Here is a 55,703-nt window from a genome sequence, read left to right as displayed (position 1 = left end):
AGGTCGCCGCCGCTCCCGGGCGCGGAGTGCTCATCGACACCAGCTGGCGCGGCGAGGTCGAGGTCACCCTCCTCGTCCAAGACCCCACCGCCGCCGGATTCACCTACGCCTACGGAGCCCCCGAGCAGCCGCAGACCGAGGAGGAGGCCGAGGAGGAGGCCGAGGAGGAGCGCGCCGAGAAGTCCGCGGAGCGGAAGGTGCTCATCGCCAACAACAAGGCGTGGAACGCGGCCGAGAAGGTGCGCCGCGAGTGGATCGCGACGTTCCTCGCTCGCAAGACCCTCCCGAAGGACGCGGATCGCGTCATCGCTCTCGGCCTCACCGCTCACCGGTTCGCGGTGTCCTCCGGGATGACGGGCGGCAGCGACCTTGCGCACGCGCTGCTGCGCATCGAGCGCCCCTCCGGCTACCGCGCGGACGCCCTCGCGGCGCTGGTCGAGGCGAACCCCGCGAAGGCCCGACTGGTCGCGCTGGCCGTCGTGCTCGGAGGTCAGGAGGCGCACACGAGCAAGGAGTCCTGGCGCCGCGGCGACGAGCGCACTGCCGAGCACTTCCGTCAGCTCGCGGCCTGGGGTTACGCGCTCTCCCCGGTCGAGCAGGTCGTCACCGGCGACAGCACCCCCGCCGAAGCCGCAGGGCTCAGCTAGCCCATCCGGCGGGGACCGGCTCGCGCCGGTCCCCGCCCCTCCTCCTCTTCTCCCACTGCTGCACAGGAAGGCCCGACCATGACCACCACGACCACCGCACCCCGCCCCGTCCACCTTTTCGACCCGTACCAGGAGGACCCGACGCTGCGAGCGGCCGAGGTCGCCGTCGACGCCGCGGCCGCGTCCGGCGACGCCGACGCGACCGCCGCCGCAGCGCGAGCGCTGATCGTCGCCGCGGCCGCCTACGGCTGGCCCACCGCGACCGCCTTCATCTTCAAATACGAGACGACCGGCCCCATCGCCCACGTCTGGGGACTGTGGAAAGTCCTCGACGCCGACCGGCAGGTGCTGCGCGAATGGGACGAGCAGCCCGGCGACATGACGGACGAGTCCGAGGAGGAACTGATCGCCCTCGACCTCATCAGCAACCGCCGCGCGACCCTCGACTACACCGACTTCGGAAGGCCCATCGGCTCCACGACCTTGATCCTCCACACGCTCGCGCTCTGAGCGCGTGCGCGGGCCGACCCGAAACGGGCCGGCCCGCACGAGGGGGAGAGCCCCCTCGACCCCCCGGTCACGCGCGTAGAACGGCCACGCGCGCTCGAGCGGTAGTCAGCGGCGAGGACGCGGCTTGTACTTCTTACCCGCCCGGATGTTCCGGTTCTCGATCACACCGACCACCGCCAGGCCGGCGGCCACCGCGACGATCAGCACCCACCCGAGCACGTTGAACCACTCACCGGTAAACGCCGCGTACGTCTGCTCACCAGCAATCGCGAAGAGCATGAACGACAGCCCGAACCACACCATCCCGTTGCTGATCAGCGCAGCACGCGCGAGCTTGGTCCGAGGCTTCGACATGCCCTCACCTTCCCACCGGCGGCTGGATGTGTCCACAGGGGTGCAGGGTCGTCGCGCGGCCGGGATTCTGGGACGTCCATCTGCCTCTTCTTCCGATACCGTGCCGACGTTTGTCGGCACTATTTGCGAGACTGTCGCCGTGAAGTTCAAGCGCCGCAGCCTCGAAGCTCTTGGTGAACTCATCGTCGGCAATGTGGGACGGGACGATGCTGAGAACGAGGACGAGGTCAAACGTTTCCCATACCGGTCTAGTTCGCGTATCACCGAGTTCTTCCAGGACCTGAACACGGAGCACGAGCACGATGGCTCGACTCGCCACCGCTGGGTGGCTGACGCGTTGGAGCTGATGCTGGCTGAGCCTCACGAGGGGCCCGCCCGCCCACCAGAAATATTCTGCCGACTCATCGACCAGCTGATGAGTCCGAGTGACCGCCTCAACGAAGGACCTGATCGACCGCTCGCGCTCGCGCAGCTCAACGAAATCCTCGGTCGCGAAGGCTTTGAAGCGTTCTACGGAGAAGATGACCACTGCCACCTTCGTCATCTCGGGACCCAGATAGTCACGGTGCTCGCGGCAAACCCTCACCGCCCGTTCAGCAGGGCAGAACGGGAGCGTCGGCAACTCCTCGCGAGCTATCTAGACCAGTGCAGCGAGGACAACCTAATCGAGGAGGTCCTGCTCCCGATGTTCAGGCAGCTCGGGTACCACCGAATTACGGCAGCAGGACACAAGGACAAGGCCCTGGAATACGGCAAAGACGTCTGGATGCGCTACATATTGCCGACCCAGCATGTCCTGTACTTCGGCATCCAGGCAAAAAAGGGCAAGTTGGACGCGGCCGGCGTCACCAAGACCGGCAACGCCAACATGGCGGAAATTCATAACCAGGCGCTCATGATGCTGGCACACGAGATCTTCGACCCCGAGGCAAGCCGCCGAGTGCTCGTTGACCACGCTTTCATCATCGCCGGTGGCGAAATCACGAAGGCCGCTCGGAACTGGCTCGGGAACGCCCTCGACGCAACGAAACGCAGTCAGATAATGTTTATGGACCGAGACGACATCCTGAACCTTTACGTCGTCACCAGCCTTCCGCTGCCTGAAGGAGCGCTGCCGCCGCCGCACAACTCATGGTCGACGGGCGGCGACGCGCCCTTCTAACGCTTCGCTCGCGCCTTCTACAGATCAGGGCGCAAGAATCCACAGTCGGCGCAGTTCAGCAACGTTGGCCGCATCGAGTGACCACAAAATGAGCAGTTCCATTCAGGCTGACGGTCACCGCACTCCTCGCACCGCTCGGCGGTCGGCCACGTCACTGCGGCGCACGAGCTACACCGCAGTGGATCAGACGGCTTCACCTGCGCTGAGGGCGTCATCCTCGGGAAGCGCTCGTTGGCGAAGTGCACGCACAAGCCGGAGACGTCGGCGCCGCTGACGAAGTCGAACGCAGACACCCGCACCTCATCTAACAGGTCATCGGAAAACCCCAGGAGGAAATCACCCGGCTGCGCTATCGGTTCCGCTTTCGCATCCGTATGCTCGACCGTCATCACCTGACCCACCTCGTCTACCCGGACGAAAGTATGAGTATCCGGGTAGGTCGTGTAGTGGAGAACGCGCATCAAATCACGACCCGGCCTCGGACGTCGTTCGAAGGACCAATGCCGAGTCAAGACCATACGCCGCTGTTACGACCTCGTTGATACTTGCGGCGACATGGTAGCGACGGGCGCGAATGCTTTTGATGGCTTCCGTGTCGTGCTCTGTCCTCAAAGCGATGGCGAGAGTTCGGAGTTCACGTACCTTCTCCTCGATCTCTTTTTGTTCAATAACTGAGAGCGGAGGCACCGGAACCTCAGCCAAGAATGCTTTACGATGCACCGCGTAAGATCCGCTGAACTTTTTGCCGTTAACGGCTACATAAAGGTCGACTGCTGGGTGGGAGAGGAGGGCTTGGATGATATCGATCGAATAGGCGCAGTTCGGTTGCGGACGAAGCAGCGTGTAAGGGCCACCGTCACCCCCGCCCGGGACGACCAGGCCGTCACTGTCGAGGGCATACAGAGGCGAGAGCGACAGCGTGCGCGCGATCAGTTTGGGCTCGTTGAGCTTGCCGAGGGACTGTGACCGCCCGTACGCCCAGAATGCTTCGCCCGGGTCAGGGGAGACCTTCCGCTTTGTCGTGAGCCAGGTCCGGTGCCGCTCGAAGTAGGCGTGGGCGTGTGGGTACTGGTGCTTCATCGCGTCGACAGAGATGACTTTCGGACGTGCCGGCGTCTCGGATGAGTCGTACGGGAAGATGACCTGGACGTCGGGGTCGGGTTGTCCGTCGTAGTCGGAGATGCGTCGGTCTTTGATCGCGGGGCGCAGCAGTGAGCGTTCGATCTTGGTGAGTACGCCGCTGTGGTCCGTGAAGCTCACGACGTCGAGGTGAGCGGTGGCTGGCGTGGGTTTGATGAAGTAGTACTCGTCGGCGCTGGTTTGGACCCCGACAAAGAGATGAACCCAATCGGGATCGCCGAGGCGCGCGATCGCGCCGGCTTCGAGCTGCGCGAACAGCTTGTCCTGGTCTTCGGTGCGGATCGGCCATGTGGCGGCTCCGATCGTGCTGCGATCGAGGCTACGTACTGTCGCGGCGCGCGATGCGCGCCACGAGGGGAGGTCGGTGACCACTTCGAGGGCGACCGGTTCGGAGGTCTGTGGGCCGGCGATGATGATCGCGACGTATGTCAGCCGTCCTGGGAAGACTTGTTGCTCACTGAAATGCACGAGCCGTTCGAGGCGTTTGCTGAGGGCTTTGCGGACGCCGCTAGCCGAGAGGTGGTTGGTGAAGCGGTGGGGGACGATGAGTCCGAGTCGGCCGTTGGGGGAGAGGAGTTGTAGAGCTCGTTCGATGAAGACCTGGTACAGATCGAAGTTGTTCGCCTTGGGCGACTCGTACTTCGACCGAGGGTCTTGAAGGTACTCAAGTTGCTCGGTGAGGTGCTCGGCCATCACCTGGATGCGCACATACGGCGGATTCCCGATGATCGCCGAGAACCCTCGAGTGGGATACGAGGCGCCGATCGCTGTCTGCAGGTCGAGGGGGCTGACCCGCGCACGGCGGAAGGGGATCTTGGCAATGTCCGGGAGGATCTTGTCGAAGTCGTCTCGGACGACAGTGTTACCCGCGACAACGTTGCGGTCGAGGTTGGGAAGCACATTGCGTGCTGTCGCCGGTTCGAGTTGTTCGCCGCCGAGGACGGCCAGAAGGAGGCTGAGTTTGGTGACCTCGACGGCTGCGCCATCGATGTCGACCCCGAACAAGTGACGTTGCGCGAGTTCTCCTCGCTCGGCCAGTCCTGCCCCGGCGCCACGTGTAATTTCCGTGGCCGTGATGATGCGCTCGAACGCATCGAGCAGGAACACCCCTGAGCCCACGGCCGGATCTAGCACTGTAAGACCGTCTGGGGTCCCCTGTACCAGCAGCGGATCAAGAGTGGCTGCACCGATCTCCTGCACGATGTAGTCGGGCGTGCTGACCACTCCGCCCGCGTGCTGGATCTCGGGCTTGAGGCTCAGCGTGACCGTGCGGTCTTCAGCCAGTACGACCTGCTCGGCGAGGTACTGCTCATAGACGCCCGCGAGGATGATCGGATCGAGTACGCCGAAGGCGAACTGCGTTCGGGGCCAGTACATCTGCGTGATGACGTCGACTAGAGCGCTGTCATCGATCGTCGTTTCGCGAAGAACCGTGAACAGGCCGGCATTGAAGGCGCGATCGGCGTCCTTGAACGCTTGAACGACGCGACGGTGCGTTGCATGGCCGAGGAGGTCTTCGTAGCGTCCGATGTTGCGGTCTTCGCACACGCGGAGGAAGAGCAGGGCGTTGAGGAGGCGCTGGGTTCGCCGGCCGACCTCCGCGGCGCCTAGCTCGGGCATGCCATGGGCGATCGCCTGCGCGAGAGTGCGGCGCCAGCCTCGGAATTCCGTGAAGAAGCGCTTGTCGAACGGCGATTGGCCTCGCGGTGGGCGCTCGAAGCTATAGACGCGCTCGAGGCCGCCGTCTGCGAGCGATTCGTGGGACAGCAGGTCCCATAGTTCATCGAAGCGGGTGACGTACTCCTCGAACGTGAACCGGCCTCCGGGGAGCGCCGCGACGTCGCCGCTGTCCCCCTTCAGTGGAGCGATCTTGGTGTCGAAGATGATCAGCTGATCGAAGTTCGTCAGTACCGCCGCCGGCAGCGACAGCGCGAACCCGTACGAGCGGGCTTGGACGGATGAAGAGGAGTCGACCCCGATGGCCACTGAAGGCCTCTTCGCCTCGACCGGCATCACGTCGGCGCCGGCGAGGCGCAGCCGGTAGTCGGGTCTGCCCCACGCGCCGTTCGCGTCCGAACCGACACGCTCCATCACCACTTCGCTCTCCCGCTGGGAGAGCCCGCCCTCATTGCGGACGTCCCAGCCGAGCGCCTCGAGGAGGGGGTCGATGAAGGAGACACGTGCGTCGGTCTCGGTGTAGATCGAGTTCGAAGCCGTCAGGTGCGCAGCCTGAGGCCGATACCGCTCCACCAACTCGATGATGCGCTGCCGCCCGGCGTCCTTCGAGGGTCTGATGAGGGGCATCCAGCGAGCGTACCGAGGGAGAGCAGTCGTGGTCGGTTCACCCGGACGTGTCGGAGGAGTCGGGCAGAATTGACGGATGTCCTCGATCTTTGCCGCCAAGGCTGCGCCCGCTGACGACAAGCTCCGAGGCGGGTACTACACTCCCGACCCGCTTGCCCGTTTCGTCGCCCAGTGGGTCGCCGCCGCCGGCCCCCGCCTCCTCGAGCCCTCCTGCGGCGACGGAGCCATCCTGAAGCACCTCGCTCAGCACGGAGACGCGATCGGGGTCGAGCTGTTCCCCGAGGAAGCTCACAAGGCGCGCGCCGCAGCCGATGCGAAGATCGTCATCAGTGACTTCTTCAAGTGGCTCACCCCAGCCCGCCACGGCGCCTTCGACGGCGTCGCCGGCAACCCGCCGTTCATCCGCTTCGGATCGTGGGAAGAGCAGTACCGAGCACAGGCATTCGAGCTGATGCGCGAGCAAGGCTTGAAGCCGACCCGTCTCACCAACGCGTGGCTGCCGTTCGTTGTCGCGTCCCTCGTCGCAGTGCGAACGGGAGGTCGAGTGGGACTGGTACTGCCGGCCGAGCTCCTGCAAGTCAGCTACGCCGCCGAGCTCCGCGCCTACCTGATCGACTCCTGTTCCGACATCACCGTTGTCTCGTTCTCAGAACTGGTGTTCCCCGGGATCCTTCAAGAGGTGGTGCTTTTACTCGCCGTCAAGGGTGACGGTCCCGCGACGATCCGGACAGTCGAGGTGAAGAACGGATCCCACCTTCAAGACGTCACTCTTGACGGAGCGGCCACACGGGCGCCACTGCACGAGTCGGAAAAGTGGACCAAGTACTTCCTCGCAGCCGAGCAGATCGACGTGCTTCGAGCCGTACGAGCAGACCCCCGCTTGGCGCCCCTACGAACCTACGCAGCAGTGAACGTTGGAGTCGTCACGGGGCGCAATTCCTTCTTCTGTCTCACCGCAGATCAAGCCGACGCCCTCGGCATCGCCGACCACACCATCAATCTGCTCTCCCGATCAGCCCAGCTCACCGGCACCCGATACACCGAAACGGACCTGAACACGCAAGCCGGCCAAGGCGCGCGAACGAGGCTGCTCGCGGTCCCCGCGAACCTCGACCTCGCCACGGAACCCGCTCTCGCTCGATATGTGGCGCTGGGGGAGGCCGAGGGCGTGCACCTCGGCTACAAATGCTCGATCAGGACCTCCTGGTGGTCAGTGCCCTCGATCGCAGTCCCAGACGGCTTCATGCTGCGACAGGTCTCCACGGTCCTGCGGCTCACCAGCAACAAAGCAGCAGCTACCAGCACTGACACCGTGCACCGGGTGTTCACCAAGCCCGGCGTCAACATGGATCAGCTCGCCGTCGCTGCCTTCAACTCCGTCACTCTCGCGATGTCTGAAATCATGGGCCGCAGCTACGGCGGAGGACTTCTCGAAATCGAGCCCTCCGAAGCGGTCTCTCTTCCGGTCCCCGACCCTCGGCTCGTCAGCTCGGAACTCATCGAAGCGGTCGATGATCTGCTCAGTAGGGGTCGCACCGATGAAGCGCTGCAACTCGTGGACGAGGAAGTCCTGATAGGAGGCGCCGGCTTCGACCGCGACGAGATTGCTCGCGTTCATCTCGCGAGCACACGCCTGCGTAACCGTCGTCTCGGGCGCGGCCGCAAGACGAGCGTGGAGCCCGCGCTGGCGACCGTATAAGAGGATGCGCTGCATCGGAAACAATCGAGAGGCCATCTGTCGCCGTGAAGTGGGAATCGATGGGCAACTCAGGATGGAGAGTGTCCGCCGCGCCTGACGTTCGGTAGACCATGTTTCAGACACCTGCCCGCTAGCAGCCCCTTCCGCGGGGACGGAGCTCGACCCGTCGGGTTTGTCCTCAGCGGATGGTTCAGTCCTCAAACATGTCTCGCCGCGCGCCCTCGCCCCAGCTGTCGTACTCCCCAGCGGTCAGCTGGTCTCGGTAGCGCTCTTTCGGAGATGGCTGTCGTACCGGTGAGGCAGCCGTCGGCACGGTCTCGGTGTCTCCGTGCTCTGTGTTCTTGCTCACGGCCTCGCCTTTCCGAGCGCTCCGTCAGCGCGGCTCACAGCCACTGCTCCACGTGCTTGTCGTCGTAATCGGCGTCGCCGTTCACCATGTCGATCGCGGCTCCCTTGTTGATCAACGACTCCGAGTCGTCAACCGCGCATGATCCGCAAACCTCGCCTTCGTACTGGTCGTCGTACTCGGGATCGCCGTGGAACTTGGCGTCGTACTCCTCCCTCGCATCGTCGACTTCGAACTCGGAACCACATCGATTACACGTCGGCATGCCGAGACCTTATCCGTAATCCTCGAAGTCGTCCGGATCGGCGGAGACGTTACCCAGGCCCTCACAGTCTGGGCACACGCCCCACTCCGGCGGGTCGGCGGGATCGAAGGTGATCATCCGGCTTCCCTCGCCGTCGCAGTCACCACAGACGGCGCGGTACTCGGCAGGATCGCCAGTATCGAATCGTGTCGTCACAGCGCAACAGTACCCAGCACGATGTCAGGGCGAGGGCGAGGGCGAGAGCGTCAGACGCCGCCCGCCGTGTCGGGCGGGCGGCGCTGAAACAGCAGACTAAAGGCCGTGCTGCGTGGCAGACACGTGACCGGTTGTGGTGTTCTAGTTGCGGACAGAGTAGCTGCGCGACTCTACGACGTAGAGGAAGGGGCACGAGACCATCGAGTTCTGGCCGCTGCGCGCAGCCTTCCAAGGGCCGGTGACGACCGTCTTGAAGGTCGCCCCCGGGATGGTCGGGTTGAAGCAGACAGCCCAGGCCTGGTAGGCGCCTGTGCCTCCGGAGCAGTAGACGGAGGCGTACGTGTTGCCACCGCCGGTTCCGCACCCGGTTGGGATTGCCTGGGCGGGCGTAGCCATCGCGACGGTGGCGGCCAAGGCCAGGGCAGCTGTAGTGGCGGCGAGCCGAGCCGAGAACTTCATGACGCACTCCTTTGTGACGGGGCACAACCGTCCCACTGCGCTTCCCCTTCGTCTAGCGACACTTTCGGGGGTCAGCCCGGCGGCATGCCCCGCTGAGGCAGCGCGACCCATACGGGTCCCGCGTCTAGAATCTCGATCCCGGGTCGTCGCCAGAACTGATGCTCGTGGCCATGCTCACATCGAGGAGAATCGTGCGATCCCGTTCCGCCCTCTACGTTGACGCCGGCTACCTCATTGCGGCCGCCGCGACTCGTCTAACCGGCTCCTCGATCCGTCGAGGCATCACTGTCGACTACACGTGCCTGCTCGCGGACCTGATCACCATGGTCGAGCAGCGCAGCGGGCTGCCCCTGCTGCGCGTCTACTGGTACGACGCCGCGCGCGACGGGAAAGCGACGCCAGCGCAGGAAGAGATTGCCCTCTTGCCGCGGGTGAAGGTGCGGTTGGGCAGGATCGGTGTCGACGGTGAGCAAAAGGGCGTTGATCTTCGGATCGGCCTCGATATGGTCGGTCACTCCCGCACAGGTGCTGTCGACACGATGTATCTCCTCTCCGGCGACGACGACCTCACCGAAGCCGTCGATGAAGCGCAAGCTCAGGGCGTCCAAGTCATCGTTCTTGCGGTCCCGTCCCGCACACGGCTGGGCCACGGAGTGAGCCGTCATCTCTCGTTCGCCGCAGACGGTCTCGAGATCCTCGACGCGCAGCTCCTCGATACCTCCATCCGCCAGACCGCCACCGCCGGGATCGAGCTCGACGCGCCGCCCGCACCACCTTCGACTTCCTCTCCGACCCCCGCAGACATCGCGCGGATTACGACTGCGGCGCCGACCCCTCGACCCGTCCCGCGGCTGACCGCGAGCGATGCGACGCTGGTCTACTCATCTGAGGATCCTCGACCTGCGATTGAAATTTCAGTTGCGGCCTCAGACGAGGTAATCGAAGACGTTGTGCAGAAGACCTACACGGTGTGGGCCGCGGCGGCTACGTCTCAGCAACGGGTCGAGCTTCGGGACAACCGCCCGTCCGTGCCGAGAGATCTTGACCGCGCCCTACTTTTAGACCTCTCAGCCGCAATCGGCGAATACACATTGAGTGACAATGTCCGCTTCCAACTGCGCGCAGCGTTCTGGGACGCGGTCGACGCCGTCTAAGCACTGGACTCCGACAAGGGTGCTGCTGTCGGCTGCGCCATGCAGGCGGCGAATGAAAGTCGTGGCACCTGCTGGAACTACACATATACCGTCAATCTACGGAGATGTGAGTTTTCGTACGGCAGCAACACCCGCCGCCGCAACGGAGATCGAGGCGACGATAAGTCCAGCCACGGGTAGGAACCCCGGAGCAAACGTTTCCACTACGCCGTTGCTCACGACCGCTACGCCGGCCGCAAGCAGGAGGACCGCGATCGCAGCGGCCCATCGCTCCTTGATGTTCCGGGGCGTCGTTGCCAGGCTGAATATTTCCACGGCGATACCAATTGCGGTAGTGGCGATGCCCAAGAGCACCGCTGCCTCTGTAGGCGATGAATTCCAGTTCGCGATGCCGGCGACGAGAGCTACGGCAGCCTCGGCGCCAGCTACCGCCGAGGCAAAGTAGAGGAACTTTCTCATACGAGGTCGTGGCAGTAGTCGTGGCTGTGAACTCATGGGGTGAGTATGACGGAATCGAGTTCGCGAGTTGCAAGCGTTCCGGCGAGGGATCGCCTAGCGGCCGCCCTCCCCGCACCCTGTGACGATGACGTCAGTAGAACTACTCAATGCGTGCCCGCGCGACGACGCGAAGGTAGAAGCGCTCTTCAGCTCGGGGTGGCCGGCGTTCATCTCCGCCGGCCACCTCGCGAAGAAGCACCTGCCGCAGGTCCGCGAGCGATTCACTCGATTCGAGCTCGTGGTGCTCGATGAGGACGTGCCGGTCGCTGCGGGCAGGGCGGTGCTGATCCAGTGGAACGGCGCTCGGGAGGGTCTGCCAGCCGGGTACGGCGACTCGCTCCGCAGGGCGCTCGTGAAGGAGGAGGAGGACGGGGCGACGACCCGCGTCGTCTGCGCCGGTCAGGTGCATCCTGACTGCACTGGCGCCGGCCTAGCTGGCCCGCTGCTTGGCGCGTTCCGCGACCTCAGCGTCACCGCCGGCCACGAGCACGTGATCGTGCCGTTGCGCCCGACGGTGACGCCGCGCTATCCGCTGACCCCGATCGACGTCTACGCGGCGTGGACCCGAGGGGACGGGCTGCTGCTGGACTCGCGGTTGCGCACGCACGTGCGGAAGGGCGCGAGGGTCCTCAATGTCGCTCCGCGGTCGCAGGTGATGACTGGCACCGTCGTCCAGTGGGAGGAGTGGACCGGGATGGCCTTGCCGTGGTCGGGGGAGTACGTCATCCCCGGCGGCCTCTAAGCGCTACGCGTCGACCGCGACGCGAAGGAGGAAATCTATGTGGAGCCGAACGTCTCGGTTCAGCACCGCTGATCCGGCGGCGTCGGCGTTCGGTGACCGAGCGGTCAAGCTGAAGCAGGGCTTCCGGCTACTTCGGCGTCGTTGCCTGAGCTCATGCGACATCCGATACAGTCGCTCTGTGAACCTGAGTGAGCGGCCCACTGCGGAGTTAGAGCGCATGGCTACTCTGCAACGAAGTCTGCTGCGAGGTCCTGGAATGATTCCATTTGCGGTCGGATCATGGATTGTTGCCGCCATCCCGGGTGGAGTTCTTGCTTGGATTCTCATCCAGGGTGGAAGCATTTTTCAACCGTTTAGCTTGCTCATCCTTTTACTTTTAGCCGCTAATCTATTGATCGCGGTCGGCGCGACCCATTCTGAAGCGAGTGGGCGTTTCAGCGAGCGGCGCATCCTTCGCCGTTTAGAGGGGGAGCTAGTGCGGCGGCTAAGGCTCGGAACTTACTAGGTCGAAACGGTCTAATTATCACCCGATTCGACGAGCGCTCGACCGCCGAAGAAAGCTGAATAGTCCAAATTTGTCTAGATATGTTGCCTCACCGACCAAGCGATTTTCTGACGCCGCTCTAGATCTCGGTCGCGGCGAGCTTGTCAGGCTGGGGGAGCGCTAGAGCTCGGTAGAGAATCGTGCGGTCGATGCCGAGCCTGCGAGCTACGGCTGTCTTCGGGACGCAGGCGGCGATGCCTGCTTGTGTGGAAACTGTTGGTTCCGTTGGTTCGAGCACCCGGTTCGTGCACCCGCGTCGAGGGGGCGGAGCACTTTCTAGGGCAGGAGGATGTCGCCGAATGGGTGAGCTTCAGGGCTTCCGCGAAGCAGATCAGCTGCCCGATAGCGGGCCGCTCACGACTGCCGGCCGCCCTTTTTGGTGCTCATCTCGCGTAAGTGCAGGAGTCGTCCCGCCGCCGTCAGCCGACCAGCCGTGCCGCCCGCTCGAACGCGCGCTTCAGCTCGTCGCGCTTGCTGCCCTGATTCATCGCGCGCTGCCCGGGGCTCCACGAGTCGATGACAGTCGGCCCGTCGACCAGATAGGGCGCGATGTTCTTCGCCCAGCCCGCTCTCGGCACGGTGCCGGCGTTCACCACGACTCGCAGGTCGGGGAGGAGCTGCAGGAGGAGGCGCAGCTCCTTCGCACCCTGCTGCACCTCGAGAGTGTCGGGGGCGCCGCCGACGAGGTGCCACGGGACGATGTTCCAAAGCAGCGTGTGGTTGTGGAGGCCGACCTCGTCGCGGAGAGTCCAGGTGGTTGCGGCGGTCGGGTCGTCGTTGTCGACCGAGATGAAGCCGGAGCCGTCGCGGCCGGCCGCCATCGAGCCGGGCGCCTCGAGCACGATGAGCGCGCGGCCCCCGACTCCAGCTTCCGCGGGGTCGAAATCGGGCACCTCGGCGCCGGGGCTCCTGCGCCTCCGCCGAGCGAGGAGCTCATCGCGGAACGCTCGGAGCGGCTGCACCGACGGCTCGTCCTGCAGCATCAGTCGTCGCGTCTCGACAGCGGACGGATCTCGGAAGCCGTGGGGCGCAGTCAGGAACATTCTCCGAGGCTAACGGTCGACATCGTCGCGGCGGTTGTCGCACTCGGGGAAGCGTCGGGCGGCACCGAAAGGCCACGGTGCGTACGAGACCTCTCGCGCGTTCTGTCGCGCACGAGGCATCCCCGCGACTTCCGCGGCTTGTCTTTTGATGATGCGAGGTCGAAGACTGCGTCGACGTTGGCGGCGTTCCACTCCGAGGACAGGTGCGCCGAGATCCATTGCGCGGCCGTTCGCTGCGTCACTGACGAGAGCGAAGTGACCGACGACAAGTAGGCGTAGGTGACAGCGGACGTCGTGAAGTAGTTGGGTCTCGATGACGGCGCAACACTCCACCACGATTTTGCGGCGCCCGACGAGACGCAGTGGGACGGCGAGGACTCACCGTAGCGGCTCGCCGGTGACGATCGTGTCGTCTCGGATCGCTAGGGATGCGAAACGTCTCGTGGGTCGTCGCCGTGCAGCGTCGGTGGTTGGTGCTGGTGCGGAGCTGTCGGTCTCGCAACTACGGCGCGTTACCCCGCGGTGCGTCGACTGCGCAGCGCTCCCTTGCGAGACGGTTGCCGCCGCGCCTCAGATGACTTCCGCCTCGGGAAACATTAGCTTTTCAAGACGCCGTTCGAGGATCGAACGACCCCTAACAGCAGTGCGGAACGGCGGCCGTCCTGCTGTCTCAACAACTCGTCTCGTCTGACTTTGTCTCGGGAGGGTGTTCGGAGGGACTTTTCGAGTCAGAATGGGCTAGTGAGGCTTCTCGGTTATACGCGTGTTAGTACGTCAAGTCAGGACGCGCAGTTACAGGTCGATGCGCTCGTCGCCCTCGGCGTTCAGAAGCGCGACGTCTTCGCGGACGTCACCTCTGGGAGCAAGACCGCGATCGAGCGACGCGGGATGAAGAAGCTCCTCGAGTACGCCGAAGACGGGGACACCGTCGTCGTCTGGCGTGTCGACCGGCTCGGCCGGTCGCTGATTGACGTCCTCAACACGGTGAACCTGTTGCGCGAGCGCGGCGTGCAGGTCCGGTCGATCTCCGACGGCATCGATCCGTCGACGTCGACCGGTCGCCTGATGCTGAACATGCTCGCGACGCTCGCAGAGTACGAACGCGAGCTCATCGTCGAACGGGTCAATGCCGGCATCACCGCTGCGCGAGCGAGCGGGACGCGCTTCGGCCGGCCGCTGTCAGATCCCGTAGTGGTGGCGGAGAAGCTCGCGATCGCTGCGGACGCGCGAGCTCGTGGCCGCACCGCTGAGGACGCTGCGCGTCTTGTTGGATGGAGTCGGCCGACGCTCTACCGCCATCAAGCGGAAGCTGCTCGACGTGCAGCTGCGCAGCGGCCAGCGTCCGAGTAGCAAGTTGGTCAGCTGATGCTTCAAACGGCGCTCGAGTTGACGTCCGCCGGCCAGAACAGACCCTCGTGCACCGATTTGGTCAACCTCGTTGGTGTCGCTCTGGGTGACGCTGATTTCGACACCGCTCGGTTCCTGACCGTGCGTGACGCGCAAGACGCAGCAGGACGCCTCGCAACGACTTTGCGCCGGCCTCGATCCTGTGCGGCGGCCGCTTTCTTGTATCAGCGAGACCACCAAGGCCTCGCTGAATCTGCGCCAGGATGTCTTCGTGGGAACATCTCTCGAGCAGTTCGTGGCATCGGTTGGTAACCCTGCTGCACGCAGGCACTTAGGGCTCAATCTCAGCGATGACGAAGCCGCAACTCTTCTTGCGGACAGCGCAGCCACTGAATCGCTGTACGTGGATTGGCTGCGCCGTCGAGCGCTTCAACAGGGCTCCAGCGGAACCGGGTCGAATCCGTCCACGGCGCGGATGACGCCCTCGACAGCGTCTGCGTCAGCCTCGCACGTGGGTCCACCTGCACCGAATTCGGCGAGGGCCAGTGGGTCGGGCATGCCGGCTCCCGGGTGGTACCCCGACGGCACCGGTACCGTCCGATGGTGGGATGGAACGACATGGACCACAACCACTTCGACAACGCCGCCCGCTCGGCCAGCCAACGCGTTGTCCGCGTGGGGACTTGGGCTCGGCATCACCGCCATGTTGTTCAACATCCTTCTGTTACCAGGAGTTCTAGCGGTCATTTTCGGATCCGTCGGAGTGAGCCGATCAGCTTCTCGTGGCACCGGTCGACGCGCTGGACTTTGGGCTATTTGGCTGGGAGCGATCGGCACCGTCGTTGCGATCGTGCGTCTGGCGCAGGCAGGTGCCTACTACTTCTAACTACGTACGCGCGACGGACGGATCCGGCGACCGGAGGGTGCGCCACGCGCGAAGCCACAAGGCAAGGTTTCTCATCGCTCGCTGCGCGCCGCAGGAGGGTCACCCCTCGTAGCTACTCTCAAGTCAGAGGCTTCGGGCCTTGCGATGGGGGTTGGCTGTGCTGACGCAGGTGCGTAGTCCGCAAGAAGTGTTCTTTGCTCCGCAGCGGTTTGTGCTGCCGCTGTTCCAGCGGCCGTACGTGTGGTCGGCGGAGCTGCAGTGGGAGCCGCTCTGGCAGGACATCACGCGCCTGGTGGAGGTGGTGTCGGAGCGGCCTGAGGCGACGCACTTCATGGGCGCGATCGTCCTTCAGCAGCAGCAGGTTCCATTAGGTGAGTTGCAGGCCTGGTCGGTCATCGACGGGCAGCAGCGTCTGACCACTCTGCAACTCTTGCTGGACGCCCTGCACGCTGAGTTGACTGTCCGCGACTGGGCGCCGATCGCTGGGCAGGTCGTTGACTTGGTCGAGAATTCTGAGGCGTTCCGGTCCACGCGCGAGGATCAGTTCAAGCTATGGCCGACAAACCGAGACCGAGCATCGTTCTCCGCAGTGATGCGCGCCGCCCCTCCCGTTGCGCATGACGAACTTGAGCAGAGCCGGCTGGTGCAGGGGCACCGGTACTTCAGCAACGCGATCGCGACCTGGTTGGACGCCGCCGAGAACCCACAGCGCGCAGCGCGGACGCTGGTTGCGGCGGTCACGACGAAGTTGCAGCTCGTGGTGATCCAGTTGCAGGCGGATGAGGACGCGCAAGAGATCTTCGAGACCCTCAACGCCCGAGGGACACCGCTGTCGGCGGCGGATCTCATCAAGAACTTCGTGTTCCAACGGTTGAACGCGACGGCGGCAGCGACTGAGCAGGCGTATCAGCAGTGGTGGGCGCAGTTCGAAACCCCGTTCTGGGAGACAGAGGTCCGCGCCGGCCGCCTCATCTACACACGCTCCTCCCTGTTCCTGACGCAGTGGCTGACCGCCCGCACTATGCGGGAGATACCGGCGCGCGAGGTGTTCACTGCGTTCAAGCGGTACGCATCGGATCCTGTCAGTGGGGGAGTGGAGCGGCTGCTGCCGGAGATTCATGCGGCGGCGACCCGCTACCGCGAGTTCACCGAACAGGCCGTCCTCCGGGACGGCCCGCTCTCACGGCTGGCGCTGTTCGTGTACCGCACGGGCACGTTGGACTCCGAGCTCGCCAAGCCGCTGCTGATCTGGCTCGGCGAACCCGAACAAGCCGATATTCCGGCCGCGGAGCGGGACAGGCTCCTCGCCGTCCTCGAGAGCTGGTTCGTGCGACGAGCGCTCGTCCGGGCGCCCTCTCAAGGCGCGAATCGCTTCCTGCTGGACCTGCTGACCCACCTGCTGTCCCAGCCGCACGAGCGCATCGCGGCCGCCGCCGAAGCCTTCCTCACTAAGCAGAGCAGCGGCGTCGGGTTCTGGCCGGACGATGCCGATGTCCTCCGCGAACTCGGCACCCTCCAGGCCTACAAGCGTTTCCGGCGTGCGCGGCTGCGGATGATCCTCGAAGCGGTCGAAGACCATCTCCGTGGGTACCCGGACGGCCACCGCTACGGCGAGGGACCCGTCGCACGTGGCACTCACACGATCGAGCACATCATGCCTCAGGAATGGCGCGCCAACTGGGGCGGACTCTCTGAGCACGCAGACGCTGACCGAGACCGCATCGTCCAGACCTTGGGCAACCTCACCCTCGCCACCCAACCCCTCAACAGCCGCCTCTCCAACGCCGGCTGGGCCGGCGAGAACGGAAAGCGGCGCACCCTCGAGCGGTACTCCTCTCTTCTTCTCACCCGTTCCGTGGTCAACGAGCACCCCGATGGCTGGAGCGACGAGGACATTGCCGCGCGGACCCGCACGATAGTCGACGTCATCGCGCGGGTGTGGCCGGTCCCAGCCGGGCACCGCACCCAACAGGAGGGCTCCGTTGAACGCGCGGTGCATCGCATCGAGGTGGCTGACCTCGTCCGCGCCGGTCTCCTTGCTGCGGGTGCCACGTTGCGTGCACGGCCCGCTGCGTCCGCCGGGCGCACCGCGACAGTGGGACAGGACGGGACCATTCACCTCGATGACGGGACCGTGCACGCCACCCTCAGCGGCGCAGCGAAGGCCACCTCAGGCAACGTCGCCGAAGCGGGATGGCACTTCTGGTCCAGGGAGGACGGCACGGCCCTCACGGAAGTCCGGGCGGAGTACCTCTCCGGTACTGACGATGAGAGCATCGACGACGATGCCTAACCTGTAGGTCCCGCAGGCCGGACGACGGCCTGCCGTCAACTCGACGATTCGCTTCCACGGCAGCATCCGTCACGAGCGTGGTCGGTTGGTGGGCGGTTCTAGGCTGTGTTGTTATGACGGGGAAGCCGACGGCGCGTATCTATGTCGACGGGTTCAACCTCTACCGGCGGGCTCTGGATGAGAAGCCGCACTTGAAGTGGCTCGATTTGCGTGCGGCAGCTCAAGCGATCATGCCGGATCACGAGGTGACGTTCGTGCGGTACTTCACGGCGAACGTGCGTCCGGGCATGTCGGTGGACGTGCAGGCGCCGGTCCGGCAGCAGACCTACCTCCGCGCGCTTGAGACCGATCCGTTGGTGTCGATCCATCACGGCAGCTTCCGCAACGACAACCGGTGGATGGATGCCGTTCCGCTCACGGTCGATCCGGTGTCCGGCCGGTTTGTAAGAGTGAAGGTGCGCAAGGTGGAGGAAAAGGGTTCGGACGTGCACCTCGCGGCACGGATGATCGCGGACGCCCACCAGTCGCTCGCGGACATCTACGTCCTTCTGTCGAACGACTCTGACCAGGTGCCGCCGCTAGAGATTCTGCGCGAGCTGGGGTACGACTTCGGGATCATCTTCCCCATGCCCTCGGCTCGAAGCTCGAAGGAACTGGTCAAGACCAACCCGGCCTTCATCGGGCACGTCACGGACGCGGTGCTCGCGGCGTCCCAGTTCCCAGCGCAGCTCGCCGACAGCAGGGGGCGAGTGTTCCACCGGCCGGCGGCGTGGGTTTAAAAGCCGAAGGCCCCGCCGAAGCAGGGCCTTCTAACCGGTAACCGAAGTATCCGGGGGTGTCCCACCATGCTACGCCCGCCGCGGGCGAACCGACACCTCTGCGCACATGGTGCGGCGCGTCACGGACGGTCCGAGCAGAACGTAGCTCGCGGACAGACCCGCGAGACGCAACGCGCCGGGGTCAACGCAGCAAGCCGTCAGTTCTCGAGCCGGTCCATCGAGTGCACTCGTTGCGGACGAAACCGATCGTCTCTCGAGCTGCGGACGGTTCACGTCCTTGCCGGAGGCCCTCTGATCCAACGTGCTGACCCGCACGTACCCGACTCGCTGACCCGCCACTTCGCCTCCGCCCCCCATCTGTCCAGCTGAGGTTCAAGAGCCACGGGCGCAAGTGTCAGACAACGCCCAACGCGGCCCTATTCGGACGCGCTTTGGCGGTGACGCCTGACGCCTAGTTGGGGTGTACCTCAGCTAGGCGAGGCTGGCTGGTTCGACGCCGTAGAGCTCCCTAGGTCCGTTGTAGGGTCCGTTCGCTGTTCCTCGGGTGATTGAAGAGTTTGCGGGCGCGGTTGCGGTTCGCTTCTTGCCCCTCGTCAGGGTCCTCGGGTCACTGGGGTCGGGGCGGGAGCTAGCGTGGAAATCTCTGCTCGAACGCCACCAAGGGGGAACCATGGATCACGACGACCAGCATTCAACGACAAGTCTTGGACGCCGCACTATTTTGCGTAGTGCTGCGTGGGTGGCTCCGACCATTGCGGTCGCGGTCGCCGCTCCTCTCGCGGCTGCATCGACCGAGACCGGCACGATCGCTACCGATCAGGACCGTTACGTCGGCGTCCGCAACGGGGATCGAGTCGACTTCCCTGTCGTTCGTGGCACGGTGACAGTGCGGAACGGCGCGATGCCGACGACAGTGCATCTTGAGCACACCGGTACGACCGACCAGGTTGATCTGCGCCGCGACGCCGGCTGGAACGCTGCCATCGATCCCTCGACCGGCCGCTTCGCCTTCGACGGCATCTACAACGCGATCATTGGCGGCGCCGACCCCTACGCGTACGTCTACATTCGGGTGCTCGACAACAACGACGTCGACTTTGGGCAGGCGATCGCGGTCCTCGCCGGCTAACCAGTAACCACCGGCAGCACCTCTGTGGTGCTGCGACTCGAAGTGCCCCTGCCTGCCAGCTCTCGTGAGCAGCGCGCAGGGGCCTTCTGCTTTTCAGGGCGTCGCGGCCTTGCCTCACGGCATGCGATCGCGCAGGTGTGGCATCCCGCGCTCCGCGCACTTCGGTGTGGTGCGGCCGTGACAGAGCTTTCGGTGTCGCGTGGAGGTCGAACAGACCGGCCATCGTTTGTGCCGGCGAGTATGAGCGACGGCGAGGTTGTTCCTGCAGCGTGAGGCGGCTGAGGGCGCGCCGTTCGGGTCGGCGCACCCCCGCCGGCGGGCTTGGCGCTCTCGCGGCACAAACCAAGGATCGACGGTCCAGGTCCCCGGGCGATCCATGCGGAATCATACACATCGGTGACTGAGCGATTAGCCAATCACCAGTCAATGAAGGAGGGCGATGGGGACATTGCGTGATGGGTGGTTGTTCACCTCTGGTATCTCTGGTGGGCCGGGGTCCGGAGGGTCGGTCGGCGGAGGGGGAGCGGTGGGGGCGTACGACGAGGCGGAGGATCTTCCTTCATCGCCGCGACCTCATCGTGGTGTCACCGTGGTGTTGCTCGTTCTGCTGACGTCGGTGCTGGTCGGCGTCGTCGCTGTCTTCCTGTTTGCGGTCGGGTCGTTAGGTGACTCGGCTCCGGGGGCGGTGCCGCCGGCGGGGAGTGGTCAGGAGCTGGTGTACGAGCTCGTGCCGGTGTTGGACGATGATCCGGCGATCGCGAAGCTTCTTCCCGCGAACACCGAGTCGGACAGTGCTGGCTTGCGCAATGCCTGCGGGGCGCTCGCGGACCGCGATGCCGCGGTTACGATCATCGACGGCGCGACACCTGCCACGTTCCGGGTCGCTCTGGACGTGGCGGCCGACGCGTCGGAGCAACAGACCTGTTGGATCGGTTTCCGCTGGGTCAAGGACGAAGGCTGGCGCGCTTCCGCGATCCACCATTGATGACGACTGAGCGTGGACGATCGTCAGCGTCACGGCTTGCAGAGTGACCATTCCTGCGAGGGCAGCTCCCGCAGCTCCTCGTTCACCCAGACGCGCCAGCACGTGTCGGTGCGGTCCTCGAAGGCGCCGCTGATGGTCTCGTGTGACCAGCCGTCGCGCGATTGGATCCAGCGGACGAACCAGACCATATGGCCGGTCGACGGCTGAGTGTTGCGCGACATGTGCTCATCATCCTGGACGCCTGCTCGCGCAGTGTGTACTGGTCAGTAGTGGAGTTGCGTGCTCCAGCCGTCTTGACCGCGACCGGTCCACTGGGTGTAGTACAGGCCGCGCTTGTTCAAGAACGGCCCCACATAGTCCAGGCCCGCCGGCTGGTCTGAGCTGGCGCGAACGAAGAAGTTCTCGGCGCCGAAAAGCGGAAGCCCGGTCTCGGCCAACGTGGTGCCGGTCTCGTCAAGGATCGTGAGGCGCCACTGGTCTCCGACGTACTCGACCGTCGCCGTCTCGGCGGAGCTGAAGTCGATCATGCGCGGAGCATAACCACCGCTCGTTACGCCTGGTGTCGTTTCGCTCGGGTGTGGCTTCTTCCTCTGGGAAGCGGCTCGACGCGGCATCCCCCGACGCGGGGCCGGGCCCGCTACTCCCGGCTCGGGGGCCGAGCCGCATCCGAGCCGGGAGCACTGGGGCCGGAGTGAACGGCACTCCGTACATGCCCGACCATAGGTGCCGACTGTGCCCACGGGAGGAGGGTTGACGGCCCTGAGCAGCAGCCGGCGAATGGTGCTCTCGGCCGCGCTGTGTGACGCGGCCGAGAGCAGAGCGACACCGACGACCCCGCGTCGGTCTGCCGCGTGCGGCGTCGAGGTCCCCACTTCTCAACCGCACCGCCACTTTAGACACGAAGTGCCGAGACGGTGAGTGTCAGGGGAGTGGGTCGAGCAACTCCTGTCAGCGCCGGTCGGCATCCTGACGGCTGGCCGCGCTTCGCTTGCGCAGCTCGCTGACGACCGACTTTGAGGCTGCCAGAAGGGCGCGCTCGTCTTGCGCGTCGGCATCGACTGGGACGACGACGAACGCGCTGTTGGCGTTCACCGTCATCCGTACTTCCATGACCTGCCCGTCCACGCGCAGCGCGGGAATAGCGATCGACTCGGAGTGTCCGCCAGCGGCGATCGAAGCGACGAAGGCGAGGAGGGCTGTGCACACGTCGTCGGTCGTGGTGAACGTCGCGGAAGCATGAGCCATCTGTTGCATTCACCGATTTTCGCAGCCCGCTCTCATCGCCGGTGAACGGCGTTCGAAGCGCGACGAGACCGAGAGGTCGAACCGCCCATGCGTCCCGTCGGGCGGTTCCTGACTGCCTTTAGTCGTGCCTGCGATCTGATCGACAGACAACAGGCCGCCAGCGGAATGCCAACGGTCTGCCCCCGCCAAGCGGGGTTCGGGCTGGCCTTGCTGACACTAGCCCTCCCGTCTGTCGTCATCACCTACGCGATGTAGCGCTCCGGTGAGCGTCCGGCAGGAGTCGGCTGATCGGAACGCTTCCCGAGGGGGAGCATTCTCTGAGGCCATCCATCCGATAAGCGGCGCGATGCCGGAGGCGGGTGGCCGTCAGGAGTGCCCCGCAGGGGCATCCCGGAGGGACGCGGAGCGCTCTTGACGGTCGGCCGGCGCAGGCAAGGGTGAAGCGTCGGATGGACGGCCGGACCGCAGCCTGCGCGCACGTCGCGGGAAGGGAGAAGCCCCCGCGGGCATGACTGCTCGAGCGGGGGCTTCCTACGCGACGAGGGCGGTCGTCGTGCGCGATCAACCTACTCGTTCGGCCACGACGCCAGCGCGTCGTGCGGGACGATCGTCGGCACTCCGTCGACGGTCTGGACCGTCGTGCCGGGCTCTCCGAGTCCGGCGGCGTGTGCGATCGCTGCGAGCACCAGTCGGGCACGTTCGAGGTCGAGGCCGGCCACGTCTTCCCGGAGGTCGACGGGGACGCCTTGTCCGAGCGAGGAGGCGATCCGCGCGACGCGCTGTTCGCCTCCGCTGAGCGCTCCGATTTCGTAGCCGAGGCGGTCGAAGTCGACTGCGCTCGTCTGCCAGGCGTTGTCGGTCTTCACCCACGGTGCGCCCACGTACACAAGGTCCGATCGGATCAGCAGTTCGACGGCGGCCGTGAGTGGGTTGGACCCCTCCGCCCAGGCGCGGACCTGACCGTGGAGCGCGCCGGAGTCGTGGTCGGTCATGCAGCGTTTTCGATCGACGCGGAGCTGTCGCTCTCGGTCGACTCGGCGGTAGCTCCCTCCGCCGAGGTCGTGCGTCGAGAGCGGGTGACGCGAGCGCGAGTCTGCTCGGGTCGCGGCACTCCTGCTGCGCGGAGTTCCTTCTCCGACCAGCCGGCGGCGAGGGCGTCCGCCCACGCCTTGCTGTGCCGGTTCTGCGCGTCGCTGAGTGCGGCGCGTGCGGTGTCGGTGTCGTTGGCTGCGGAGACGATCGTGCGGACAGCCTCGACACGCTTCTCGACGCTCTGTTCGAGCAGTCGGCGGGCAGCGTCGGCGGCGTCGTCAGGGTTCCTCGTGTGGTCGCTCATGCGGAAAGGCTAGCCGCCGCCACCGTCATCCGGAAAGCACGGAATCGACGTCCTCGGTTCGGCTTCGCCAGCCGAGGCGCTCGGGCGTCCTTCGGACTCCGAGTTGCACCTGCGCTGCGCTCTGGGTGAAGCGCAGTTTCGAGAGCAAGCTATAGATTTACCCGTGGTAAACCGCTTCCGCCCCTTCCGCTGCGCGGCCGGGTCGGCGCATACTGGTCGTATGGTCCCCGCCTGGGGGCGGGTTCGCTGCGCTGGGCCGGAAGGACGGTGAGGGTCGTGTCGGAGTCATCCCGCGAGGGCCGGCTGTTCGGTCGGCGCCGCCGCGCGAACGTCCCGGGCGTGGGTGCGCGATCGAAGCGGTACGAGGTGTCCGTGACCCCGGAGGAGGACGCGCATCTGCGTGCCCGTGCCGAGGTGCTGGAAGTGACGGTGCCGCGGTTGCTGTTCGAGTCCGCGATGAACGCTCAGGTGCGCACGGACACGGAGTGGCGGCTGGTGGTCGCTGAATTGTTCCGGGCGTCGAAGCTGTTGCAGAAGACGTCCGACAACATGAACCAGCTCGCGCGGTTCGCGAACACCACGGGTCAGTTCCCGGAGGAGGCCCTGGACGCTGCGGCGGAGTACCGGCGTGTGCGGCAGCGGCTCGAGGCGACCGTGGAGCGGTTGGCGGGGCTGTGAGAACGAACATCACGCGGGGCACGCGGATGGGCGGGCTCATGTCGTACCTGGTGGGTCCGGGGAAGACGAACGAGCACACGGAGCAGCATCTGGTTGCGGGGGATCGCGCGATCATGGCGCTGTACGGGCACGAGGTGTTGGACGGGGCGGCCGCTGCGGCGATCGCGAAGGACCTGGATCTTCCGCGCCGAGTGTTCGGCGTCGACGTGACCCGGAATCAGGTGCGCACGGACGAGAACGGTGAAGCGGTCCGGGACGCGAATGGCGGGGTCGTGAAGGATCGCGTGGCCGCGGACGTGTGGCATTGCTCGCTGTCGTTGTCGGCGGAGGAAGGCCAGCTCACCGATGAGCAGTGGGGCCGCATCACGACGGATTTCGTGCAGCGCATGGGGTTCGCCGGCGAGGACACCGGCAAGGCGGATTGCCGGTGGGTCGCGGTGCGTCACGGCCTGTCGAAGAACGGCAACGACCACGTGCACATCGCCGTGTCGCTGGTGCGCGAGGACGGCACGAAGGCATCCGTCCACAAAGACTTTGAGCGGTCGCGGACGATCAGCCGTGAGCTGGAACGCGACTACGGGTTGCAGGTCTACCAGGCGCCGGAGCGCGAGTACGCGGAGCGCGGCGTGCGCCCGGGTGCGCGGGAGTCTGCGGAGCGTCGCGGACAGGATGAGCCCGACATGCACCGGCTGGAGCGTGCGGTGCGTGCGGCGTCGTCCGCGTCGCAGGATGAGGGCGAGTTCGTGCGCCGGCTACGTCAGAACGGCGTGCTGGTGCGGCCGCGTTTCGCGACCGGCCGCGATGATGTGATCGCCGGTTACTCGGTCGCTCTGCGGCCCACGAAGGGCGAGAAAGCGATCTGGCATGGCGGGGGCCGGCTGGCACGCGATCTGACGCTACCGGAGCTGCGGAAGGGCTGGCCCGACCGGCCGGAGTCCGCTGCCGCTGCGGCGTCGGAGTGGCGCGCGACAGCGAAGAATCCGTGGCGCTACGAGCCGGTGCAGCCGGGACGCGAGATGACTCAGCCGTCGCCGAAGCTGTGGGGGCAGTACGCGCGGGAGTTGGGTGCGCTGCGGCAGCAGATGCGCACCGTTCCCTTCTCGGATCGGGACATGTGGGCGCGGGTCGCGCGGGAGACATCGGGTGCGTTCGCGGCATGGTCGCGGCGGGTCGAGCCGACACCGGGACCGTTGGCGGAGGCGTCGCGTGCGTTGGCGCGCTCGGCGCATCTGCGCGCACACCAGAGCGCACCACGGCCGGTGTCGTGGCCGTCCGCCGCGGGCAACGCGATGGTGCTCTTGCACGTCGCACAGACCGGGAAGCCGACCGTCGCGCTCGCGCTGGTGATGCGGGAGCTCGAGAAGCTCAGCCGGGCCGTGCACGACATGCACAAGGCAGCCGGTGACGCCCGCCGCGCGCAGGACATACGGGTGATGATGCAGCAGCGGTTGCAGAGCGTGTCGCGTCAGATGCCCGACGTTCCCGACGCCACCACCACGGCCACGCCGGCGGCGGCGGCGAGGTCGACGCTGACGGCGGAGCAGCAGCAGGTCCTTGCTCGGATGGACGCGGAACGCGGCTGGACGCAGGGGTCGCCGGTACGCCCACCGTTGCAGAAGCGGGAGCCGGATTGGGTGCGGGATGCTCCCGCACCACGCCGCGATCGCGACGATGGACGCGGACGTTGATAGGTCACGACAGAGAGCACGAGGGGATCGGATATGAGCGAGCACGAGGCTGACGGTGGGGTCGAGGAATCGATGTCCATGGCGATGCGGACGGCGTTGACCGTCGCGATGCAGATGGCGGAGAAGTTCTCCCGCCTGCGCGAGGAAATGGCGCGCGACGCGGAACGCCGCGACTCGGCCGCCGCGCGCGAACTCGCGGCACGATTCGAGGCCGAGCGCGGCGCGGCGATCGCGCAGCTCGCCGTGGTCGATCGTCCCGACTGGTGGGAGAACGCGAGCCCCGCCAACATCGCGGACGTCGCGGAGACCGCGCAGACGTGGCGCGGGTTCGATGAGCGCGCCGAAGCGGCGAGCGAGATCATCGGCCGGGAGGTGAAGGACCGGTACGGCGTCGACGTGAATGCTCTGGCGGATCAGGAACGCGCTCGCGCCGCGCAGGAGCGCACGGAGGCGACACTGCTGGTCGCGGAAGCGGACCGCCTGGACAACCGGGCGCAGGCCGTACCTGCGCAGGGGCAGACGCCCACCGACGTCGTGGCGCAGTTGGAAGCGCAGGCCGCAGCCTACGACGCGGCCGCGCAGCGCGGCGGCGAGGACGGCAAGAGCCCGGACGAGTTGCGGGAACTGGCAGCCGACGCCCGCGCGCAGGCGCAGCTCCACCAGGACGCTCCGTCGAGCGACGGAGCGCAGCAGCCCGCTCCCGAAGCGACCGCCGCGCGCGCGGACGCCAGCAACAGCTACGACAGCGCCGAGCGCCGTCAGGCGTTCGCGGCCACTCTGGAGAGCAACGGGGTCAGTCCCGAGGACGTCAAAGCGCGCCTGCGCGCCGACATCGACCAGGCCCGCCCCGCCCGCGACGTGCTCACCACCCCCGGGAAGAGCGCGCGAGTGGCGTCCCCGTCGACCCCCAACGTCAGCCGGCAGCGCCAACGCGGCGACCGCGGACGCTGACACGTGGCGCCTAGCTGATCGATTTGTGTCAGCCAGGACCGCTAAGGATGCTGAGAAGCATCGGCGGCCGTCCTTGTATAGATCTCCCAAATAGGCCACTCCTTCAAATCACCCAGCTGCTCGTCAGTGAGCTGGTCGACCAATTCGGCCAGTTCTTCCTTATCGCCCAGAAGTGCCGCGCATGCGAAGTCCATTTCCACACCTTTGTCGGACGAATCGGAGACAAGTCTTCGTCGTAATGCCCGTATGTCTTTGCGGTGCTCAGGGGTCAGCGCTTCACGCCTGCTAATGGCCTGCCAGTAGTTGATTTGGTAAACCGCGTCCCCGGGATCTTGCTCGATCAGCCAAGCGCTCAGCGCTTCGGCTGTGGAGAGTAGCTCATCGCGCCTCTTCTCCTCGGCGTCCGACGCTTCGAGTAGCCAAAGTACGGAGCGATTCGCTAAGGAGAGGTTGAGGTCTGACCCGGAGTTCGTTTCATAAGCCGCCACGATGTTGCGCAACTTTAGGTTAAGCGCAGTCGCAAAGTCACCGGGCCGGATCGCGTCGTAGGCGGTGATCATGGACATCTTGCCGCTCTCCGCGACTCTCCACGCAAATTGGCGCGGCTCTGTTGGTGAGAAGGGGTCAACAAACCGCCAAAATCCGAGCTTGTCTGCCTTAAGTGCAAGAAGCAGGATTGTTCGGTCACCGATCGGCAGCTCTACTAGTCCAAGATCATCGTCTTCGAGCTCTTGATCCTCTCCATCGATCAAGGAACGACGCACACGCAGGAGTTTAGCTATCTCCGCGGTAGATATTTTATCTACATCCACGTGCGTCTTGTCCACGTCGAGGAAATCGCAAAGTTCGGCCAGCTCAGTCAAGCCGCTAAGATGAGCCCGCAACTGCGCGTCGTAGTCAAGATCATCCGCAGAAAATGGAATCAGGCTATCACCAATGTAAAGCGATCTATTGTCAATAATGCTTGCAAAGAAGTTCAGCGAACGCAATCGTGTGTAAAGGTCGCTTTCGGGCTCGAGATTCACCGAGGCGGCCAAATTAGTGCCCGTCGTACGAATAAGAATTTCGAGGCCGGGTGAAAGCCGCAAACGAACCTGATCCTCGCTCACGCGCTGAACAGTAGCCGAATCGAAAGTCTCTGCACCGCCCCGAACGTCCACCCCCAACGGGCGTTCGGTGTACTCCGGCGGAAAAAACTGGATAATACCGCTCATCGGGACGGAAAGGCCATTGCTAGTCGTCAGCGTTAAAAGCAAATCCTGAGTTGCAGGGGAAAGGGTCACCGGCTTAGAGAAATCAATCTTCTGAAGACTACGAATGGTGATACTTTGCATGTTCTCCAGGAGAATTGCGTCGAACCCGGCTTCAGTGTCTTGCCTTTGTGATTCTGCGGCGAACACGATTATTTCTTGAACTTTCTGCACATTAGCAGGGAAGGCTTTAAGGGCAATAGGAATTGCCTGCTGACTTTCAGGGTGGTCGTCCAACAGCCCTTGAATTTTGAATGGAGTAAGAATTGAATAATAGACTCGACCCTTGCCGGTCTTTGCATTTATAGGCACGAAAAAGTAGAGCACGCCTCTAGTGCGCCGGTACGCAAGTAAAGCTGATCGATCGACTGAAAACTTCGGCGTCGAGTTCTTATTGGTCGTCTTTTTGCGGCCCTTGACCTGCACGAAAACGCGGTCCTGCCATGTTCTGTTGCTCTGCTCGGCACTGGTATACACGTCGATATGGCCGTCTGTGAACGGCGTCTTGTCGCCCACGGTGATCTCCGAGTGAAGCCTTTGGCACCGCCCAACGACCGCGTTGACCTCGTTGACCGCCAGCAGTTCGACATCCATAGCTCATAGTGTCGTACAAAGCGAAGCGGTCATCGCGCAGCAGGCGCGGATGTTGGAGGGCGCGCCAGATGACGCCCCGGTCGAGGAATCAAAGTGTGTGGGTCGGCGGGGCGTGTGAATCCGCGCGGAGTGCACGAACTGCGCATACCGGCGCGCAAACGACAACCGGCTCCTGAGTGGTGGTTGATTGAGGCTGATCGCATCTGCGCCGATCAGAGCGCGGATCGCTGCAACCTGACATAATTATGGTTATCGGAGCGGTGTCGCTACAGCAGGGGGGCCTGCTCGATGTGCCACCAGTTGCGCATCGCTCGCTTCGGTCTCGAGCCGTCTGGCGGCTACGGTGGCGCCTAGACCGTCTGAGATCAGCTGGTCGGTACTGAGGGCCGCGACTAGGCCCTCAGTAGGCAAGCTCGAAGGGCAGCATTTGTTACCGCTCTACTTTTGCTTAGTCCTTCGCGCCACGGCCGCATCGCTCTGGCGATCTGAGTTATTACCTCACCACATTCTTCTTGGAAACTACTTCGTTTGGTCGTATCAGACGGCCGCCGTCAGTGATCTTCGGAGCGTCAAGGTCCACACTCGCGCTATCGCTGATTGTCGCGCCTGTGAGGTCTATGCGCCCGCTGGCGCCTATCGCCGCACCCTCAAGGTTTACGCGCCCGTCGTCGGTGATCGACGCGCCTGTAAAGTCGACATTTGCGCCGCTGCTGATCGCCGCCTCGGAGAGGTCAACGTAGCCGTCGTCGCTGATAATGACCTTCGTCAGAATTACTTCTCCGTCGTCTGTGATCGACGCGCCCAGAAGGTCTACGCTCCCTCCGTTGCTGATCGCCGTGCCCCGAAAGTTCACGCTTCCGTGCCGCGCAATAAACGCACGACGAAAAACCACATTTCCGGAATCAGCAATTTTTGTCCTTGCGAGGTTTACGTGCGCTCGGCTGATCCGTGCGTCACTGAGGTCTACCCTCCCGTCCCCCGTAATCACCGTAGCTCGAAGATCTACCATTGCGTCTTCAGTGATCACGGCGCCGGTCAGGTATACGCGCCCGCCGTTCATGATCTGCGCGGCCCCGAGGTCTACCTTCCCGCCGCGGCCGATCCTCGCGCCTCGCAGGTCGATAACTCCACCGTTGCCGATGTTCGTCCCGAGGAGTTCGACAGGGAAGTCAATGTGCGCACCGGCCAGGTTCATTGAACGGTCATGCCAGCTGGGCGAAACTCCTTGCTGGAGGTGGTTGCGGATGACGTAATATCCAGCTTGTTTGACCGAAACTTCTTGTGGAGTTGTACGCTGGGCGTCGTAATGGTCTTCCGGTTCCAGGCCGTGAGCTTCTTCCGCGTCGAGAGGTAGAAGCATGTCTTTGGAGCGAGGAGCGCGGAGGTAGCCCGTGAGTACCTCGATGCACACCTGCACTTCATCGGGCTTGCCGATTGCATGCCAGTCGTCTGCCAGGGAGCCGAGTGCGTAAAGCGCTGCCTGCCGGTTGACGGGGGCGGGCTCGCTGAGAAGCTGCACCGTCGTGACGAATCGCTGCCGTAGGGCTCTTTCGGTCTCAGTAGCACGCTGTTCGTTGACTTCTGCGAGCCGCGCCCGCTCACGACGTTGATCATCCGAGAGGCGTTGAAGATCGCGTGCTGCTGCGTGAAGTTCTTGACGATGACGGGAGAGACTGAGCCCAACCGTGACGACAGCGATGACGCCACCGAGTGCGAGGAGAACAAGGTTACCCGCGGCCCCAAGGAGCTTTCCCTGTTCTTCTGGGTTGAGTCCCGGGACCCAGTTGTTCAGTAATTCCGCGGGTGCGTAGAGGACGATGGGGACCGCCACGACGACGTAGGCCACGACGCCGATCGCGACGCGCCGACCATAGCCAACACGTCTCCACCAGGGCGGCACTTTCGCCAGTGCCGTTGCGTTCGGAGTCTGGGCGTCGTCCTGCTCTGGCGTCACAGCTCGATTATGCGGCTTCGCGCCACCGGCGAGCGGGTTGGCGTGGCGCAGAATCTGCGTTGTTGTAGGCGGGACGCGGACTCCCCGGGGGTTTTCGAACAGGAAAATTGACCAGATCCTTGCGCAGGTCAAGATCTTGGAACGCTGGCCCGGTAACGAGCGAGCCCCGAGGACGTCGAGACGCGCCTGCGCGCCGACATCGACCAGGCCCGCGTTGCCCGAGACGTGCTCACCACCCCCTGGGAAGAGCGCGCGCGCGGCTTCGCCGTCGACCCCCAACGTCAGTCGGCAGCGTCAACGCGGCGACCGCAGATGCTGCACGCTCTCTGAAGCGCCCTTTCATGTGCGCGTCAGACGAGCGCGTCGTCCTGCTTGTCGGGTGCGAAGTAGCCCTCCGGTGGCGGGCTGTACGGCAGCGGAGCGCCGGGCTTGGTGGTCTCCTCCGATCCGGCGAAGGGACCATCGGCGGAGAGCAGCACGCTCATCTGCCGATCGCAGTGGGTCAACCACCAGTCGCTCATCGCGGCCGGGTCCTGGCGTGCTTTCTCCCACGCCCGCCAGAGCGCCTCGATGCGACTGAGAGCTTCCTCGCTCTTCCACCACGCGGCGCGCCAGCGGAAGGTTCCGCGGCCGGGGACGGTGATCGCGCGTCGGTACTTGAACCGCAACTGCTTCCGCACGAACTCATCGCACGAGCCGTAGAACAACTCCGGCTCCTCCTCGCCCAGCTCGGCGGCCGCGTCGGCCGCGTCGCCGGAGAACGCGGCCTCGACGGCCTGCTCGGTGCGCTCGCGCAGCTGCTCCAACCGTTCCGGAGTCAGGGCCGCCTCCAGCGCTTCTTTCGCGATCTGGCTGACGTACTTCTGCACCACGGAGCGGGCGGCGGCGTGCACGAGCGCTTCCACGTCGGTGCCCTCCATCGCCGCGGTCACCGCGGCGGACATCGACGCGCCCACCCCCGCGCCCGCAGGGGTGGGATCGAGCCCGTCCGGGTCCGCGTCGAAGTCGTACGTCTCGCTCACGGCTGTGTTGGTCCGTCGCCCGGACGCGCCTGCCCGCTCGAGCCGGCGCCCGGCTCGGCCGTGCGGGGCTGGTGGGCGGCGTTGGAGGCGTTGATCGCGTCGACGGTCACTTTGTCGCCCTCGAACCAGGGCACGGTGCGCAGCATCGCCGGCCGGTTGCCGGAGGAGAACATCACCGCGCGGCCGCGGGGGAACGCTTCGAGCTCGTCGCGGCCGAGGATCCGTTCGCGACGCAGCGACGACGACGTGGAGCGCACACCCTTGTTCAGGGTGACGGACGTCGTTTCGCGGTCGCGGTCCCCGATCATCTTCGACATCTCCTCCACGAACTCCTCCGACAGGCCTCCCGCGTACAGCTTCACGTTCGACGCGGACCAGAGCTTGCGCATCCCGTCCTGCCCGAACACGGCCACGCCCTGGCTGTAGGACTGGAACACGGACATGATCGGGATCCCCCGCGACCCGAAGTGCGAGTAGAGGTCGGGGAGGTCGGTCCAGCGGCACACGTTCGCCGCCTCATCCAGCAGCCCCAGCAGCGGCGTCGCCAGCCGGCCTCCGCGAGAGTTGGAGGCCAGCTCCTCCGCTGCTTCGATGGTCGCCGCGGTCAGCGCGGTCACCAACGGTCCCGCGTTGCCGGCGCCCTCCTTGGAGAGGCTGTAGAGGGTGCCGCGGCCGCGAACGAAGGCGTGCGGGTCGAATTGCGGCCGCGGGGCGACCGGGGACGGGTCGGGGTTCACCCACCGCTCGATCGCGGTGTTGTTCAGACACGCGACCATCCGCTCAGCGGAGGAGTAGATGCCGTCGCGCTGCTTCTCCGTCGCCTGCTGTACGGAGCTGACACTGTCCGCCAGACGCCGGTAGCCGGCCTTCTCCAGGTGCGTGACCGGCTCGACGCGGGACACGTTCGTCAGCCACTCGTACACGTCCGTGATCGGACGCTTCCCGACCGCGGCCGCGAGCAGGAACGCGGCCAAGAGGTTCTGCCCCTTCCCGTCGAAGTACGCATCGGTTTTCGCTCCCGGCGCGGTGGTCCCGGACGCGAAGTGCTGAGCCATCTTCGCGGCCTTGGTGTCATCGGTGACGTAGGAGAGCGGGTTCCACCACCAGGTGGGCTCCTCCAACGCGACGCGCTGCGGGTCGAACACCCACACCGGCCCCACGGCCGCGCGCGGGTCGCGAGTCGCGTCCACTACATCGCGCTTGTTCGAGGTCGTGACGACCGCGCCCGGCGCGGCCATCACCGCGGGGATGATGAACGACGTCGACTTCCCCGACCGCGGCCCCGCCAACAGGATCATCATGTCCTCGAACGACGAGTACAGCTTCTTGCCGCCCAGCAGCAGCCGTCCGACCAGCACACCCGGGTTGCCGGAGACTCCGAGGCGCGCGGACTTCTTCAGCGCGTTCTTGTGCAGCATCGGCGCCAGATCGCGCTCCGTGCCCATGAACCGTGCCGCGTGATCCGCTCTCGAACGATTCTTCCGACCCGCCGTACGCACCACCAGCACGAAGACCACCAGCACCAGCAGCACCCCACCGACCCCGGTCATGATCCACGTGCCCGTCACCGGCCACGCCAGCTTCCCGCGGAACGTATCCACGACCACGGCCACGAAGTTCGACGGATCCTTGTCCATCTCCGGATTGATGCCGTCGACCTGCGAGCCGTACCGGATCGCGATGTAGAAACCGATCAGAACCACCAGGACGGAGCCGGCCGCGATCGCGAGCCCCATCCCTCCGCCAGATTTCCCCGGCTCTCGCATCCGGTTGTTCGCTGTACTCATGGGGACATCCCTTCGGCCGGTGCTGTGCTGGTGGAAGTGGTGTGGGCGGGGATCGCGTGCTGCACCTGCGCGGTGAACGCGAGGGTGGCGGCCGTGGCCACGAGGACCGCGACCGCCAGGAGCCCGGCGACCGCGCCGATCTGGCCGAGCGGCCCGCGTAGCAGCGCGGCCCGGGTGCGGGCGGCGATCACGATGTCGCCCGATCGAGTAGCGGAGCGGATCCCGGCAGGAACCGGCGCGGCTCGCACCGCTCGTAGATCGGCCCGTCGTAGCGGGCCGTCGTGTCGTCGCTGGCCGCCTGTCGGCTCGTGCCCCAGGTGAGGAGGGCCTGGCCGTTGTCGGCGTACTCGACGGGCAGATCCGTCAGGTGGTCGGTGTGCGGGAGTGTCGTGGTCATCGAGCAGCCCCAGAGGTAGCCGTCGTAGACGACGGTCGATGTGCAGCTCATCGCCGGGCCGCCAGCACCGCCGCCGCGCTGAGCGCCGTAGTCGCCGCGCCAGCGAGGCTGAGCATCCCGGCCGCGTAGCGTCCTGATGCCTGGCGTCGGAACCACAGTTCGACGCTCAGCGCCGTGGGGACGGCGACCAGAGGGCCGGCCACGCCGATGAGAGCGAAGGTGGCGATCGTGGCGGCGCTCATGCGATCACCCGGTCCCACTGGTCCCAGGCGACGATGGCTGCCATGAGGCCGATTCCCGTCCAGCAGGCGGGGAGCAGGAATCGATCGCGCTCCGCTGCCCGCTTCCGGCGGGCGGCGATGGAGCTGACGATCGCAGCACCGGCCGAGCCGGCGGCGACGCAGCTCGCGCCGAGGGCGACGAGGGCGGTCACGGCAGAATCTCCACCATGACCGGATCGGTCGCCAGGGGCTCGTTCGCGCGGCCTGCGCGGCTCGTGGTGTGCCAGAGCTTGTTGGTGTCGTTGACGTCCTTCTCCGCCGCGGTCAGGTGGACGCGGACGGGGATGCCGGGGCGGCCACCGACCTTGATCAGGAACAGGCCGCGGCCGGGTGGGTCCGCTTCCTTGCCGGAGACGCCGTCCCAGGCGGGCGGGTCCTGCCAGCTCGTGAGCATTTCCTGCTCCTTCGAGGACAGCGGCACCGCGGAGGTCAGTAGCGGCATCTCTGCGCCGGGGAGGCCGCCGCAGATGACCATGCCGGAGCGTTCCACGAAGCCGCGGGCCTTCATCCGGTCCTCTTCGCTGGAGAGCGCGAGGAGGTCGGACATGGTGTGGCTGATCATCGCCAGGCCGACACCGCGGGCACGGTTGAGGCGGGTGAGCGCGTCGACGCGATCGACCATGCCCTTTCCCGCGCGCAGCGCCCGCCACAGCTCGTCCAGGATCACGAAGTAGTGCCGGCGGGGCTCGATTCCCGCGTCGGCCAGCGCGGCGGCGACGTTGACCGTCCCGAATCCTGCGGACCAGCACGCGAGGAGGATCGCCGCCTGGAGGTCGCCTTCGGAGTCATCGATGGAGGACACGTCGTAGACGACGGGGCGGTCCCGACGCATGGGGGTGGTCGTCTGGCGGGAGAAGATCTCGCCCAGCCGGCCACCGGAGGTGAGGCCGATGAGCGACGCTTCGAGGTTCTCGGTGATTTCCTTGTACCGCTTGAGGTCGTTGCGGTCGAGAGCGACCTGTCGAATCTCGTCCGGCGCGGCCTGGATGACGGCGAGCAGGTCCGCGAGGACGGGGATGCCCTCGTGGTGCTCGTCCAGGTACTTGAGCGCCCGGTCGATGATCGTCTCCTCCCGGTCCGTGGGCGGCTGGGAGCGGAGGATTGTCAGCAGCGCTGCGATCATCGTGTGCCGGCGGCCGTGAGCGTCCGCGAGGACCTGAGCGGCGAGGCGCTGCGCCTTCACCGCACGCAGGTGCAGCTCCTTAGAGTCGCCGCCGCGGGCGTCGAGCTCCGCGGCGTGCTCGAGCGCCTGGTCGGCGTCGTCGCGCAGGCGCTTCGCCGCGCTGGTCGCCTCGCCGGGGTCGAGGATGTTGAGGTAGCCGCGGTCGCGGCCAAGGGTGATGACCTGTCCCTCCATCGCGCGGATCAGATCCACGTAGTCGGGCTTCAGATCCCCGAGGACCAGCGGGATGGTGCCGTACCCGGCGAGCCCGGTCGCCATGCGACGGGTCAGCGAGGACTTCCCGAGACCCGGCTTGCCGAGGACGAACATCGACGGGTTGGAGATGAGCTGCGCCCGCTGGAACCAGCTGATCGGGTCGCACAACACGGAGGCCCCGGTCGTGAGGTTCTTCCCCAACGGCACGCCGATCATGGGCGTGCCCGTTCCGACCGAGAACGGGTACAGGCCGCACACCTGCACGGTCGTCGCGCGGAACTCATCGGCGGGCTGGATCGAGACGGCCTGTCCGCCGCCGCGGCCGAGCCATCCCGTCGACGTCGGCCGCATCGGCCGCTTCGGCGCCGATTCCTTCTCGGTCTTCTGCCTGCCGCCCTGGTGCGGGATCGCCCGCTTCTTCCGCGACCGCTTGGACGGCTTCTCGCGGGCGAGCGGCGAGGCCGCGGCGCGGGCCGCGGCACTCTCCTCCTGCGCCTTCCGGGTCCGGCGAGACACGCCCCGGCTGTCCGCCGTTGCTGACGCGGCAGCGTCCGCCGACGGGGAGCCGACCGCGCCTGTGGGACCGGCCGAGTCGAGCGCTTCGACGTCGCCGGCCTCCTCGCTCTGGTTGCCGTCGACGGCTCCGGTGGGCAGCTCGTCGCCGTCGACGGCAGCGATCGCGTCGACGGGCTGGGTGTCGCGGTGGCGGGAGAAGAACTTGGTGGTGCTGCTCACTGGGGGCCTCCAAGAAGGGTCGGAACGACGACAAAGAAGGGTGAGGGCTGAGGGTTAAGCCGGGACGGCACCGGACGTGTGTCCAGTGCCGTCCTGGTGGTGGCGGTATGCGTCACAGGATTTCCCGCATTTCGTTGGGGATGCGCAGGTGCCGGGGCAGGACCAGCCCCAGCGGGAGGGCGGCGGCGAAGGCGGAGTCCTGCGAGCCGAACGCCGGCCGCATCCGCAGGCGGGCGGCCGAGGTGAGGGAGTCGATCGCGGCGCGCGCTTCGGGCTCCTGGCCACGCTGCAGCGTGGTCGCGGTGACGATCAGGCCGAAGTTCATCAGCCCGGCGCCGGAGGCTTCCTCCGCGGCCGTGGCTTGCGCCGAGCGGGTCGAGAGCGTCGAGCGGGCCGTGGGCTTGGTGGACGCGGAGGAGTTGAACTGGGCCGCGTTCAGGTCCGCCTCCACGAGCGCTGCGGCGCGGGCGGGGTCGATGGGCCGGTAGAGCAACGTGACGCGCTTGCGGGCGATATCGCGGTGCGGTGCGAGCAGGCGGGCGAGGATGTTCGACTGGACGACGCCGCGCGGGGGCGCGGTCATCGTCCACGACGTCGACACGGCCCCGTCGTGCCGGTAGGAGTCCCAGTGCGCTTCGGCGCCCGCGGGGCCGACGTCGGTCCAGGACAGGTCCGCCGTCTCGCCCTCCGCGCGCGCCTGATCGATCAAGAGCGCCGCGTCCGGGTCGTACGCGGTGCGGATGACCTCGCACAGCTCCTGCGCGCTCAGGGGCCGCGCTGCGCCCGCACCCGTCGCCGCGAGAGAAGACGTCAGGCCGGGGATGCGGGCGGAGAGGTCCGCGGCGACCTCCTTGGCATTGCGGCGCTTCCCGTTGATCCGCGCGGTCGCCGTGAACGTGAGCGCGATGTAGGCGTGGATCGTGGCCGATCCGACCGGGTAGGTCTCCACGACCTCCTGGAGCATCGCTCGCGCGAACAGCGGGGCGTCCGGGTCCATCGACCCTTCGACCTCACCGCGCAGGCGCGTGCCCGTGTCGGGAGCCGTCTCGACGGTGACGGAGGCCGCCTCGATGCCGGGCTCGTCTCCGAGGTTGGCGAGCCAGATGCCGTACTCCGCGACCTGGTTGTTGATCTGCTCCTGATCCACCAGCGCGGCGCCGTCCGGCTCCGTCGCCAGCACGACGGTGAAGTGCTTCGTCATCGGAGTGCTGATCAGAGCGAACCGGCGACCGTGGGAGTCCTCGTGCTCGGTGAGCTGCGAGGGCGCGGCCAGGCCTGGGAGCTGGAAGGTGCCCCACTTCGCGCGGCCGATCGGACCGGAGCGGTAGACGTTCGCTCCCTTGCTCTTGGTACGCCACCAGTTCACGCGGACCACCATCCTTCCCAGGGCGCTCTGCCCGTGCTTGTCCTTGACCGAGACGGTCAGGAGGATGCCGCCGAAGATGGCGGCGACGATGAGTGCGGGACCTAGGCCGGAGAACATAGACGCGATGATCGAGGCGACGATGCCCACGAACATCACGAGGGTGGCGAGCTGCCCCAGCCCGCCAAGACCGGCGGTCTGCGGCTTTCGCCAGTTGCCGTAGGTGCGAGCCTTGGTCGGCTCGGTTGCTGTACTCGACATGGGTTAGCTCCCGCTCTCGTTGCTGCCGGTCGCCTCTTCGGTGCCGGCCTTCACGGCCTGCGCGGCGTGCTTCGCGCCCTCCGCGGCCTTCGTTGCGACGGCGATCCCGGCGCCGATCGGGCCAGCCGCGGCCGCGGCGCCGCTCGCGGCTGCCCCTGCACCGGCGCCGCTCGACGCGGCAGCTCCCGCGCCGCTGGTCGCCGCGCTTCCGGCACCGGCACCTGCGCCGCTGCCGGCCGTCGCCGCCGACCCGGACGGGTCCGCGGCCGACGTCGACGCCGGAGAGCCCGGCGTCGACGTGCTGCCGGACGGTCCGTCCGTGGATGAGCTGTTGCCGCCTCCACCGCCGCCGTTCCCGCCACCGCCGCCTCCGTTGTTGCTGGCGCGGATCGCGCCCGTCGCGACGTCACCTGCGGCCGAGAGAGCCGCGGCGCCCAGCAACAGGCCCGCCGCTCCTCCCCCGCCGACCGAGGAGACGGCCGGGACGAGGAAGCGCATCAACGCGGGCAGGGCCACGAGCGCGATGAGCATCAGCGCGAGGCCTGTGACGATCTGGAAGAGCCCGGTGCCGTCCGACTTGAACAGGTCGGTGCCGGTCATGCGGAACGCGATCGCGTACACGATCGCGGCCGCCGGCTTGTAGAGGATGAAGGCGAGGGTCCAGGCCATCGCTTTCTTGAACCACTGCCGCCCGATCTCGGTGTTCGTGAACGACGCGGCGAGAGGGAAGATGCCGGCCAGGACGACGAGCATCGCGCCGCGGAACACCATCAGCGCGATCTGCACATAGGTCATGAACACCGCGAGCATCCCCAGCAGGAACAGACCGATCAGGCCGATCCCGGAGGTCGCGGTGAGGCTGATCATCGCGAAGACGTTGGTGCCGAAGCAGTTGCTCTCGCCCTGCTGCGACACGTCGCAGTCGGTCGAGTTGTTCAGGATCCAGATCGAGAACGCATCGCCCGCTTGGGTCGCCAGACGGATGACGACCAGCCCTGCGCCGGCCACCGCGATCAGAGTCAGCACGGAGCCGGCGAGCTCGCGCAGAGGCATCGCGCGCTGCGTCCACACCATCCGCGCGGCGGCGACGAGGATCGCGAGGATCGCGAGTCCGCCGGTGTACCACTGCAACTGCCCCTGCACCCAACCGACCACCGACGAGGACTCGTTCAGGTGCATCGCCAGGGGAAGGAACCCCGTCACCAGCGCCGACGCCGAGGACAGCAGCAGTACGGCCAGGAGGATGACGCCGATGCGGCCCATGTGAGCTTCGCCATCCCCGTACCGACGACGGCTCGCCATCATCACGCCAGCAACGATCAGAGACATGACGGCCAGGCCCGCGGAGACCCACGTCACGTAGCCGAGGATCGTCTCGAACGCCTCCGGAAGCGGCGGGGTCCCGCCACCGTTCACGCCGCCGCCCTGGTCCACGACCGTGACCGGGGAGGGCACGTTCATCCAGACGGTGCCAAGAGAGGCGATGGCCTTGCCGTAGCCCTCCAGAATGTTGTTGACGAACTGCTGCAAGGCGTCGTTCGACGCCTGCGACACGACGTCGCCGACCGCGACACCGGTCCAGCACGCGACCTCCCACGGCATGCAGGGGTCGGCCGGTGCGTCGGGCGTCATTCGGTGCCTGCCCAGGGGATGTAGCCACCCAGATTCTGCAGAGTGACGGGCCGGAAGGGCGGGAGGCCGTCATCGGTGAGGACGGACTTCCAGTCGCCATCCGACCACTGCACGGGAGCGGCGAAGCTGACCATCTGGCCGGTCGTCGCGCGGAACGCGACATCGATCGCCGCGTCGGTCGCTGAGTAGGAGTTCACTCGGAAGCCGACCATCTGCACTCCGGTGCCGGTGTTGCTCGGTCGCGCATCCGAGGCGAGCGCGGCGTCCCTACCAGGGCCAGGAACGGTGAGCCGGTCGAAGACCGGAGTCGCGAGGCGTCCGTCCGACCCCATCGCCCACAGGTTGGCGACCGCGAACAGCGCACCCTCCGGGGTGTGTGCGTAGCAGCGGCGGAGACCGTCATCGTCAATGACACCCGGGCCGGCAGCCTCCGAGCTCGGAGCGGCCATTGTGCCGACGAACGTCCATTCCGTCGTCGGCGCAGCGGTCAGTGTTCCGGACTCCTCGTAGCCGGGGAGTCCGCACACGCTCTCGGCGTCGGCCGAGACGGTGGAGATTGGGGTGGGGGTGCCGGGGGCGGCGGTCGTGGCGCCGCCTCCCCCGGTCCCGAGGGACGTCACGCCGAGCACGATGGCCGAGAGGGCGAGTGCTCCGACGATGGCGGCTCCGACGATGAAGCCCTTCCTGGTGAACGGGTTACGCGGTTCGGAGTCGTTCATGACGTCCCTTGCCTTCCTGTTGGTGATGTCGGTTTCCCGGGGACGCTAGCTGCCCATCAAGAAGCCGACGATCGTGAAGGCGGCGGACACGATGATCACGCCGACGAGCAGGCGTCCGAGCCAGCCGCCGATCTCTCCGCCTTCGCCGCGGCGGGCCGAGACGGTCATGGTGACGCCGAGGATGATCAGGCCGACGACGGCGACGCCGAGGCCGACCCACTTGGCCCAGCCCATGACGGTGGTGAAGGCCTCGAATCCGGGGGGCATGCCGCCGGGACCCGGGTCCGGGACGACCGCGCCGAGCGCGCCCGCGGTGGTGAGGATGTCGGTCGTTGCTGCGAGCAGTGCAGACATGGTGTGCTCCGTTTTCTGTGTTGGGTGGTGCGGGGTGATCGGCGTCGCGGTCGCGACGTCGAAAGGGTCCGGTTATCCGGTGGTGAGGGGGCCGTCGGCGTAGGCGACGTCGAAGTGCAGGTGGTTCGGGGTGTCACCGAACTGGGTGATGTGCTGGTACGTGGTCGAGCGGCACTGGATCTGGCCTGCACGCGAGCCCTGCGGCACCTGCGGGTCCAGGACGTCGAGGAGCTGGAGGGCGTTGGGGTCGCAGCCGGTCGTGGCGGTGCCGGCGAAGCTGTAGAAGTCCACGGCGTTGCCGCCGCCGTTCATCCAGTGCGAGGAACCCGTGCCGGCGCCCAGGAGCGAGCCCGTGCACTGGCGGTTGAGGTCGGAGACGCCGATCTTCCCGAACGTGTTCAGGGCGATCGTGATGATCTGGAGAATGCGGACATCGATCGCGCAGTTCTCCTTGGGGGTGCCCGCAGCCATGTCGCGGATCTGCTGCGCGTACCGGTCCTCGAGAAGGGTCAGGTTGCCGGCGTCCATCGCCGCGACGAGGTTCGCTGCGAGAGCCTGCGCATCGCCGGACACGGCGACGCATCCACCCACCGGCGCCGCCGTCGTCGGCGCGGTCGTGCTGCTGCCGAGGCTGTTGAGGTAGGTCATGATCGCCACGGCGTCGGCGCGGTACTTCGTGTAGTGGTTCGGGTCGGCGTTGCGCTGGACCTTGTTGATCGCGATGGAGGGTTCCATCGCCTGCCAGCCCTCGACGGCCAGGAGGCGGTCGTAGAAGAAGCCCGCCGAGGTTGTCGGGTCCATGCGCTGCTCGACGGTGCCCCAGCTCGACTGCTGCTGGAACAGGCCGATCGAGTTAGCGACCGACCCATCCGGGTTGATCGCGCCGTCGCCGTAGCTGATGTTCACCAGCGAGGACTCCCCAATCGCCGTCTGCACGCCGAGCGTCTGACCATCGGCGCCGAGGCCCTTCGCGGCGCCAGCGTTGACGATCAGTGCTGCATTGACGAGCTGGTCGTGACCGTAGGCGCCGACCTTCGCGTCCGCGGGGATCGCAGACACGTTCACCGGTCCGCCGCCGGGCAGGCATGCTGCGGCCGCGTCCTCTGCTGCGCCAAAGAACAGCAGCCAGAGCAGCAGTGCGATCGCGAGAAGCGGTGCCAGGACCGCCGCGAGAACCCCCATTCCCCCCTTCGCCACCGGGCTACTCCGACGCCAGGGGGGTGATCTGCTCGACAGCCCATGGACCTGTTTCGACGGTGCGGTGGACGTACACGGAGTACTCCCCCGCATCCGTGGGAACCAGGATGCGCATCGTGAAGGCGCCGTCCCCGTCCCGGACCGACGCTGCGCCGGTGAGGGTCGTGCAGGGCACGTTGGCCGGGTCGACGGTTTCGTAGGCCACTGCTGCTTGCTGGCTGAGGAACGGATACAGCTCAGCGATCCACGTGTTGTAGTCGAGCGACGGCCGGCAGAAGGCGGTAGCTGCGTTCAGGGCGAGATTGATCGTGTCCGTCTCCACAGACGGATCCGGTGTCGGCTCTGCATCGCTGGCAGAGGCTTCCGTCGACGGGATGCTCTCGGACGGCGCCGGAGCTGCTGGCGACTGTTCTGCCGCAGCGGACGAAGCGGCGCCGGTGGAAGAGCTTGCGTCGGACGAGGGAGAAGCGGCGTCGGGGCTGGTGCAGCCGGCGGTGGCGAGGGCGAACGCTACGACCACGACTGCCTTGCTGGGCATCTTCATGCGCGTCCCCTAGTGCTCGTGCCGCGACCGGTGATCCCGGCTGCGCGCTACTACCACTATAAGGTTATTTTGAACTGCTGTAACGTTCTTGTGTACAGATTCGACGGAGCAAGCGCATCACGCAGTGCTCGACCCTCGACCCGAAGGGGGAAACGGCCGATGCGCCAGAATGGGACCCATGTCGCCTCCGCTCCCTCCTCCGTCCAGGGAGGTGATGCACATGCGCGCCATGACCAGTGAAATCGGCAACCGCGTCCTGCACTTCTTGTCTCAGGAGCCGGCGCGCATCCATGGAGCGACCGTGGCGGAGATTCTCGAAGCCGTGCCGGAGGCCCGAAACAAGGTGACTCTCTTCGGTTACCTCAACCCGCTCGAAGAGGCCGGAGCGATCGTTGGACGCCCGGCGCCCGGCGTCCGCCACCGGAAGACCGTGACCTACAAGGTCGACTGGGAGGCGATTGATCGCCTGCACGAGGTCAGTCGGGCGTATCAGAAGGGCCAGTCGGACCTCGCTGATCCGCCGGCCGCTATCTGACGCAGAAGGCGTTCCCCGTCCCCGCCGGGATCCGCTCGAGCAAGGTCACGCATCGTTGCGCGAGAAGAGCGTCCTGGTCTGCGACCGCCCGCAGTCCTGTCGCGAACTGCAACTCGAAGGCGTCGGCGCCGAGCCACCCCTCGACCGCGAACTGATCGCCTTCGGGTGAGGTCACCGCGACGTCCTCGAAGCGTTCTCCGGAGTGGAGCTCGTAGCCGGCCGCGATGACGTCTCGTCCAAACCAGTACGTCTCCAGCGTCACTGCTCGCAGCACCGCGTCCTCTGCGGCATCCTCGAGTTCGGAGACGGGGTAGTGGCGCACGAGGCCCGTCCGCGCGTCCAAGTCATCGTCCGCCATCGACGGCTCGCGGGTCGCCAGGCAGCAGCGGCAGTCGCAGTCGACGGAGTGGCTGTTACCGAGCCGGAAGAAGTGAACGACGGCGGACCATCGCGTCTCGATGGCCCGGCCGTCGTCGGAGTATGCACGGTCCACTCGTGATGCGCCAGGAAGAGCCCCCATGGCGTTAACAGTAGGCCAGTGCTAGCGCTTTCGTTACTGGTGCTGTGAAATCCATCGAGCGATGGTCGAGTCGAAGACCTCGGGATCGACGTTGTACTCGGTGTTGTGAGCGGTAGCCGCCGTTTCGACCACTTCCACGGCGGGAGCGTTCAGCTTCGCGAACCGCTGTGACACCTCCATCGGGAGGGTCGTGTCACCGGCGGAGTGGAACAGGAGGATCGGGCAGCCCAGCGCCGCGGCGCGGGGCTCGCGCACCCAGTCGAGCGCATCGAAGTCGACGGGCTCAGGGAGGCCGACGAGACGGCTCGCGAGCTTGCTGCGCAAGCCGACGAGGCCGAGGATTGCGACCTGACGAGGCAACCCCATCTCCACAGCGCCCTGCTCGATCGCCGTCTTCCAGTTCAGCGCCGGCCCAACGAGGACGAGGCCCGAGAGCAGGTCGCGGCGACTCGTGCGCTCTGCTGCCAGCAGCGCCACACCACCGCCGAGGGACCAGCCGATCAGGACGATCTTCTTCGCGCCGTGGGCGGCGGCGTAGTCGATCGCCGCAGCCACGTCGGCCCACTCGCGCTGACCGAGCATCGACGCGCTATGAGGCACCGCCGGCCCGTCTCCATCGCCACGGAAGGAGACCACCAGGGACGTGTAGTTGAGCGCGGTCATCGCGGGGACGCTGCGCAGCGCGTGGATGCGCTTGGTGCGGATGCCGTGCACGTGGATTGCCCACGTACCCTCGGCGTTCTCGTCCGGTCCAAACTGCCACGCCGGGCAGTCCCCCAGGGGTCCCGGGACCAGGACCTCCACGAAGTCGGGGTCGACCGCTTCCGGCCCGGCGAAGACGTCGCCCTCGCAGATGACGGCCTTCTCCCCGGCGAAGCTGGCTCCCCAGGTCGACTCGATACGTCGGGTGGTCGCACCTGTCACCGGGTCGGTGTGGATCGGCCGGCTGAGCGTCGCGTGTCCGGTTCGATCGGTGCGGAAGATCCCGAGGATGCCCGGAGAGACGGTCTTACCGTCGACGGCGAGCGTCATTGTCTTCCCGTCCTGGCGGAGGATCGGGATCTCAGGCGGGTCGACGGGAAGAACGACCTGCCGAGCGGCGAAGATCGAGCCGACAACGCCAGCGACGGCGACGCCTCCTGCTGCGGCTGCTCCGACGATCATCTTGTTCATTTGTTCCATCCCATACCTGCTGCTAGCAATTCGCCGTCGATCAAGCGCTCTGCCCGATAAACGGCATTATTTTCCGTGTTATTCAGTTTCATTGCACCGACCATAACGGCATCGGTGACTCGAACTTGAAGCGTCATCAAGCGGACAAGCTTCTTCTCGCTGTCGGTGCCTTCTCTTACGAAGGATACCGGCGGAGCGGAAATCTCCCTCGCCGTCAGCATGACGACGAGATTGCGCGAGCACAGATCGACCGCGACGTCGCGGATCGTGCGACGAAGCGGGAAGCTGCACAGGCCGGCCGTGAACAGCAGTGTTCCGCCGAAGAATCCCGGCGTGAAGATCATGTAGAGAACATCTGTTAGCCCGGCAGAGTTGGGCACGGTGCGCGCGAGGATCATCCCCGTGATTTCACTGACCGACGCGGTGATGATCAGTGCTCCGCCGACCGTGAAGGGCCAGTAAGCGCGGCGCGGATACTTCCGGATCTTCAGGATGAGTCTTACGAACAGGACGATGAGCCCGAGGAAGTAGATGCCGCTGCACAGGATCATCGGCAGTTGGTCGACCGTCTCGTGTGAGAACTTCGGTGACGTCCCCGGACGATCGATGGCCCCGAAAGCTGCCACGTAGGCACCGATCCAGACGACGAGGAACCCGAGCGAGCGCCACCGCACACGGCCGACGTCGGTCACGGCCTCGACTAGTAGCCACAACGCCGTGCCGGCGGCGACGATCATCACGCAGTAGTAGATGTTCGTCCCGCCCATCAGCCCGTCGGCCTCTTTGAGAGGGAGCCAGGGCCACGCGCCGAGTGCGAGTAAGCCGACTGACCCGAATCCCGCTGCCACCCACGGCCGTGTCGGCGGCCGCCGGCGTAGGAGGATCGCGACGAGCCAGCCGAGGAAGTAGGCGGCGACGGCGACGAAGGTAGCGGTGAAGAAGAAGCTCTCGATCGGGCTCACTAGCCGAACCTCCGCTCTCCTGACCGGTACCGCGGGTGCATCACCAGCGACACCATCAGACGGGCGAACTCCTCCGCCTCGCCCTCGATGATGCGCCGAGCCGGGCTGACTTCCTCGCCATCGAATACGAACTGCTTCGCGTGACGGACGGCGCTGTCCCCGGTCGTGACGCCCATCGACTCAAAGTCGAAGGTGTCGGGGAGCTGCACTTCGCTCGGAGGATGACCGAGCAGGATGTGCGCCAGCTCGTGAAACACGTTGAACATCCGGTAGTACGCTTTTTTATCGCTGCGGATGAGAATCTTATATTTGCTCGGCATCAGCACATTCATTGTGACTGTCAGAGTCAGCGCAAGATAGTTCTCCCAAGACTCGTCGCCGCCCTGGTACACCTCGATTTCGGCGCCGAGAACTTCCCTGGCGCGCTGGATAATCGCCTCTTCAGTCGACAGCTGTCCCGGGTATTCTTCCGTGAAGATTTCGGCAAAGGCGCGCTCGGCGGTCTGGCGAATCGTGTCATTCACGAGCCACGGATCGTCCATGAACTTCTCCTCCCAGATCGCAGTAGCTATTCGCGCAGCGCGCGGATGGAAGCGGCGATGCCGCGGATGGCGGCCGGTGACAGGTTCTCTCCGAGGGACCGGGCGGCCAGCGGCTCGACGCCCTTGGACGCGAGCGCTCGACGCAGTTCGAGGTCCGCTTCGATCATCGCCGTGTCCTCGGACGTGACCAGCTCGGTCAAGAACGCCTCGGGGACCTCGAAGTGGGCCGCGAGACGAGTGAGCTCGCTCTGCGTCACTCCGAACCGCGACGTGGCGCCGAGCATCTCGGAGACCCGCGTGGCGGGGATCCCCGCGACGTCCTGGTTGGCGCCCGTTCCTGCGGGCAGGAGAACGCTCAGGCGCCTGGCGAACTCAGCGCCGTTCGTGAGCACGACCACCTCGTCAACGTCCTCAGCCGGCGCGCCGAATTCGTCGGCGATGGTGAAGATGTGGGCGACTCTGACGCCCAAGACGCGGGCGATGCGCTCGAGGTCGTTGGTGTCGAACATCGCGTCGCCGCGCATCCTGGCGTAGAAGTAGGTCAACGTCATGTCGGTGCGTGCTGCGAAGTCCACGTTGGAGAGACCCGCCTTGCCCATCAAGGCTTTAATCGCCGCGTGGACGCGCATCGAGTACTCGGACGCGCCGTTTCCAGTTCTCGCAGCCATGCTGTCCACGGTAGCCCTCTGTCCGAGACGACTGTTACTTTCGACAGCCCCCTACCGGCTTCGGAGGCGGCGGCGCTAGGGGGGGAGGGCACGTGGACGACTCTCTCGCTCCGGTGCTGAACCTCGTCCGCCAACGGGGAGGGTCGGCGCAGCTCGTCGTCCTCCGCGACGGCGAGGTCCTGGTCGACCACGCCCAGGGGCACGGACCCGATGGCCTCTTCTGGTCATGGTCGGTCAGCAAGCCGTACCTGAGCATCTTCGTGCATCAGCTGGCTGCGGCGTCGGTCCTCGACCTCAACGCTGCGGTGTCCTACTACTGGCCCGAGTTCGCCCGTCACGGAAAGGGCTCGATCACTCTCCGGCAGGTGCTTCACCACCGGGCCGGCTTCTCGACGTCGCGAGGGCTGCTCGGTGACGCGCTCGCGATGACCGACTGGCGTCGCTCCATCCGCAACATCGAGAACGCCCACCTATCGACGGTGCCTGGCGCTGTGCCCTCCTACCAGGTCTTCACCTACGGCTTCATCCTCGGTGAGGTGATCGAGCGCGCCACCCGAAAGCAGCTCCGGCCGCTGATGGATAAGTGGCTACTCACCCCGCTCGGCGCCACGAACACGATGTTGGGCGTCACTGAACACGACCTCTCCCGATGTGTCCCCATCCGCAGCTCGGTACCGCTGGCGACGACGGCATTGAACAGCCGCGCCGTCCGCATGGCCGTGATCCCCAGCGCCGGCGTCTCCACGACCGCCCGAGACGTCGCACGGTTCTACGAGATGCTCCTCAACGATGGACGCGGCCGCGACGGCGCGCAGGTCGTCTCACCCGAGATCCTTCCGCAGGCAACCGCCGCGAGCTCCACCGAAGCTGACGTCGACGGCTTCGCGCGCACTCCGATCCTCTGGGCCAATGGCTTCCAGCTCGGCGGGCGCACCCCGAACCTGTATCCGCCGCTCGGATCCGTCGCCGGACCGCGGGCCTTCGGCCACAACGGATCCAACGTCTGCGTCGCCTGGGCCGACCCCGACAGTCGGCTCGTCGTCGCCTACCTCACCAGCACGGTCGCGTCGGACGGGGCTCGGCACATGACGGCGGTGTCCAACGCGATCGCCGCCATTGCGCGGCCCGAGCGCTGACAACGGGTGTTAACAACTCCCGAGCAGTATCGATTACGTTAGTCGGAGGCGAAAATCCTCGCTGAACAGCGGCCGCACGTCGCCCACGATCGTGCAGGCAGAAGGGAAGGCGACCATGACGATGACTCTCGACACGCCGCCCCACTCCCCGGTTACTGCTAGCACAGCCCCCATGATGAGCCGCATGGGACGAAAGCGACGTGACGACGGGGCTGCCGCTGTGCAGCTCAACGCCCGCGTGCTGCCCACCAACCGCGATGCCGTCTCAGAGGCAGCCGCGGCTAGCGGTGTGACCGTCTCGCTCTACGTCGACATGCTCTACAGCGAGCTGCTCGCGAAGTACGGCGCGCTCCCGCGGGTCACGGCCTCCCGATCGGAGCTGCCGATCACCACGACTTAACGCAGTAGGCCCGTCGCTCTCACGACGGGCCTAGAAGCTATGGCTTCCCACCCACCGGTTACCAGGCCAACAGGGTGTGAAGCATTTTCGGAAGAAGACCGGTTTCTCAAGCCGGGCCTTCGTTACGCCTCCCAGTCACCCGAGAGGAGTGACCCCATCGTAAACCACGAATTCCTGTCTTCGCACGCCCAAATCGCCGCCGAAAATGCGCGCGCCGCGGCGTGGTCACTCTCTCGTCGGCTGAGCCCTCGTGCCAGCGTGCGTACGATGCGGCCGGACGCCTACGGACGCTTGGACGAGAACGCCTACCCGGTCGCCTTCCCCGTCTCCCCTGTCGCGCCGATCGTCCCGTGGGCGATCTACCTTGCGGACGTCGCGGGAGCGTTCCGGCTGCTGTGCTTCGACTTCGACGGCAAAGATTCCCGCGGCGTCGACGCGGACCTTATGGAGCAGGCCGCGGACGACTGCGACGCGCTTTCAGCCGTCCTCGACGCGCACCAGGTCGCTCATGTCGTGTGCCAGTCCTCCGGCACGGGAGGCCGCCACCTGTGGGTCGCTCTCGCGGAGGGCGCCCCGGCCGAGCAGGTGGCCCGATTGGCGATCGCCGCTCGAGCAAACTTCCGCACCCTGGACCACGGGATGCTCCGCAACCCGCGCACCGGCGCCGCACGTCCCCCGCTCTCCCCGCACCGCGACGGTAGCTTCTCGACCGTCCTCCGCGGCCGCGCAGAGGAGCTGCTGGACACGAACGTCACCGCGGCAGCCATCGAGGCCGTCACGGTCGCGCTGGAAGCGTCCCGACCGCCGCAGCGCGTCGACGCCACTCCCCCAGTACCCACCGCCACTGCGCACCAAACGCACCGGACGCTGAGCGCTGCCGGCGCCGCGCACATGGCCACGGCCGGCGGCGGCGCGAATCCGTCGTGGACCGCGTTCATGTGCCTGCTCTCCGCTGCGCACGCGGGTTGGTCCCTGACCGACGTCGAGCACGCCGCTCGCACCGCGCCCGGGATGGAGCACTACCGGACCAAGAACACCGGCCGCGGCCACCGCCGGCCTCGCGCCCGCGACGAAGCCGCCGAGCGACTGGCCCGGCAGTGGGAGAAAGCGCTCCAGTACGCGGCGCTGCACGCCGTTCTCCCGCCCGAGCGCGAGCCCGGCGACCTGGCGGAGCTGGACAGCCTCGTGGGCTCCGTCAGCGCCCTCCTCGACCGGTTCCGGGTGAGCCCGGGCCGGTGGGGTCGGAGCGAGCGGGCGACGTCGGAGAAGACAATCCTCACCGCCCTGGCCTACCTCACCCTGCACACCGGCAAGCGCACCGTCGCCGCGTCCATCCGCGACTTGGCCCTCCTGGCGGGCCTGGGCCGCACCACCGCGGCCAGCGCTCTGCGGAGCCTGCGCGAGGACGGCTACGTGCAGCTCGTCGTCCGCGCGGACGGCTCGAACGCCAGCGAATGGCGACTGGCTGAGCATTTTTCCACAGGTTCCCTGCAAGGTCCGGTCACAACCACTAATAACCCCCGCCCCCCCGGGCCGATCTTCACCGAACGAACCATGCTCCTCACCACGCTCGAGGCCGATCTCACGGACACTCGGCACGACCTCTTCACCCGCGCCGGCCTCGGACACCTGGCAGGCAAGGCCTACGCGCTGCTGCGCCGAGAAGGGACCCTCGCCGTCGACGCCGCCGCCACCCTGCTGGGAGTGACTACCCGCACCGCCGCCACAGCCCTTTCCCGCCTGCGCACACACCGTCTGATCGTCAAGCACACCAACGGCTGGACCTACACCAAGCGCGACCGCCGCACCGCTGCCGCACGCGCGATCGGCGTCGACGGAGCTTTGACCGATCGAGCCCACCGCTACGACATCGAGCGCGAAGTGTGGGCCTGGTGGCAAGCCGAGCTCGCGCACCGCTCCTCCTCCCCCAGGCAACGTCCGCGACGCCGACACGTGTCGAGCCGGCCCCTGTTCGAGGACACCACCACTGGTGAGCGCGTCTGGCCGCTCTACCCTCGCGACGCCGCCGGCCGCGGCGATCATCGCGAGGCGCTGCACTGGGGACGCACCGGCATGCTCGCCCCCGGCTCGCTCTGGTGGTCCTCGACCGCTGCATGATGTCGACCGCACGCGTTCGAACATATGTTCTACTTTCGGCGTGGGAACGAACCGACGCTACGAGCGCCACGTCGGCGCACAGATCGATCGACGCATCGAAGAGACGGCCGGCCGCGGCCACCCCATCGGCCTAACCGACGACGAGCTAGACAAGACCCGGCAGCGGCCCACTTGGGCCGCCACTCCCCTGCCCGTCTGGGCGTGGGTGCGCTACTCCGGCACCGCCGTCCGCGTCGAGGGATTCGCCGTTGCTTGGACCGCCCGAGCGGTGATGGTCGAGTGGCAGGACCGGGACACCAGCCTTCGGCTGTGGGTCTGGGCATCCGCCGTCGAGCGCCGCCCGGTGAAATGAGAGCCGGGCCGGCGTCCCCTCCCCCGAACCAGCATTGTGCAAATGTACATTTGTGCCTAAGATGTGAAGTGTAAAAATGGTTTTGTGGTGATGAAGGGAAACGGCCGGTCATGGACGTAATAGCAGTGCTGAACCAGAAGGGAGGTTCGGGCAAGACGACCATCTCAATGAACCTCGCTCGGGCCTTGCAGCTCGACGGTCACGACGTCGTGCTCGTTGACTCCGATCCGCAGGGGAGCGCGCGCGACTGGGCGGCCGCGGCCGAGGAGAGCCCTGTGCCGACCATCGGTATCGATCGCCCGACCCACTCGCGCGACGTGCCCAAGATCCAGGCTCGGTACGTCATCATCGACGGCGCCCCGCAGACTGCCGAGCTGGCCGTCTCCGCGCTGTCGTCCGCTGACCTCGTTCTGATTCCCGTGCAGCCATCCCCGCTCGATGTTTGGGCCACCGCTGACCTGGTGAGTCTCGTGAAGCAGCGCATCATGATCACGGGTGGGAAGTTGAAGGCGGCATTCGTCATCTCCCGGGCGGGCACGGGAACCAACCTCAGCGCCGAGATACGCGAGACGCTGGCGGAGTACGAGCTGCCCGTGCTGGTCACCACCATCGGACAGCGCGTGGCCTACCCCACCACCGCAAAGGACGGCTCCACCGTCGTGGACACCAAGCTCGACCTCGCCGCCTCGAACGAGGTTCGAGAACTGGCCGCCGAGGTCCGCTCGATCCTCGACGGCACGCACGAAGGAGCGCTGTAATGGCACGCATGTCCGCAGGCCGGCCCTCTAGCCGGTCCAGCACGACCCAAATCAACCTGACCGACGTCTCGATCACCGAGAAGCCCAAACGCATCAGCGTAGAAATCGCGCCCGAAAAGCACACGGCCTTGAAGGTCTACGCGGCCTCGCAAGGCAAGACCATCACGCAGGTGATCACCGAGTACATCGACACTCTGATCGACTGATCACACCTCCGCACATACCCACCAATGTACAAACCTGGCATTGTGGAAATGTGGTTACACGCAGCCCGGGGGAGCGAGGATCCTCCGGGCACAGGCTTCGCCTGCGCAGCGGCAACGGAGCACCGCCGAGTGGAAGGCCGGCACGCCGGCCCTGTCTGCACCCTTCGGGTGCGTTTCTTTGCCGGGAAGCCTTCGGCGGCTCGTCCGCTTCGCTCCCTCGTAGCCACCTACGGACTCCGTTCAAGTGGCTCCGCCACCGGCTCCTCCGAGACTTCCGGCACGCGGTCGCTGCGCTCCCTTATCTCGCGCCGAAACTCTCTCCCCCACCGCCCTCCGGGCTGCACTACGCCCTTCGGTCGCTAAGGCGGAAAACCGCCTTCCCGGCAAAAAACGGGGGGAGAGAGAGGACAACATGACCACGAACACAGGCCAGGCCACCCCCGAGCAGCTCACGCTCATCTGCACCACGCAGCGCGGGGCCAGCGCAGACTACGACACCGCCACCGATGCGGAAATCCTCGAGGACGCCCGCAACACGCTCTGCCTGCCCGGGACGGCCGCACCCGGAGCGCTGCCGGTCGAGCAGGACGGGTCGCCGTTCGCGGAGGCGCTGATCGCCCTTCTCGCGCCCGCTGTCGACGCCGGGGGAGCGGAGCCCGCCGCTCCGGCGCCGAGCGTGGAGGAGGCCCTGGCGTCGTTCCTGGACACGTTCGCGAGTTGGGATCTTGCCGGGGACGTCGCAGCGCGGCTGAACTGTGGTGAGGTCGACGCTCTCGCAGGACTCCTGCGAGCCGCAGGCAGGGGAGAGGCCGCGGACCTGTGGATCGCGGAGCACGCGACCGATGACGACGAGGGCGATGCCCACCACACCCCGGAAGGAGCGAGAGGATCGCGATGATGCAGCAGAAGCAACATGGCCTGGTCGTCTACTCGAAGCCCTCGTGCATGCAGTGCACCATGACCTACCGGGTGCTCGAGAAGAAGGGCATCGAGTACACCGTCGTGGACATCACCACCAACCCTGCGGCGCTCGCGTACATCACTGAGGAGCTGGGCTACTCCGCCGCCCCGGTGGTCGTCGCGAGCGACGAGGACCACTGGTCGGGCTTCCGCCCCGACCTCATCGAGAAGCACGCAGCGTGACCGGCCCGGACGTCGAGAGCGACGAGTACCGGGCCGGGTATCTCGCCGGGCGCGCGGACCGGCAAGGCGAGGTCGACTGGTTGGAGAACGAGGCGGATCGGTATTACCGACTCGCCTACGGCGACGAGCGGCGTCTCCCGAGCGTCGCCGTGACGCGCGCCGAGCTCGAACAGCGCAGGGCGCTGTCCGAGCCGCCCGTCGAGGTCACCCGACGCGACGCTCTCGCGTCCTGGGGCATCGAGACGCCCCGAACCGACACCCCCGCGGCCGACGCCGCAGACGAGATCCCGCCGACGTCGACGGGACGACTCACGAACCGAACGAGCAGGAGAAGGCAAATGAGCACCAGGACGATCACCGGCAACCTCGCCGCCGACCCCGAGGCCGTGCAGGCGGGCCGCGTGCAGATCGTGAAGCTGCGCGTGATCGAGAACACCGGAGAGTTCCGCGGAGGGGAGTGGACCGCGCACGAGACCGCGACGACGCACTTCGTGGAAGCGAAGTTCGAGCTGGGCGAGCACGTGCTCGCCTCCCTCCACAAGGGCGACGCCGTGATTGTCGTCGGCTACGAGCACACTGTCGCCTGGGGTGAGGGAGAGAACCGTCGAAACGGCCGAGTGATCGAGGCCGATGCGATCGGCCCGAACCTTACTCGCGCGACCGCCGTCATCACGACGTCTGCGCCGCGCGCCCCGCGCCGCAGCGCCGCCCCGGCCGTCGAGTAGCCCTACTCCGAGCTGCCGTCGACCTGGAGCACGTACAAGATGACGTGATCCTCAGGGATCGCGGCGCGTACTTCCGCGATCGCGTCGGCGCTCGTCGCGGCGCTGCTGCGCACCACTGTTGATGCCGATTCCGCGCGCGTCCGGTGTGCTAATTCCCACATTTGTTCATTGTTACATCGGATGCCGACAGCGGTTCTCAGCTCTCGGTAGGGGAGGGCCGGCGGTGCCGTCCCGTGAGGGGCCGGCCCCTCACCCTCCCCGGTGTTCCGCCGCGAGGCGCGGGGTGCGCTTCGCGCACATCGCCTGCGGCGACCGGGAGCCGCTAGGCGGCACTGCTTCAAGGTTTTTTGTTCCTCTCCGCGGTACAAACCTATTTCGCTCCACCGGCTACGTGCCACCGATATCGGACGCGCCCTGCGGGCTTATTTCGCCCGATATCGGCGTCACTCCGCCGCCTGCACTCAAACGGTTCTTCCCGCCGGAGAGGCACAAAAAACGATCAGACAAGGGAGCGCCACATCATGCAGTCCACGCCGATGACCGCCGATACCGAACTCGACGCCAGCACCACGCAGGAGACGCCGGGGAGCCGCGCGGAGGCGCTGCTCGCCGCGATCGAGGAGCTGCACCAGCAGGTGTGGGCAGCGGCCCCCGAGCTTCTGGTGGAGACGGTGACCGATGACGGCGAGACGTACGAAGCGCTCCGGTGCCCCGTCTGCCAGACGCTCGTGACCGACTCCGGGGAACTCCGCGCGGTGGACGTCTCGACCCGGTGGAGCAGCGCGGAGCCGGACATGGAGAACTGCCAGATGGACGTCACCGCCGGGGATCACGACTACGGCAGCACGCTCTACTACCTCCACTGGACCGGCGAGGCGCACGCTGTCGTCCCGCCCTCCGGGTGGTCCGAGGACTGGTGCCTGTGACCTATACCGGCCGCGCGTGCTGACTTCTAGGCAGGTTCGCCAGTCAGTACGTCGCGGTCGGTCGCGGGGGAGGGCCGGCGTCGCCGTCCCGTGAGGGGCCGGCCCCTCACCCTCCCCGGCATTCCCCGTTCCGGGGGCGCGAGCTCCGCCCGCGCAGCGGCGACGGAGCACCGCCGAAGGGAGGCCGCTACGCGGCCCGTTTCCCTGTTTTCTTCACCTCTCCGCGGTTCAAACCTATTTCGCTCCACCGGCTACGTGCCACCGATATCGGACGCGCCCTGCGGGCTTATTTCGCCCGATATCGGCGTCACTCCGCCGGCTCCACTCAAACGGTTCTTCCCGCCGGAGAGGCAAAGAAAAACGATCAGCCAGAGGGAGACACACCATGAGCCAGCAGCGCGGCACCCGTACCGAAGTCATCAAGAGCGAGTACCACGGACCCGGAGCGGAGGGCATCAGCCGGACCGCCCGTCAGGTGGTCATCGTCGGCGCCGGTGGCCGCGACCCGGTGACCGACCAGACCCCCGCCGTGCACCTCGTCACCCGCGAGGGCCGCGCGGGGCTTCCCGGGGTGGCGCTGCAGCACTTCGAGCCCGTGGAGGCCCTGCCCGCGGATCGCGTCGGCTACATGGCCTCCGGTGCCTACGTCGTCGTGCCGGTCGACGTCGCGCGAGCGCTCGACCTGTATCCGGCCGCGTACGCGCTGCACGACCGCAGCGAGACGCCCGCCGACTACCGCGACAACGACTGAACCCCCGAACCGAGAAGGAGAACCGACATGCTCACCATCACCCACACCCCCGAAGCCGGAACCCTCATCGAGGGCACCAGCCGCGGCGACGGCACCGCCGAGATCCTGAAGGCGTCCGGCTGGCGCTGGGGCCGCTCCATCGGTGCCTGGTACGTCCCGCAGTCCCGGGACCGCCTGCCGAAGTGGTGGACCATCAACCGCGCCGCGACCGTCCTGCGCGACGCCGGACACGAGGTCACCATCGAGGCCGAAGAGACATTCCGCCCGACCATCCAGGCGGAGGCGGCGACCATCGAGCGCCAGGCCGCCCGCGTCGACGCGCTCGACGCGAAGGCCGACCGGCGCGCCGCGGACGCCGACACCGCCGACGAGGCCGCGCGACGCGCGTTCGACCGGCTCCCGGAGGGTGGCGAGCCGATCAAGATCGGCCACCACTCCGAGACGCGGCACCGTAACGCGATCGAGAAGGCCCACAACGCGATGGGCCGCAGCGTCGAGGCCGACCGCGAGGCGACCCGCGCCCGCGCCCGCGCCGACGTCGCCGCCGGGACCACCGAATCCCGCTACGCGCCCGCGATGGTCGCCCGCCGGATCGACCGCCTCGACACGGACATTCGCGGATGCACGCGGAAGATTGAGGGCAGCTCGCACAACTTCGGCGGCGGCTACGTCGAGACGACCGCCCCCGCGACCGGCGCCTACGGGGAGCGGCTGCTCACCCAGCGGGCGCAGCTCGAGGACCAGCGCGACTACTGGACCGCCGTCCGCGAGGCGCAGGCCGCCGCCGGACAGGTCACGATCCACAGCCGCAAGACGATCGCGAAGGGCGACGCGATCAAGCACAAGTTCGGGTGGAGCCTCGTGACCCGCGTGAACCCCAAGACCGTGACCGTCGCCCTGGACTGGAACGCCGGAACGCGCGCCTACTCCGTCGCCTACGC

At 66.4% G+C, this 55,703-nt stretch carries 60 protein-coding genes and 1 pseudogene (1 of these 61 running past the window's edge); 28 read left to right on the top strand and 33 right to left on the bottom strand.

Annotated elements, in window-relative coordinates; genetic code table 11:
- Together MT355_RS20615 and MT355_RS20610 are read left to right on the top strand one after the other, a co-directional pair.
- Positions 1-647, top strand: partial view of a ParB/RepB/Spo0J family partition protein gene (locus tag MT355_RS20615; RefSeq protein WP_243600982.1) — the 3' portion only. 757 nt of this gene lie to the left of the window's left edge; 647 of the gene's 1,404 nt are visible here — the last part of the coding sequence; the start codon falls outside the window, past its left edge; its stop codon occupies positions 645-647.
- 78 nt (positions 648-725) lie between these two features.
- Positions 726-1,157: a hypothetical protein gene (locus MT355_RS20610; RefSeq protein WP_243600981.1), complete on the top strand. Its 432-nt coding sequence runs from the start codon at positions 726-728 to the stop codon at positions 1,155-1,157.
- A gap of 105 nt (positions 1,158-1,262) precedes the next feature.
- Here the strand turns inward: MT355_RS20610 and MT355_RS20605 are convergent, their stop codons facing one another.
- Complete coding sequence (locus MT355_RS20605) at positions 1,263-1,511, bottom strand: hypothetical protein (RefSeq protein ID WP_104233598.1); 249 nt, start codon at positions 1,509-1,511, stop codon at positions 1,263-1,265.
- Between the two features lie 139 nt (positions 1,512-1,650).
- Here MT355_RS20605 and MT355_RS20600 point away from each other — a divergent pair, with 139 nt between their 5' ends.
- Positions 1,651-2,673, top strand: a complete 1,023-nt coding sequence (locus MT355_RS20600) for a hypothetical protein (RefSeq protein WP_243600980.1) — start codon at positions 1,651-1,653, stop codon at positions 2,671-2,673.
- A 465-nt stretch (positions 2,674-3,138) separates the two neighbouring features.
- Here MT355_RS20600 and MT355_RS20595 read toward each other — a convergent pair whose 3' ends face one another.
- On the bottom strand, positions 3,139-6,117 hold the full coding sequence (locus tag MT355_RS20595) for an Eco57I restriction-modification methylase domain-containing protein (protein ID WP_243600979.1): 2,979 nt from the start codon (positions 6,115-6,117) through the stop codon (positions 3,139-3,141).
- Positions 6,118-6,193: 76 nt separating this feature from the next.
- On the opposite strand from MT355_RS20595, the gene MT355_RS20590 reads away from it, so the two are divergent.
- On the top strand, positions 6,194-7,816 hold the full coding sequence (locus MT355_RS20590) for a class I SAM-dependent methyltransferase (protein WP_243600978.1): 1,623 nt from the start codon (positions 6,194-6,196) through the stop codon (positions 7,814-7,816).
- Positions 7,817-8,199: 383 nt separating this feature from the next.
- Here MT355_RS20590 and MT355_RS20585 read toward each other — a convergent pair whose 3' ends face one another.
- The 3 genes from MT355_RS20585 to MT355_RS20575 form a co-directional block, all read right to left on the bottom strand.
- A complete protein-coding gene (locus MT355_RS20585) occupies positions 8,200-8,427 on the bottom strand; it encodes a hypothetical protein (RefSeq protein WP_243600977.1) in 228 nt (75 codons plus the stop codon).
- Positions 8,428-8,436: 9 nt separating this feature from the next.
- Positions 8,437-8,622, bottom strand: coding sequence for a hypothetical protein (locus MT355_RS20580; protein WP_243600976.1), 186 nt, complete (start codon positions 8,620-8,622; stop codon positions 8,437-8,439).
- Between the two features lie 141 nt (positions 8,623-8,763).
- Positions 8,764-9,081, bottom strand: coding sequence for a hypothetical protein (locus MT355_RS20575; RefSeq protein WP_243600975.1), 318 nt, complete (start codon positions 9,079-9,081; stop codon positions 8,764-8,766).
- Positions 9,082-9,272: 191 nt separating this feature from the next.
- On the opposite strand from MT355_RS20575, the gene MT355_RS20570 reads away from it, so the two are divergent.
- A complete protein-coding gene (locus tag MT355_RS20570; protein ID WP_243600974.1) occupies positions 9,273-10,235 on the top strand; it encodes an NYN domain-containing protein in 963 nt (320 codons plus the stop codon).
- Positions 10,236-10,331: 96 nt separating this feature from the next.
- Here MT355_RS20570 and MT355_RS20565 read toward each other — a convergent pair whose 3' ends face one another.
- Positions 10,332-10,694, bottom strand: coding sequence for a hypothetical protein (locus tag MT355_RS20565; RefSeq protein ID WP_243600973.1), 363 nt, complete (start codon positions 10,692-10,694; stop codon positions 10,332-10,334).
- Positions 10,695-10,818: 124 nt separating this feature from the next.
- Here MT355_RS20565 and MT355_RS20560 point away from each other — a divergent pair, with 124 nt between their 5' ends.
- Positions 10,819-11,475, top strand: a complete 657-nt coding sequence (locus MT355_RS20560) for a hypothetical protein (RefSeq protein ID WP_243600972.1) — start codon at positions 10,819-10,821, stop codon at positions 11,473-11,475.
- A gap of 963 nt (positions 11,476-12,438) precedes the next feature.
- Here the strand turns inward: MT355_RS20560 and MT355_RS20555 are convergent.
- A complete protein-coding gene (locus MT355_RS20555) occupies positions 12,439-12,912 on the bottom strand; it encodes a uracil-DNA glycosylase (RefSeq protein WP_243600971.1) in 474 nt (157 codons plus the stop codon).
- Between the two features lie 891 nt (positions 12,913-13,803).
- On the opposite strand from MT355_RS20555, the gene MT355_RS20550 reads away from it, so the two are divergent.
- From MT355_RS20550 to MT355_RS20540, 4 genes are all read left to right on the top strand, one after another.
- On the top strand, positions 13,804-14,412 hold the full coding sequence (locus MT355_RS20550) for a recombinase family protein (protein ID WP_243600970.1): 609 nt from the start codon (positions 13,804-13,806) through the stop codon (positions 14,410-14,412).
- Positions 14,413-14,884: 472 nt separating this feature from the next.
- The gene (locus MT355_RS21780; protein ID WP_374204670.1) at positions 14,885-15,295 is read left to right on the top strand and encodes a DUF2510 domain-containing protein; all 411 of its coding nucleotides are present in this window, start codon (positions 14,885-14,887) and stop codon (positions 15,293-15,295) included.
- Positions 15,296-15,452: 157 nt separating this feature from the next.
- Positions 15,453-17,588, top strand: a complete 2,136-nt coding sequence (locus tag MT355_RS20545) for a DUF262 domain-containing protein (RefSeq protein WP_243600969.1) — start codon at positions 15,453-15,455, stop codon at positions 17,586-17,588.
- Between the two features lie 113 nt (positions 17,589-17,701).
- Positions 17,702-18,367, top strand: a complete 666-nt coding sequence (locus MT355_RS20540; protein WP_243600968.1) for an NYN domain-containing protein — start codon at positions 17,702-17,704, stop codon at positions 18,365-18,367.
- Between the two features lie 252 nt (positions 18,368-18,619).
- On the opposite strand, the pseudogene MT355_RS21775 reads toward MT355_RS20540, so the two are convergent.
- Positions 18,620-18,706 (bottom strand): annotated as a pseudogene (locus tag MT355_RS21775) (recombinase family protein); the annotation flags it as partial.
- A gap of 331 nt (positions 18,707-19,037) precedes the next feature.
- Between MT355_RS21775 and MT355_RS20535 the strand changes: the two are divergent.
- Both MT355_RS20535 and MT355_RS20530 read left to right on the top strand, forming a co-directional pair.
- The gene (locus MT355_RS20535; protein WP_243600967.1) at positions 19,038-19,496 is read left to right on the top strand and encodes a hypothetical protein; all 459 of its coding nucleotides are present in this window, start codon (positions 19,038-19,040) and stop codon (positions 19,494-19,496) included.
- A gap of 526 nt (positions 19,497-20,022) precedes the next feature.
- On the top strand, positions 20,023-20,481 hold the full coding sequence (locus MT355_RS20530; protein WP_243600966.1) for a hypothetical protein: 459 nt from the start codon (positions 20,023-20,025) through the stop codon (positions 20,479-20,481).
- A gap of 29 nt (positions 20,482-20,510) precedes the next feature.
- On the opposite strand, the gene MT355_RS20525 is transcribed toward MT355_RS20530, so the two are convergent.
- From MT355_RS20525 to MT355_RS20505, 5 genes are all read right to left on the bottom strand, one after another.
- Positions 20,511-20,702, bottom strand: coding sequence for a hypothetical protein (locus tag MT355_RS20525; protein WP_243600965.1), 192 nt, complete (start codon positions 20,700-20,702; stop codon positions 20,511-20,513).
- A gap of 42 nt (positions 20,703-20,744) precedes the next feature.
- Positions 20,745-21,008, bottom strand: a complete 264-nt coding sequence (locus MT355_RS20520; RefSeq protein ID WP_243600964.1) for a hypothetical protein — start codon at positions 21,006-21,008, stop codon at positions 20,745-20,747.
- A gap of 421 nt (positions 21,009-21,429) precedes the next feature.
- A complete protein-coding gene (locus MT355_RS20515; RefSeq protein WP_243600963.1) occupies positions 21,430-21,735 on the bottom strand; it encodes a hypothetical protein in 306 nt (101 codons plus the stop codon).
- A gap of 557 nt (positions 21,736-22,292) precedes the next feature.
- Positions 22,293-22,718: a hypothetical protein gene (locus MT355_RS20510; RefSeq protein ID WP_243600962.1), complete on the bottom strand. Its 426-nt coding sequence runs from the start codon at positions 22,716-22,718 to the stop codon at positions 22,293-22,295.
- The gene (locus MT355_RS20505; protein WP_243600961.1) at positions 22,715-23,062 is read right to left on the bottom strand and encodes a hypothetical protein; all 348 of its coding nucleotides are present in this window, start codon (positions 23,060-23,062) and stop codon (positions 22,715-22,717) included. Before MT355_RS20505 ends, MT355_RS20510 begins: the two co-directional genes overlap by 4 nt.
- Positions 23,063-23,329: 267 nt before the next feature.
- On the opposite strand from MT355_RS20505, the gene MT355_RS20500 reads away from it, so the two are divergent.
- The 3 genes from MT355_RS20500 to MT355_RS20490 are packed head-to-tail and all read left to right on the top strand — an operon-like array spanning position 23,330 to position 26,379.
- Positions 23,330-23,740, top strand: a complete 411-nt coding sequence (locus tag MT355_RS20500; protein ID WP_374204669.1) for a plasmid mobilization relaxosome protein MobC — start codon at positions 23,330-23,332, stop codon at positions 23,738-23,740.
- Entirely contained in the window at positions 23,737-25,428 is a 1,692-nt protein-coding gene (locus tag MT355_RS20495; RefSeq protein WP_243600959.1) for a relaxase/mobilization nuclease domain-containing protein, read from the top strand. The genes MT355_RS20500 and MT355_RS20495 overlap by 4 nt, the downstream gene beginning before the upstream one ends.
- Positions 25,429-25,461: 33 nt before the next feature.
- A complete protein-coding gene (locus tag MT355_RS20490) occupies positions 25,462-26,379 on the top strand; it encodes a hypothetical protein (protein ID WP_243600958.1) in 918 nt (305 codons plus the stop codon).
- Between the two features lie 41 nt (positions 26,380-26,420).
- On the opposite strand, the gene MT355_RS20485 is transcribed toward MT355_RS20490, so the two are convergent.
- From MT355_RS20485 to MT355_RS20415, 15 genes are all read right to left on the bottom strand, one after another.
- Positions 26,421-28,223: a hypothetical protein gene (locus MT355_RS20485; protein WP_243600957.1), complete on the bottom strand. Its 1,803-nt coding sequence runs from the start codon at positions 28,221-28,223 to the stop codon at positions 26,421-26,423.
- A gap of 493 nt (positions 28,224-28,716) precedes the next feature.
- Positions 28,717-30,177, bottom strand: coding sequence for a hypothetical protein (locus MT355_RS20480; RefSeq protein ID WP_243600956.1), 1,461 nt, complete (start codon positions 30,175-30,177; stop codon positions 28,717-28,719).
- Positions 30,178-30,527: 350 nt separating this feature from the next.
- Complete coding sequence (locus MT355_RS20475; RefSeq protein WP_243600955.1) at positions 30,528-31,199, bottom strand: DUF4913 domain-containing protein; 672 nt, start codon at positions 31,197-31,199, stop codon at positions 30,528-30,530.
- Positions 31,196-32,935: a type IV secretory system conjugative DNA transfer family protein gene (locus MT355_RS20470; protein ID WP_243600954.1), complete on the bottom strand. Its 1,740-nt coding sequence runs from the start codon at positions 32,933-32,935 to the stop codon at positions 31,196-31,198. Before MT355_RS20470 ends, MT355_RS20475 begins: the two co-directional genes overlap by 4 nt.
- Positions 32,936-32,982: 47 nt before the next feature.
- Complete coding sequence (locus MT355_RS20465; protein WP_243600953.1) at positions 32,983-33,177, bottom strand: hypothetical protein; 195 nt, start codon at positions 33,175-33,177, stop codon at positions 32,983-32,985.
- Positions 33,174-33,434, bottom strand: coding sequence for a hypothetical protein (locus tag MT355_RS20460; protein WP_243600952.1), 261 nt, complete (start codon positions 33,432-33,434; stop codon positions 33,174-33,176). The genes MT355_RS20465 and MT355_RS20460 overlap by 4 nt, the downstream gene beginning before the upstream one ends.
- Positions 33,431-33,625 carry a hypothetical protein gene (locus MT355_RS20455; protein ID WP_243600951.1) on the bottom strand — a complete coding sequence of 65 codons (195 nt, stop codon included), beginning with the start codon at positions 33,623-33,625 and terminating at the stop codon, positions 33,431-33,433. The genes MT355_RS20460 and MT355_RS20455 overlap by 4 nt, the downstream gene beginning before the upstream one ends.
- Positions 33,622-33,816 (bottom strand): hypothetical protein, encoded by a 195-nt coding sequence (locus MT355_RS20450; protein WP_243600950.1) that lies wholly within the window; start codon positions 33,814-33,816, stop codon positions 33,622-33,624. The genes MT355_RS20455 and MT355_RS20450 overlap by 4 nt, the downstream gene beginning before the upstream one ends.
- A complete protein-coding gene (locus tag MT355_RS20445; RefSeq protein ID WP_243600987.1) occupies positions 33,813-35,393 on the bottom strand; it encodes a type IV secretory system conjugative DNA transfer family protein in 1,581 nt (526 codons plus the stop codon). Before MT355_RS20445 ends, MT355_RS20450 begins: the two co-directional genes overlap by 4 nt.
- Positions 35,394-35,889: 496 nt before the next feature.
- Positions 35,890-37,401 carry an SCO6880 family protein gene (locus MT355_RS20440; RefSeq protein WP_243600949.1) on the bottom strand — a complete coding sequence of 504 codons (1,512 nt, stop codon included), beginning with the start codon at positions 37,399-37,401 and terminating at the stop codon, positions 35,890-35,892.
- Positions 37,402-37,404: 3 nt separating this feature from the next.
- The gene (locus tag MT355_RS20435; RefSeq protein WP_243600948.1) at positions 37,405-39,033 is read right to left on the bottom strand and encodes a hypothetical protein; all 1,629 of its coding nucleotides are present in this window, start codon (positions 39,031-39,033) and stop codon (positions 37,405-37,407) included.
- Positions 39,030-39,752 carry a hypothetical protein gene (locus tag MT355_RS20430; RefSeq protein ID WP_243600947.1) on the bottom strand — a complete coding sequence of 241 codons (723 nt, stop codon included), beginning with the start codon at positions 39,750-39,752 and terminating at the stop codon, positions 39,030-39,032. The genes MT355_RS20435 and MT355_RS20430 overlap by 4 nt, the downstream gene beginning before the upstream one ends.
- Before the next feature lie 45 nt (positions 39,753-39,797).
- Positions 39,798-40,106: a hypothetical protein gene (locus MT355_RS20425; RefSeq protein WP_243600946.1), complete on the bottom strand. Its 309-nt coding sequence runs from the start codon at positions 40,104-40,106 to the stop codon at positions 39,798-39,800.
- Between the two features lie 72 nt (positions 40,107-40,178).
- Positions 40,179-41,288, bottom strand: coding sequence for a hypothetical protein (locus MT355_RS20420; RefSeq protein ID WP_243600945.1), 1,110 nt, complete (start codon positions 41,286-41,288; stop codon positions 40,179-40,181).
- A 19-nt stretch (positions 41,289-41,307) separates the two neighbouring features.
- Positions 41,308-41,847 carry a hypothetical protein gene (locus MT355_RS20415; protein ID WP_243600944.1) on the bottom strand — a complete coding sequence of 180 codons (540 nt, stop codon included), beginning with the start codon at positions 41,845-41,847 and terminating at the stop codon, positions 41,308-41,310.
- 220 nt (positions 41,848-42,067) lie between these two features.
- On the opposite strand from MT355_RS20415, the gene MT355_RS20410 reads away from it, so the two are divergent.
- The gene (locus tag MT355_RS20410; RefSeq protein WP_243600943.1) at positions 42,068-42,382 is read left to right on the top strand and encodes a hypothetical protein; all 315 of its coding nucleotides are present in this window, start codon (positions 42,068-42,070) and stop codon (positions 42,380-42,382) included.
- Here MT355_RS20410 and MT355_RS20405 read toward each other — a convergent pair.
- The 5 genes from MT355_RS20405 to MT355_RS20385 all read right to left on the bottom strand — a co-directional run bounded on the left by MT355_RS20405 (position 42,375) and on the right by MT355_RS20385 (position 46,247).
- Positions 42,375-42,875, bottom strand: coding sequence for a hypothetical protein (locus MT355_RS20405; RefSeq protein WP_243600942.1), 501 nt, complete (start codon positions 42,873-42,875; stop codon positions 42,375-42,377). The genes MT355_RS20410 and MT355_RS20405 overlap by 8 nt on opposite strands.
- A 60-nt stretch (positions 42,876-42,935) precedes the next feature.
- Positions 42,936-43,934, bottom strand: a complete 999-nt coding sequence (locus tag MT355_RS20400) for a S9 family peptidase (RefSeq protein ID WP_243600941.1) — start codon at positions 43,932-43,934, stop codon at positions 42,936-42,938.
- 137 nt (positions 43,935-44,071) lie between these two features.
- Positions 44,072-45,037, bottom strand: coding sequence for a hypothetical protein (locus MT355_RS20395; protein ID WP_243600940.1), 966 nt, complete (start codon positions 45,035-45,037; stop codon positions 44,072-44,074).
- Positions 45,037-45,579: an ImmA/IrrE family metallo-endopeptidase gene (locus tag MT355_RS20390; RefSeq protein ID WP_243600939.1), complete on the bottom strand. Its 543-nt coding sequence runs from the start codon at positions 45,577-45,579 to the stop codon at positions 45,037-45,039. Before MT355_RS20390 ends, MT355_RS20395 begins: the two co-directional genes overlap by 1 nt.
- Before the next feature lie 26 nt (positions 45,580-45,605).
- Positions 45,606-46,247, bottom strand: coding sequence for a helix-turn-helix domain-containing protein (locus MT355_RS20385; RefSeq protein ID WP_243600938.1), 642 nt, complete (start codon positions 46,245-46,247; stop codon positions 45,606-45,608).
- Between the two features lie 92 nt (positions 46,248-46,339).
- Here MT355_RS20385 and MT355_RS20380 point away from each other — a divergent pair, with 92 nt between their 5' ends.
- From MT355_RS20380 to MT355_RS20325, 12 genes are all read left to right on the top strand, one after another.
- On the top strand, positions 46,340-47,383 hold the full coding sequence (locus MT355_RS20380) for a serine hydrolase (RefSeq protein WP_243600937.1): 1,044 nt from the start codon (positions 46,340-46,342) through the stop codon (positions 47,381-47,383).
- Between the two features lie 184 nt (positions 47,384-47,567).
- Positions 47,568-47,783: a hypothetical protein gene (locus tag MT355_RS20375; RefSeq protein WP_243600936.1), complete on the top strand. Its 216-nt coding sequence runs from the start codon at positions 47,568-47,570 to the stop codon at positions 47,781-47,783.
- A 39-nt stretch (positions 47,784-47,822) separates the two neighbouring features.
- Complete coding sequence (locus MT355_RS20370; protein WP_243600935.1) at positions 47,823-49,901, top strand: hypothetical protein; 2,079 nt, start codon at positions 47,823-47,825, stop codon at positions 49,899-49,901.
- Positions 49,902-49,941: 40 nt separating this feature from the next.
- Complete coding sequence (locus MT355_RS20365; protein ID WP_243600934.1) at positions 49,942-50,253, top strand: hypothetical protein; 312 nt, start codon at positions 49,942-49,944, stop codon at positions 50,251-50,253.
- A gap of 110 nt (positions 50,254-50,363) precedes the next feature.
- Positions 50,364-51,011, top strand: a complete 648-nt coding sequence (parA, locus tag MT355_RS20360; RefSeq protein ID WP_279392672.1) for a ParA family partition ATPase — start codon at positions 50,364-50,366, stop codon at positions 51,009-51,011.
- On the top strand, positions 51,011-51,217 hold the full coding sequence (locus MT355_RS20355; RefSeq protein WP_243600932.1) for a plasmid partition protein ParG: 207 nt from the start codon (positions 51,011-51,013) through the stop codon (positions 51,215-51,217). Before parA ends, MT355_RS20355 begins: the two co-directional genes overlap by 1 nt.
- Before the next feature lie 412 nt (positions 51,218-51,629).
- Complete coding sequence (locus MT355_RS20350) at positions 51,630-52,115, top strand: hypothetical protein (protein ID WP_243600931.1); 486 nt, start codon at positions 51,630-51,632, stop codon at positions 52,113-52,115.
- Positions 52,112-52,360: a glutaredoxin-like protein NrdH gene (nrdH, locus tag MT355_RS20345; protein ID WP_279392671.1), complete on the top strand. Its 249-nt coding sequence runs from the start codon at positions 52,112-52,114 to the stop codon at positions 52,358-52,360. The genes MT355_RS20350 and nrdH overlap by 4 nt, the downstream gene beginning before the upstream one ends.
- The gene (locus tag MT355_RS21735) at positions 52,357-53,085 is read left to right on the top strand and encodes a single-stranded DNA-binding protein (protein ID WP_243600930.1); all 729 of its coding nucleotides are present in this window, start codon (positions 52,357-52,359) and stop codon (positions 53,083-53,085) included. Before nrdH ends, MT355_RS21735 begins: the two co-directional genes overlap by 4 nt.
- Before the next feature lie 536 nt (positions 53,086-53,621).
- Positions 53,622-54,011, top strand: coding sequence for a hypothetical protein (locus MT355_RS20335; protein ID WP_243600929.1), 390 nt, complete (start codon positions 53,622-53,624; stop codon positions 54,009-54,011).
- Between the two features lie 385 nt (positions 54,012-54,396).
- Entirely contained in the window at positions 54,397-54,762 is a 366-nt protein-coding gene (locus tag MT355_RS20330) for a hypothetical protein (RefSeq protein ID WP_243600928.1), read from the top strand.
- Positions 54,763-54,789: 27 nt separating this feature from the next.
- A partial coding sequence (locus MT355_RS20325; RefSeq protein WP_243600927.1) for a DUF3560 domain-containing protein occupies positions 54,790-55,703 on the top strand: 914 nt, incomplete at its 3' end.

The sequence above is a fragment of the Rathayibacter sp. VKM Ac-2929 genome (genome assembly GCF_022815495.1).
In the GTDB taxonomy this organism is placed as follows: Bacteria; Actinomycetota; Actinomycetes; order Actinomycetales; family Microbacteriaceae; genus Rathayibacter; species Rathayibacter festucae.
This window is presented reverse-complemented; position numbering and strand designations above follow the sequence as displayed.

What these genes read in the sequence shown, in the direction of transcription:
- parA (WP_279392672.1), top strand. Translation starts at nt 50,364, where the DNA reads ATGGACGTAATAGCAGTGCTGAACCAGAAGGGAGGTTCGGGCAAGACG.
- MT355_RS20505 (WP_243600961.1), bottom strand. Translation starts at nt 23,062, where the DNA reads ATGAGCGACCACACGAGGAACCCTGACGACGCCGCCGACGCTGCCCGC.
- MT355_RS20565 (WP_243600973.1), bottom strand. Translation starts at nt 10,694, where the DNA reads ATGAGAAAGTTCCTCTACTTTGCCTCGGCGGTAGCTGGCGCCGAGGCT.
- MT355_RS20515 (WP_243600963.1), bottom strand. Translation starts at nt 21,735, where the DNA reads ATGCAACAGATGGCTCATGCTTCCGCGACGTTCACCACGACCGACGAC.
- MT355_RS20350 (WP_243600931.1), top strand. Translation starts at nt 51,630, where the DNA reads ATGACCACGAACACAGGCCAGGCCACCCCCGAGCAGCTCACGCTCATC.
- MT355_RS20605 (WP_104233598.1), bottom strand. Translation starts at nt 1,511, where the DNA reads ATGTCGAAGCCTCGGACCAAGCTCGCGCGTGCTGCGCTGATCAGCAAC.
- MT355_RS21780 (WP_374204670.1), top strand. Translation starts at nt 14,885, where the DNA reads ATGACGCCCTCGACAGCGTCTGCGTCAGCCTCGCACGTGGGTCCACCT.
- MT355_RS20540 (WP_243600968.1), top strand. Translation starts at nt 17,702, where the DNA reads ATGACGGGGAAGCCGACGGCGCGTATCTATGTCGACGGGTTCAACCTC.
- MT355_RS20415 (WP_243600944.1), bottom strand. Translation starts at nt 41,847, where the DNA reads ATGAAGATGCCCAGCAAGGCAGTCGTGGTCGTAGCGTTCGCCCTCGCC.
- nrdH (WP_279392671.1), top strand. Translation starts at nt 52,112, where the DNA reads ATGATGCAGCAGAAGCAACATGGCCTGGTCGTCTACTCGAAGCCCTCG.
- MT355_RS20575 (WP_243600975.1), bottom strand. Translation starts at nt 9,081, where the DNA reads ATGAAGTTCTCGGCTCGGCTCGCCGCCACTACAGCTGCCCTGGCCTTG.
- MT355_RS20385 (WP_243600938.1), bottom strand. Translation starts at nt 46,247, where the DNA reads ATGGCTGCGAGAACTGGAAACGGCGCGTCCGAGTACTCGATGCGCGTC.
- MT355_RS20560 (WP_243600972.1), top strand. Translation starts at nt 10,819, where the DNA reads ATGACGTCAGTAGAACTACTCAATGCGTGCCCGCGCGACGACGCGAAG.
- MT355_RS20590 (WP_243600978.1), top strand. Translation starts at nt 6,194, where the DNA reads ATGTCCTCGATCTTTGCCGCCAAGGCTGCGCCCGCTGACGACAAGCTC.
- MT355_RS20400 (WP_243600941.1), bottom strand. Translation starts at nt 43,934, where the DNA reads ATGACGCTCGCCGTCGACGGTAAGACCGTCTCTCCGGGCATCCTCGGG.
- MT355_RS20510 (WP_243600962.1), bottom strand. Translation starts at nt 22,718, where the DNA reads ATGACCGACCACGACTCCGGCGCGCTCCACGGTCAGGTCCGCGCCTGG.
- MT355_RS20610 (WP_243600981.1), top strand. Translation starts at nt 726, where the DNA reads ATGACCACCACGACCACCGCACCCCGCCCCGTCCACCTTTTCGACCCG.
- MT355_RS20410 (WP_243600943.1), top strand. Translation starts at nt 42,068, where the DNA reads ATGCGCGCCATGACCAGTGAAATCGGCAACCGCGTCCTGCACTTCTTG.
- MT355_RS20440 (WP_243600949.1), bottom strand. Translation starts at nt 37,401, where the DNA reads ATGTCGAGTACAGCAACCGAGCCGACCAAGGCTCGCACCTACGGCAAC.
- MT355_RS20455 (WP_243600951.1), bottom strand. Translation starts at nt 33,625, where the DNA reads ATGAGCGCCGCCACGATCGCCACCTTCGCTCTCATCGGCGTGGCCGGC.
- MT355_RS20460 (WP_243600952.1), bottom strand. Translation starts at nt 33,434, where the DNA reads ATGAGCTGCACATCGACCGTCGTCTACGACGGCTACCTCTGGGGCTGC.
- MT355_RS20355 (WP_243600932.1), top strand. Translation starts at nt 51,011, where the DNA reads ATGGCACGCATGTCCGCAGGCCGGCCCTCTAGCCGGTCCAGCACGACC.
- MT355_RS20435 (WP_243600948.1), bottom strand. Translation starts at nt 39,033, where the DNA reads ATGACGCCCGACGCACCGGCCGACCCCTGCATGCCGTGGGAGGTCGCG.
- MT355_RS20470 (WP_243600954.1), bottom strand. Translation starts at nt 32,935, where the DNA reads ATGGGGCTCGCGATCGCGGCCGGCTCCGTCCTGGTGGTTCTGATCGGT.
- MT355_RS20335 (WP_243600929.1), top strand. Translation starts at nt 53,622, where the DNA reads ATGACCGCCGATACCGAACTCGACGCCAGCACCACGCAGGAGACGCCG.
- MT355_RS20390 (WP_243600939.1), bottom strand. Translation starts at nt 45,579, where the DNA reads ATGGACGATCCGTGGCTCGTGAATGACACGATTCGCCAGACCGCCGAG.
- MT355_RS20330 (WP_243600928.1), top strand. Translation starts at nt 54,397, where the DNA reads ATGAGCCAGCAGCGCGGCACCCGTACCGAAGTCATCAAGAGCGAGTAC.
- MT355_RS20375 (WP_243600936.1), top strand. Translation starts at nt 47,568, where the DNA reads ATGGGACGAAAGCGACGTGACGACGGGGCTGCCGCTGTGCAGCTCAAC.
- MT355_RS20485 (WP_243600957.1), bottom strand. Translation starts at nt 28,223, where the DNA reads ATGGATGTCGAACTGCTGGCGGTCAACGAGGTCAACGCGGTCGTTGGG.
- MT355_RS20430 (WP_243600947.1), bottom strand. Translation starts at nt 39,752, where the DNA reads ATGAACGACTCCGAACCGCGTAACCCGTTCACCAGGAAGGGCTTCATC.
- MT355_RS20425 (WP_243600946.1), bottom strand. Translation starts at nt 40,106, where the DNA reads ATGTCTGCACTGCTCGCAGCAACGACCGACATCCTCACCACCGCGGGC.
- MT355_RS20520 (WP_243600964.1), bottom strand. Translation starts at nt 21,008, where the DNA reads ATGATCGACTTCAGCTCCGCCGAGACGGCGACGGTCGAGTACGTCGGA.
- MT355_RS20585 (WP_243600977.1), bottom strand. Translation starts at nt 8,427, where the DNA reads ATGCCGACGTGTAATCGATGTGGTTCCGAGTTCGAAGTCGACGATGCG.
- MT355_RS20445 (WP_243600987.1), bottom strand. Translation starts at nt 35,393, where the DNA reads ATGCGGCCGACGTCGACGGGATGGCTCGGCCGCGGCGGCGGACAGGCC.
- MT355_RS20525 (WP_243600965.1), bottom strand. Translation starts at nt 20,702, where the DNA reads ATGTCGCGCAACACTCAGCCGTCGACCGGCCATATGGTCTGGTTCGTC.
- MT355_RS20370 (WP_243600935.1), top strand. Translation starts at nt 47,823, where the DNA reads ATGGCTTCCCACCCACCGGTTACCAGGCCAACAGGGTGTGAAGCATTT.
- MT355_RS20535 (WP_243600967.1), top strand. Translation starts at nt 19,038, where the DNA reads ATGGATCACGACGACCAGCATTCAACGACAAGTCTTGGACGCCGCACT.
- MT355_RS20595 (WP_243600979.1), bottom strand. Translation starts at nt 6,117, where the DNA reads ATGCCCCTCATCAGACCCTCGAAGGACGCCGGGCGGCAGCGCATCATC.
- MT355_RS20420 (WP_243600945.1), bottom strand. Translation starts at nt 41,288, where the DNA reads ATGGGGGTTCTCGCGGCGGTCCTGGCACCGCTTCTCGCGATCGCACTG.
- MT355_RS20490 (WP_243600958.1), top strand. Translation starts at nt 25,462, where the DNA reads ATGAGCGAGCACGAGGCTGACGGTGGGGTCGAGGAATCGATGTCCATG.